Origin of the sequence: Enterococcus sp. LJL51 (assembly GCF_049894025.1) — a bacterium.
Taxonomy (GTDB): domain Bacteria; phylum Bacillota; class Bacilli; order Lactobacillales; family Enterococcaceae; genus Enterococcus_L.
Window position 1 is genome coordinate 115,344 of sequence record NZ_JBNEQE010000003.1, and the last position, 57,385, is coordinate 172,728.

A 57,385-nucleotide genomic window follows, 5' to 3' on the forward strand; every position below is an offset into this window, starting at 1 on the left:
CATGTAAGTCATCCAGAAGGCTATCAGGAATAGGAGCATACACTTATGACAACGAGTCAGACAATTAAAGCATTTGCCGCTGCCGCTATCCAAAGCGGCGGCTGGCAAGAGCTGGACCGGATTTACTTGGAGAATCGAGTGTTGGCATTGATTGGGGAAGCAGGTTTAGAGGATGAGACAGCTGCTGCAACCGTTCTATCCCCTCTCCAGTTAACTGAACAGCTGATGAAGCTGGCAAAGAAAAATCAAGTCATTGGTGAACTACAGGCGGATTATGACATGCTTGAGGCTCAGCTCACTGATTTATTAACCCCTTCTCCTTCTCAAGTTAATCAGCTGTTTAATGAAAAATATGCAGAAAATCCAGTAGCTGCCACAGATTATTTTTATCAGCTAAGCCAAAATAATAATTACATTAAAACAAAAGCAATTGCTCAAAATATTGTTTTTCCAGCTAAATCAGAATATGGTACACTGGAAATAACAATTAATCTTTCCAAGCCGGAAAAAGATCCGAAGCAAATTGCAGCAGAAAAAGAATCGCCAAGCAGTAATTATCCAAAGTGTCTGTTGTGCATGGAAAATGAAGGCTATAAAGGACGGATAAATGCACCTGCCCGCACCAATCACAGGATTATCCGAATGAAGCTTGGCGAAGAAGACTGGGGATTCCAATACTCCCCCTACGCCTATTACAATGAACATGCGATTGTTTTAGCTGAGGAACACCGGCCAATGAAAATCACCCGACAGACCTTTCAGAGACTGCTGGAGATAATTCAAGTCCTTCCTCACTATTTTGTTGGTTCAAATGCTGACTTACCTATTGTGGGCGGCTCTATTCTTTCCCATGATCATTATCAAGCTGGACGCCATACCTTTGCCATGGAAAAAGCTGAGATTGAAAAGAGCTTTACGCTGACTGATTTTCCTGCGGTAAACGCCGGAATCGTCAAATGGCCGATGTCTGTTATTCGACTACAAGGAACTGAAACGACAGTACTAACAGAAGCTGCTGCTATGATTTTACAGAAGTGGCAGACCTACTCCGACTTAACTGTTTCAGTTAAAGCCCACTCTGAAGACGGGACACCCCATCATACTATTACACCGATTGCCCGTAGAAAAGGCGACTTGTTTGAATTGGATTTAGTTCTCCGTGATAATAATGTTTCAGCAGAATTTCCAGATGGTATTTTCCATCCTCACAAAGATGTACATCATATAAAAAAAGAAAACATCGGTTTAATCGAAGTTATGGGACTGGCTGTTCTGCCGCCAAGGCTGGCAGCTGAGCTTAAGGAAACAGAGGCTTACCTGCTGGAGCAGGAGAACAATCTGGCTGTGTATCACAAGGCCTGGGCGGATAAGCTCAAAAAAACAAAAATAATTACTAAAGAAAATGTAACAGAGGTTGTTCAGCAAGCTGTCGGCAAAGTATTCGAACGGGTGTTGGAAGATGCGGGAGTTTTCAAACGAAACCAGCAGGGACAGGACGCCTTTCATAAATTTATCAATTATTTAAATTCTGCTGAATAATTCTCTGCTGTCTAAAAAAAGTGAATCTATTTTCGTTTTAGCAGAATTTATAGATTTTAGTTAAGAGAAGGTGATGATTATCGCAACAATTAAAGATATTGCTCAGCTGGCAGGTGTTTCCCCTGCTACTGTTTCCCGCGTTTTGAATTACGATCAGGGACTATCCGTAGGTGATGAGACAAAGAAAAAAATATTTGAAGCTGCTGAAGAATTGAGCTATACAAAGCATAAAAGAAATCAGCCTCAAGGAAAGCACACTCTTCGGTTGGTACAATGGTATAACGATCAGGAAGAGCTTGCAGATATTTACTATTTATCCATTCGGTTAGGAATCGAGCGCAAAGCTGAAGAATTAGGTATTTTCTTATTAAAAGAGCCCTTGGATGCACTATCTGAAACTAAAACTGACGGTACTATTGCCCTCGGTAAATTTGATGAAAAGCAAACTACAGCTCTAGGCTCATTAGGAGGCAAATTACTGTTTGTCGATTTTGATGCTTCGGCTGCTGGATATGATTCACTAGTTGTCGATTTCTCACAGGGGATTGACTTAGTTTTAAACAAGTTTATTACAGATGGACATCAGAAAATTGGCATTCTGGCAGGAGTCGAACATACTAAAGGCTCTGGCACAAAGCTGGCTGACCCTCGATACCAATTATTTAAACAAAAAACAATGCAAAAAAAGCTGTTTTCCGAAGACTTTGTTATCGAAGCAAATTTTTCAGTAGAAAACGGTTATGAAAAGACTAAAGAATTTCTTGATAATAGACAACCTTTACCAGAAGCACTTTTTGCTTCCAGTGATGCCTTAGCAGTTGGTGCAATCAAAGCAATCCAAGAGCATGGTCTTCAAATCCCTGAAGATATTTCTGTGATTGGCTTTAACGATGTCAGCGTTGCGAAATATCTCTCACCGCCGCTTACCACTGTAAAAGTCCACACTGAATGGATGGGCGAACTGGCGATCGATACTATTCTTGAACTGATGAAAGAAAACGCACCAGTTCCAAGAAAAGTAATGATTGGCACAGAGCTAATTGAGCGAACCTCTACCCGCAACAAGCAATCGTTCAATTAGCTTGTTGTTAAATGGTATTGGCTGGAGAAAAATTAAATAAAACCCTAGAACTTGGAACAGCAAGCAGAAAAAGTCTGGCTTTGTTCCAAGTTCTATTATTTGAAAAAGAACTTCGCCAATGATTTGAATAATCAGTTGGCATTAATCTGACATTCTCTTTTCTTGAAAATAATTTCTAGTTAAAAATCCTAGCTGGCACCCTACGCTGCTTTTATATATAATAGTTTATATAACACTAGCTGCAGCAGCGATATTTTTACTTTATCCCTCTTACTCTATTAGAGGACGGCAGCTATTTTTATCTATGAGTATGCGCACAGATTTTATAAGGAATAACTGTTATATCATGCTCATTTCCGATGTTAAAAAGGAGCGAACCATTGGAATTACTATCGAAGAATAACATCTTTAACGATTAAAAGGAGGCAAATAAATGAGCGAACCTTTGTTGTTCAACACCCGTGATACATTTAGAGAGTGGTTGACAAAAAATGCCGAAACTAGTGATGGCGTCTGGCTAACCTTTGGTAAAACAAAGGCACTACCCACATTAAAAGCCGGTGAAGCACTAGAAGAAGCCCTTTGTTTTGGCTGGATTGATGGTTTAATGAAACGGGTAGACGACCAGTCTTACATTAAATATTTTTCTCAACGTAGAAAAGATAGTAAATGGTCAAAAAAGAATAAAGAGCTGGCACTTCAGCTGGAAGAAAAAGGGCTGATGACCGATTTAGGCAGAAGAAAAATAGACGAAGCAAAGAAAAACGGAAAATGGGCGAGTGCCTCTTCCCCTTCCACTGTGACAGAGGAACAAGTGGCACAGGTTCGTCAGCTGTTGAAAGCAAATGAGGCAGCTTATCTAAATTTCACAAATATGTCTCCTTCTGTGAAACGGACATATACCAGAGCCTATTTCGATGCTAAAACAGAAAGCGGACGTACAAAACGCCTAGCATGGATGCTGGAACGGCTAGAGCAAAATTTGAAACCTATGTAGATAACAGTCAAGGAAATCAAAAAGGATGGAACACATATTACATGTGCCTCATCCTTTTTTGATTATTGAGTCCGTTTTTTCATTGATAAAAATTCTATGAACGCAGGTAGGACTGGTGATCGATAATCACAGCTTTTGCCTAAATCAGCTAGTAAAGCTCAGCCCGGGAACAGCATTTAGACGATAGTCGGCAAGATGCCCTTTCTCTAATTCAATAAAAGCAGCGGCGCCAATCATTGCTGCGTTATCTCCACAAAGCTTCAATGGCGGAACAATCAACGTGACGTCAGGAAGCTCTTGCGCGACAGCTTTTTCCAACGCTTCCCGCAATCCTTTATTGGCCGCCACACCGCCTGCAACAATCAGCTGCTTCACAGGATATTCCCGACAGGCACGCAGTGTTTTGGATACAAGAACTTCTACTACACTTGCTTGAAAGCTGGCAGCTAAGTCTTCTTTACTGAGCGCTTCTTCCCGCTGCTGTGCATTATGAACAGTATTGATAAAGGCACTTTTCAACCCGCTGAAGCTAAAATCGTAGTTGTCTTCTTTGATCATCGCCCGCGGAAAATCAAAGGTATCCCTGCCGAGATGAGCTAGCACATCAATTTCCTTCCCACTGGGATAGCTTAGACCCAATACACGGCCAACCTTATCATAGGCTTCGCCTGCAGCATCATCCCGAGTTTCACCGATAATTTGATACGAACCATCTTCCTCCATATACACCAACTCTGTATGACCACCACTGACCAGCAGCGTCATCAAAGGGAACACCAATGGCTGAACTAGTTTTGCTGCATAAATATGGCCAGCCATATGATTTACCGGAATCAAGGGTAAATCATTCGCCCAAGCAAATGCCTTGGCTGCAGATACTCCAATGAGCAATGCTCCAACTAGGCCAGGACCATAGGTTACCCCAACAGCGGTTAAATCATCCGCTTCTATACCTGCTTCTTCCAGCGCTTCTTCCATGCATATTGTAATTTGTTCTACATGATGACGACTGGCAACCTCTGGTACAACACCGCCAAAACGCTGATGGCTTTTTATTTGAGAGGCTATTATATTAGAAAGCACTTCAGTACCGTTTCGAATGACCGCGGCACTTGTTTCATCACAGCTGCTTTCAATTGCCAATATTAAGCATTCTTCTTGTTTTAAATCCGACATTTAATCCCCTTCTTCTATTCTCAGTTCCATCACTAAGCCGTCTTCCTGAGGGTGATGGTAATAATTCTTTCTTCGATGGATACATTGGAAACCAAGCTTATTATAGACCTTTTGTGCAGAAAGGTTTGAAGCCCGAACTTCTAAAAAAACTTTCTGCAACCTGTTCTCCTGCCATATTCTGAAAGTATTCAGCAGCATATCTTTCCCATACCCCTGATTTTGACTATTCTTTTCAATTACAACATGAGTTATATCTGCTTCATCTAATACTTGCTGATAGCTGACAAAGCCAATCAGCTGCTCTTCATCAGTGTAAAGTAAATAATGGCTGCTCTCTCTCATCACATCTTCTTGAAACTGTGCAGCTGACCAGGGAGAACCGTGTGGATAGCTATCCACACACAGCTGCCAAAGTTTTTCTGCCCAGCTGGAATAGTCTGTACTCTTTATTTTTTTCAGCTTCTCTAAACTAGCCATTGCTCAAATCCAGAATCATTTCTAATGCATCTTCCCCGTCATCGTAATATCCTTCAGTGATTTTACTTGAGGTAAAGCCGATTTTTCGATAAACACTTTGCGCATGCTTATTTATCAGCTTAACCTCCAATGACATTTGGGTACAGCCTTGTGCAGAAGCAAATTGAATTGCTTCGTTCAGAAGATAACTGCCAATCCCCTGTCCCTGTGCTGATTTTCCAACCGCAACATTCGTAATGTGCCCGTCATGCTCAATCACCCGACAGCCAATAAATCCCACGGTCTTTTCTTCTTTCAGGATTAGGATATAGAGATGAGGATTTTTCGAATGAATTTCTGATAGAAAAGCAGAACGAGTCCAAGGCAGTTCGCCATTGTATACCTCTCGTTCAATGGTCAGAAGATCCTTGATATCACTTTCCACAATCCCTCTTACTGTATACTCTTTATCTTCAATAGTGACTGTTTTACGGTCAAAAGCCTGCCAATTCGACTTTTTTTTAAACAGTCTGCGAAGCGACTCAAATTTTTTCAACGTAACTCTCATCCCCCATTGAATGTTCTTTCAGCCAATTTTCTTCCGCCTCTACTCTTTTCAAGTAGTCAGGCAAAAATGTATGTATCTCTTCCACAGGTTCTTCTACCGCTCCTAAAAAGGCGGCAGCTGCACTGGAAGGAATCTGCCACTGCGGATAAGTATTAAGGGAACTGTCCGGCAGTTCCTGTTCTATTTGTTCACGAAATTTTTCGATATCTTCTCCAACAAAATAAACAGCGGGATAGCTTTGGAGCTGTTTTAGCCAGTCACTCATAGAAATATGCCGGTCAGAAATAATAGTTTCCCATGCTTCTGTCTCTTTATTAAACGTATAAGCTCCTGTATAAACATTGTTTCTGCGAGCGTCAAACACAGGGACAATCAGTCCTGAAATATTTATGCAGTTGGCTGCCAGCACTTTTAAACTGGATATGCCCACAAGCTCCTTTTTCAATGTATAGGCCAACGTCTTTGCTGTAGTAACACCGATTCGTAAGCCAGTGTAGGATCCAGGTCCTTGAGCAACTACAATCCGATCCAGCTCCTGAGGCTTCAACTGACAAACAGTCATCAGCTCTGTAATCGCCGGCATCAGAGTAATGCTATGATTTTTCTTTACAGTACTTGTAAATTCTCCCAGTATTTTGTTATCTTCGCATACTGCAACGGATAATGTTTGATTTGATGTATCTATAGCTAAAATACGCACAAAAACCAGCCTTTCCATCTCTTTGTCGATTTATTGTAGCACATTTTCTCATTAAGGTAAAAAGTAGAAAAAGACTTACTCTTTTTAATCATTATAAAAAGCAACAAAATACTTAATTTTTTGTTTTTTCATACAGTATAAGTTTCTGAAACATCTGAGATTTTTTTCATTAAAAAAACTAAACATAAAACAGGGTTATATTTTCTTGGAATCCCCTATGGTATAATTAATACGTTTACAAGTATTTTGAAGGAGGAATCGTAATGGGTATTATTAAAGCAGCAATTGGCGCTGTCGGCGGAGGCTTAGCTGATCAGTGGGTCGAGGCGATTGAGCCGGCTGACATGTCAGACACGACTGTTATGACAAAGGGTGTATTTGTACGAAAAGATGACCGTAGAGGTTCGAATAAAAAAGGAACGGCAGATGTTTTAACTGATGGTTCTGTTGTCCATGTTTATCCTAATATGATGATGATCTTGGTCGACGGCGGAAAAATTATCGATTATACCGCCGAAGAAGGCTACTATGTAGTAAAAAATGATTCCGCTCCATCCATGTTCAACGGTAGCTTGAAGGACGCTGTAGCTGAGACCTTCAATCGTTTCAAATTTGGTGGTGTAACACCACAGAAGCAGCAGGTTTATTACATTAATCTGCAGGAAATCAAAGGCATTAAGTTTGGAACAGCTTCGCCAATCAATTACTTTGATAATTTTTATAATGCAGAGCTGTTTCTCAGAGCACATGGCACGTACTCAATTAAAATCACTGACCCGTTATTGTTCTTCTCAAATGCCATTCCGAGAAATAAAGAACAGGTTGAAATTAATGACATTAATGAACAGTATTTATCTGAGTTCTTAACTGCTTTACAGGCTGCCATTAATAAGATGTCAGCTGATGGGGAAAGAATTTCCTATGTACCATCAAAAAGCATGGAACTAAGCAGCTACCTTAGCTCTATTCTTGATGATAACTGGCGGGAGCTTCGCGGAATGGAAATAGTTTCAGCAGCGGTTGCCAGTATTTCTTATACTGATGATTCTACAAAATTGATTAACATGAGAAATCAAGGTGCAATGCTGGGAGATCCAGGAGTTCGTGAAGGTTATGTACAAGGTTCCCTTGCCCGCGGCATGGAGGAAGCTGGTAAAAATCCGAATGGGTCAATGAGCGGCTTCATGGGTGTCGGTATGGGGATGAATACCAGCGGCAACTATTTCAATCAGGCTTCGCAGACCAACCAGCAGCAAATGCAGCAAAATCAACAACAGCAGGAGCAGCAGAAACAATCAGCGGCGGATTCTTGGACCTGTCCTCAGTGTGGCGTAGAAAATCAAGGTAAATTCTGCTCAAACTGCGGCACACCAAAACCAACGAATGAAGTACCAAAGCTGGAAATGAAGTGCAGCGAATGCCACGAAATCGTTGATCTTGCCAACGGTATTCCGAAGTTCTGCCCTCATTGCGGCAAGCCGTTTCAAGGAGTTCCTTTATAAAATAATAAAAGTAGTCAATATTAAGCGTGGTATTGCAGCTTGATATTGACTACTTTTGGAAAATAAAAAAACAGAGGAAATAATCATGCCTATACACACATATCATTGTCCCAATTGTGGTGCTCCGCTATCTTCTAATTTTGATTCAGAAGCTTCTTCGTCAACTTGTGCTTTTTGTCTAAGTACAATATACATTAAGCAAGATGATAAACCTCTCCAGGATGAATCAGATCAAACAGTAGTAGTTATTACATCTGAAACACAAGATGATGACTTACTCGTACCAGAAGAAGAGGCTTTAGAAGAACCACTCTATATGTATTGTTGTCCAGAATGCGATTTTCATATGTTGCTTACAGATAAGGAATCTAGCTCTTTCTGCTTCTCATGCAGCAAAAATCTAATATTTGAAGGGTTGGCCGAAGCTGAACAAATCCCTCACAGGCTCATCCCTTTCTCCCTATCTAAAGAGGAAGCAATCACAGCAATTCAAAAAGAGCTAAAAAAAATTCCAAGCCTAGAGTCGGACTTTTTTTCAAACAACCATCTACAAACAATCAAAGCTGTCTATTTCCCCAACTGGGAGATGAATTTTCAAATGAATAGTGAAGTAATTTCTATTAATAAAAAGAAGCAAAAATTTAAATATACTGGTCAGATATTATTTCGTAATTTATTTAAATCTAGCCCTAACCTAAAGCAAAATATACGTATTTTCTGTGATTCAGTTAAACCATTCAATAGAGATGCAGTTCAACCAATCTCTATTGAAATGCTTGAAAACCATCAAACACTTATGGACAACTTAACAACAAAAGACTTAAGAGCCTCTATTTTACCAGAATTAACTGATTCTGCTTCTAAATTAGTAAAAGCAAAGCTTTTTCCAAAAAAGGGTGAGAAATTGCTCTCTGATACGGTTTCTTTGTCTAAAGAGTCATACGTACAGACACTCCTGCCGGTTTGGGTTCTTTGCGAAAAAGATACTTCCTATTTTATTTCTGTCAATGGTCAAACAGGTAAAGTCTCTGGTTGCTATCCGGCTAAGCCTTTTTCTAAAGGGATTCGTTTCGTTCTAACTAGTGTCCTCACCTTTTCGACTGTATTATTCGTGCTATATTTTTGGAGAATTATTTTATGAAAAAAATTATAATTTTTTTGAGTTTATTTGTTTTCTTATCATTTCTAATCATGGCTACTTCTAATAGAAGCAGTTCTTCGCCATTGAATGACTATGCTGGACAATTTACTTCTGATCAAAAAGAAATCTTAGAAGAAAAGTTAAGGTCATTCAAATATAAAACCGACATTCCAATAAAATTAATAACTACAAGCGAGAATGATGGAAAATCAACCGAAGAATTATTGAATGATAACTATGACGCTTTTCTGAGCAACAAGCGTTTTAAAGGTAACGGGATTCTCATACTCTTTGATAGAGATGCTCAAATTCATATGATTAAAGCAGAAGGTATTATTGAATCAATTGTTACTGAAGAAGAAATTCTGGCATCAAATAATTACGCATTCAACGCTGGATTGCTTTTCTCAGGAAGCGTAGGTACCATTGAGTTTCTAACTAAAAAAGCAACAGCTTATTTTGAAGCCAATCCACAATTACGTCCTTCACCTGGACTTCAAGATACCGATTATTTGTGGGCTCTTGTTCTAACCGTTATTGTTGCAGGATGGGGTATGGGTGGCTCTAGTTTATACTCACCTGCCTATCAAAAAAACAATACTGTCTCTAACGACTTTGGAACTTACACTCTAATCAATAAACAAGAGATCTCTGATTAATATATTTTAGAAAGGAGTACTTATGGAAAGTTCATTTACACACAAGTGTCCCAACTGTGACGGACCACTCTTTTTTGATCCGAAGGATCAGAAATTTCACTGTGAATATTGCTTAAGTATTTTCACTGAAGAAGAGGTAACCGCCTACGAGAAAAATCAAAAGGAAGCACGGCTTCAAAAAACACCTGATGAAGCTGCACAGGAGACAGATACTTCAGCAGCAGAAAAAATGACAAGTGAAGCTCAAACAAGCAGCGGTGACTTGGAACTGTTTACCTGTGCCAGCTGCGGCGCAGAAATTGTAACGGATGCAACTACTGCAGCGACCTACTGTTATTATTGCCATAATCCGGTTGTATTATCTGGTCGAATCAGCGGGAAATTTCTCCCGGATAAAGTTCTCCCTTTTAAAATTGAGAAGGAAGAAGCGGTCAATAGATTCCTTGACTGGACTAGAAAAAAGAAATTTATTCCAAAAGATTTTTTTAATGCCTCGCAAATTGAAAAGATGACTGGGGTTTATTTTCCCTACTGGTCGGTTGACTCTGATATTACTGGTCAGCTGAACGCCACTGGGACAACGGTTCGTGTTTGGCGCGTAGGAGATATTGAACATACTGAAACAAAACAGTTTGCTGTCGGACGAAAAGGAAAGCTTTCCTTTAAGGAACTAGTAAAAAATGCGTTATCAAAGAACACCCAGCAAAAAATGGTCGAGGTTGTTCAACCGTTCCCACTGGAACAGGCGGTTCCTTTCAAAAGCCAGTATCTATCAGGTTTTCAGGCTGAAAAACGAGACATTGAATTTGAAGCACTTAAGGCGGACATTGAGCAGGAGCTAAAAGGATATTCTAATCAATTGTTGAAAAATTCCGCTTCCGGCTACACAACTTTAACAGGCGTGAATACGGACATCCGTATCGACCGGCAGCAGCAGGATTATATTTTATTACCTGTCTGGCTAGTTACTTATAATAACCGTTCAGGTGATGATAAAATATATTATTACGCGATGAACGGTGTTACTGGAGAAACGCACGGTGAACTGCCGATTAGCTTCAAACGCCTTCTTTTCGCAGGGTTTGGCATTTTTGCAGTCCTCTTTATCCTCTTTATGATTGGGGGATATATGATATGAGAAAATATCGGATAATAGCTGCAATTCTTTTAGGCTTTTTACTTTCTTTCCCTCTATATGGGGAAGCCTCATCAGTAACAGTGGATGACCAAGCGGGTCTTCTAACGACTGAACAGGCACAGCAGTTAAATGAAAAAGCAAATGAAATTGAACGAAAGGCAAAGGCCTCTGTTTTCATTGTAACCAATACAGATAATACGGTAGACTCCACCCGCTTTGCCGATCAGTACATGCTTGATAAAATTGGAAAAAATCAGAACGGTATTACTTTGTACATCGATATGAATCAAAGAAAATTTATCATCTCTACATCTGGAAATATGATTGACTACATGACAGACAGTCGGATTGAAAACACGCTGGACAACATGGAATCTTATATGAGTGATGGCCAATATTTTCAGGCAGCTGACAGCTTTTTAGGCAATGTCAGCACCTACTTTGACGACGGCGTTCCCAAAGGGCACTATCGCGTAGACTCAGAAACCGGTAAAATCACGTATTATAAAGTATTGACCCCTTTTGAAATTGCTGTTGCTTTCATCGCAGCACTCGCGATTAGTGCTTTATTCGTTTGGCTGACAATGTCTAAATATAGACTAAAATCCGCAAAGCATAGCTATCCGGTTTATGAGAAATCCTCATTACAATTAACTGAAAAAGAAGACCGCATGACCAACTCCTTTATTACGACACGTAAGATACCACGAAACACATCTGGTAGTGGCGGCGGTGGAACTAGAGGCGGTGGCGGCAGTACTACACATACCACTGGCGGCGGTACCTTTGGCGGCGGCGGACGCAGCTTTTAATTAAAAAGAACGAATGTTTATTGGAAAGAAAGTAAATTTCCAATAAACATTCGTTTTTTTTATATTTCCGGGAAATGCTTTAATACATAATCCTCCGCCTCTTTGGACCAAATTCCCTGATTGTCAGCTAGGATTTCTGCTAAGGCTTTATCCAGCTGTGCTATTTCGTTCAGAGCTGTACGTTCAAAGCTTTTATGAGTGTAGACCAGCTTTTTCCCGCCGCCAATTTCAGGTTGGGTCAAAGTCGTTTCTCCAACTGCATTCAATCCTAAAATATGGGTTACTACATTAGCTACATGAACTTTTCCATTTTCAATCAGTTGAACTGCTTTTCGCATATCATCTGTATTGCCGCCGGAAGTACCTACATAATGAGTAAATGAATAGTGTAAATCATAAAAATTAATTGGTGCAGCAAACTCCTTATTCTGCGGTCCTGCAAAAAAGTTCAAACAGCCATCGGGATTCAATAAAGCTGAAGCCTCCTCTAACACTTTAGCAACCGGAATCATAACAAAAATATCATCAAATTTTCCATTAATAGTTTTTTCTAAATGCTCTGCCTGATTTTCCACATTTCCTACATTTACATAAAAAACTTCAATACCATCCTGACTCGGATATAATCGCGCTGCCCGCTCGAGCTTTTCGTCGTTGACATCCGTTACAACAATTCTTTTCGGCTTTCTTTCCCCGTGTAACGCATAATCTATTGCCAGCAGTCCCATCGGACCAGTCCCGCCCATAATCAATAAATCTCCGTCTTTTTTTATCCCCATCTGATGCTCATAACTATTCTCAATCAAATGAAAATTTGCTTCAAAAGCACCAATTACACAAGATAATGGTTCAATTAACGAACCTTCGAAATACGTTTCTCCATTATATGGAATCAGACAATTCTGTTCCATAACATCTTTTGAAAGAATGATATAAGTTGCATCTCCTCCAGTATAAGGGTAGGAATATCCTGGACAATCTGGACGATCCGGCAGCTGCAAGTTGGCTTGAACAACATATTTTTCACCAGCTTTAAAGCGATTATGCCAGTTTGCACCAACTTCTAGCAGCTCTCCACAAAATTCGTGACCAATAATAATTGGATTTTCAGCGAGATTATCTGGTGCCTTTTTGTGATCTGCTCCTTGATTCGCCAGTTTCCAGGTGGACATACAAATACTATCTGTGATAACCGAAGCCAGGATTTCATCCTCGGTAATTTTTGGCAGCTCAAATTCTTCCAGCCGAAGATCCTTTTTTCCATATAAGCGTATTGCTTTTGTTCTCATCTTTTTTCTTCCCCTTCTCTACTGTAAAATTCCCAATCCATACCCGGCAATTCCAACTGCAAATAAAATAAAAATTAACAAAATTGGACTAATTTTCTTCTTCAACAGTTTCATCATTAACAAAGTTAAACCTAAAGCTAATAGTCCAGGTATTAAATCGTCCAGAATATTCTGTACAGTAGTTACAATTATTTCTCCATCGGCTCCCGGTGTTTCAGAAACAACAAGAGGAACATTGATGGTTGTCCATTTTGTAACCAAAACGCCCATTATGAATAATCCTAAAATCGTTGCTCCTTCAGTCAATTTCTGCAGCAAATTTCCAGACAGGTCTTGAACAATATCCAACCCTTTCCTAAAACCGTAAGTCAGACCAAACCATTTCATTGCTAAACGAATAAGATTAAAGACTAGAAAGAAAAATACCGGTCCCAACAAATTACCAGTCAATGCTAAAGAAGCGCCTACTGCTGCTGTAATCGGGCGCAGCGTACCCCAAACCAATGGATCGCCAACTCCTGCCAACGGTCCCATCAATCCGACCTTTAGGCTGTTAATCGTTCCATCATCAATCTCTGCTCCGCTAGCTTTTGCTTCCTCCATAGCAATCGTTACGCCAATAACGGGTCCACATACTGCTGGTGTCGTATTAAAAAATGTCAAATGACGCTTCAAGGCTTCTGCCTGCTCCTCTTTTGTTTTATAGACTCTTTTAATTGTCGGAATCATATCTACGCAAAATGCCAGCGCATGAATTCGCTCATAATTAAACGAGGCCTGTTGAAAATTTGAAAAAACAAACGTTGTCATTAAATCCTTTTTGGTAATCAGAGATTGCTCCTTTTTTTCTACTGGAGCCGTTGTATCCGTTGCTTCCATTTTTTCTCCTCCTTAATCTTCCAGTTCATCATCTGCAACTGCTGACACACTGCCGGCAACCGCTGGCTCTCCTAGCTCAGTGCCCTGCTTCTTGAACTCTGGATTCAGTTGAACATAAATTAGCGCAGTTATCAGACCAACTACTCCAAATGACAGTAAACTGAATTCTAAATAACCGCCCAATACGAACCCTAAATAGAAAAACGGCATTAAGTACTTAACACTCATCATGTTCAAGACCATAGCATACCCAACAACTACAATAAAACCACCGGCAACAGCCAACCCGCCAGTTACTATATCGGGAATCGCAGAAAGCATGGTATTAACCATCTCAGCACTGACAAAGGTTGCTATTATAACAGCTGGAATCGCAACCCGCAGAGCTTGAACAAAAAGAGCGCTGAAGTGAAGAAAAATAATTTTATTAAATGCTGCTTTTTCTGCTTCTTTATCTGCTGCATGCTGGAAAGCGACTGTAATTGTTCGGGCAATCACGGTTAGTACTTGGCCGGCAGCTGCAACTGGCAAAGCGATAGCGATGCCTGCTTGAATATCCTGTTGACCAACAACAACTAAAATCGTAGAAATGATACTAGCTAAAGCTGAATCCGGTGATTGGGCGGCACCGATATTCATCCAGCCAAGTGCAATAAGCTCCAAAGTGCCTCCCAGAATAATCCCGGTTGTCAAATCACCAAGAATTAAGCCAATTACTGTACAAGCGATTAATGGTCTGTGGGTCTGAAACTCATCTAAAACACTACCCATTCCTGAAATAGCTGAGAAAATAAAAATAAGAATAATCTGAATGACTGAAAGTTCCATAGTATAACCTCCTTTTAAACTACTGCTTCCTTAAGTTTCGCTTCAAAATCAATTTTTGAATCAGTTGCAACTACCCTGCAATCTAATTCCACACCGGCAGCTTTTAATCCTCTAAACGCTGCTACATCCTCTGGGCTTACAGAAATAGCTTTAGTAATTTGCGTCTTACCATTCCTAAACTGCATACCGCCGATATTAATCGATGCCAATGGCACTCCTTGTTGCACCAGCTCCAATACCTCTGTCGGATTAGTAAATAGATAAAAGACTGTTTCCTTCTCATATTTGGGATTTTGAAAAACCTTTACTGCTTTTTCTACATCAACTATATTTACTTTTATTCCTGGAGGTGCTGCTTGCTTGACCAGTGTTTTCCGTATACTGTCCTCATTCACTTCTTTACTTACTACGATAATTCGTGAGGCTCCTGCTTCTTTTGCCCAAACCGTTGCAACCTGTCCATGAATTAAACGATCATCAATTCTAGCTAAACGTATCTCCATCTATAATTCCTCCTCGTCTTCAACCTCATCCTTCGAAAATAATTTAACTGTCTCAGGGATCATCTCTTTAATCTTGCATACGATTTCATTTATTGGCATTATCTTCAACTGACCTGCAATTTCCAGTACCATTGGCAGTGACATACCTGAGAGAACCTGTATATTCTGTGTTGACTCCTTCATTGCCAGACTACAACTTGCATTAAATGGAGTGCCACAATATAAATCTGTTATAATCAGTGCCGTTTCTGCATCTGCCAACGCATACCTAAGCTTTTCTTCCAGACTATCCAAACCATCCTCTGTATTAAACACTACCGGAAAAAAATCATCTGCTTTTCCAAAAATCATTTCCAGTGAGTTTTTCATTTCTACCGCTAAGCAGCCATGTGCTACTAAAATTACTTTTGTCATAGTCTTTCTCCTATCCCCTAGTCTTTCCTCCTGCAACATTCAATGTTACACCACTTATGTAGCTGGCTTTATCTGAAATAAGATAAGCGACTGTATCAGCAACTTCGGATAGCTTTCCACTTCGCCCTAGCGGGATAGTTGCCGTCTGACTATACCCTTCTCGAATAGCCTCTACCGTTTTCCCTCTAGTGTAAGCTAGCGCTGTCTCGTAAGCTAAAGTTCGAAGACCAGTTTCTTCCATAATTCCGGGTGCAATCCCTACAACTCGAATCCCTTCCTTTCCTAACTCTTTCGACCACGAACGGGTGAAACTGTTAACTGCTGCTTTAGTTGCAGCATAGCAGCTTTGTCCCTCCGACCCTTCTAAACCTGCTTCCGATGACATATTGATAATGACCCCTGAATGCTGCTTTAACATAATCTTGCTGACTAACTGACTAGCAAGATAAACACCTTTTTGATTAATCATAGTCATCTTATCAAATAGATCATCTGTTAATTCATAATCACTGACATTCCTTTTATCTGACAACAACGCCGGAACATTTACTCCCGCATTATTTACCAGAGCATCTACTCTACCGAATTTATCAATAGTAAAATCAACCATCTGCTTCACAGATTCTCTCAATGCTACATTGGTCTGAACAAAGAAATAATTACTATGCGTGAATGCTCCTTCATTAATATCTGCATTAACAACAAATGCACCTAAGTTACATAGCTCTTTTGCAATGGCTTCCCCAATTCCTGAAGAAGCTCCTGTTACGATAACAACTTTATTCTCAATATTTAACCAGCTCATTTTTCTCCCTCACTCACATTTGATATTTTACATTAACATTTGTGATATCACAAATTCATTATATGTATATGCTTTCACAATGTCAATACTTTTTTCACGTTTGATATACAGAAATCACGTTTGTTATTCTTACGAAAACTAAAAAACAGGCAGTCTGTTAACAAACTACCTGTTTTTGTTGCTAAATTATTTATTTTAATGCTACTATTTTTCTTGCGGTTTCTTCAGTTGTTATCAAGGTTGTTAGCAGATGTCCTTTTAATGCAGCACGAATACCGGCAGCCTTTTCTAAAGATTCAGCTATCCCAATCCGTTCAGGAACATTTTGCAGCTGCTCCATTGAGATACCGATAATCCGACCATCCAAGTTGCTCCTTACCTGTCGTCCTTCTTTGTCAAAGAAGCGGGATACAATATCACCGGCAATTCCTTTTGTTTCCAGCTCTTTTAAAACCTCTTCTCCATAGAAGCCCTTCCAAACATCATTTTCACTTAAGATTGGACTACCGATTCCGAATACAGCAATATCCAGTTCCTGCCAAAGCTGCAGCAACTCTTGGTTAAACGAACCATTCATCAGGCCATCTCTTAATTCACTAGTTTCAGTAATTGCTGGAGAATCAATCATTAAAGCGTCACCAGTAATTTTTTTTGAAACAGCATAAGCAATCGTATTTACATGATACTCACTCGCCAGCTTTCCGGAAGGTCCTCCTATCATTGGTACACAAAGGATATTTTCAAAGGCTCTTGAAGGCATTTCTTCAGCCATCGCGGCAAGAGAGTGTCCCCATGAAAAACCAATCTTTAATTGATTTTTTAGATAAGAGAGAAAGCATTCGCCGGCAGCTTTACCTAATATATGTTCCTTCTGCTGTCTGGTTAAATCAGCAGCTACAGGAACAACAACTGCCTTGTTTAACCCAAATTGCTGTGTTAGCTCTTGTTCCAGTGAATAGCTAGTTGATTTGTCATAATTGATTGTAATTTGAACAATTCCTTCTTCTCTTGATTTTTTCAACAGGCGACTAATCGTCGTCCGATGAATATTCAACTCTTTCGCAATCTGACTTTGATTTTTGTCTTCTTGGTAATACATCTCCGCGATTCTCATCAGTAATTTTTCTTCATCCATAGCTTTGCTCCTTTTTCATCTGAACAAACTATATCATACAATGCACAATCGTGAAAGAGTAATATCATTTGTAAGCCACTCTTAGCTCCTTTTTAATTTTTTTACCAATTTCTCTTTACTCTAAACCTGCTTCATAGTTTATTATTAGAATATCAATTGATAAGCAACGAAAGGAGTACCAATGAATATTGCGCAATTTTCAAAAATCAGCGGTGTATCCGTCAGTACACTGCACTACTACGATCGACAGGGCCTTTTTTCTCCTAGCGGACGAATAGCTCAAAACGGCTACCGAACTTATTCAGCTGAACAATTACCTGAGCTGAATCAGCTGCTGGTTTTAAAGGATTCCGGCTTTAAACTTGCGGAGATTAAAGAGCTTTTAACGGACAGCCAAGCCTCTGCTACATTGAGTCAGCGGCTTGCCGAAAATATTACAGCATTGGAAAATGATATCTCTCAAAAAAAACAGATGATTCGCAGAATACAAACTAATTTATTTTTACTACAGAATGGAGGAATCCCCGTAATGAATGAGATTATTATAAAAACAGTTGAACCTATTTTAGGCGCCAGTATTCGACGGAGCTTTAAAAAGAAAAATCCAAAACAAACCTTTGATGCATTTTCAGAAGAAGTCTGGCATGAACTGGAAACTGCCATTCAAACATGTGGAGGGCAGGTGACTACTCCCTGTCTAACCATTTACCGTGAAGGCTTGTTCTTGAAACAGGAAAGCCCAATTATTGACCAGGAAATCATCGAGCCTTTGGTTAAAGAGTTGAAGCTTCCGCCAAACAGTGATGTAACACTGACAACTTTACCGGCAGAGCAGGTTGTTTCTGCTATTCATGAAGGAAAATTGAACAGTATTGGCGAAACTTATACTCAGATGTTGGACTGGATTGAACAAACTGGGCTGACTATCAGCGGATTTATCAGGGAGATTTATCATCAGGAAAACATCACCGAGCTTCAAATTCCAGTCAATGCTAAATCGTTAGAAAAATTTTAGCAGTTAACTAAAAAGAATGATCCAATCCTTTGAGTGAACGAGGATTGGATCATTTTTTTATTCATATTAAAAATCAAGAAAAAATTTTTTCACAGATTATCAAATCTACAACCAGAGACCGAATAATCAGCACTGAAAAGTCAGACCGAAGCAGGATGAAGAAAAAGCGTTAATTCTATAGAATAAGAGTAAGAGAGAAAGAAGAATGGAGGAAATAGAAATGAGAAGAGGAAGTAAAATTGTCGTAGGTGTCGCACTAATTGGAGTCATTTGTCTCATTGGTTTTTCTAAAGGGGCTATTTTCTATTCAAATGATTGGCAGAAAGAGACACGTTCACAGCTGGATAAGACTGCAAAAGAAATGAAAAAAGAGGCAAAAAATTTCCGTTCATCCTTAAAAAAGACATGGAAAGAAACTTCTGAAGATATTAAAGAAGAATGGATACATATTGATTAACCATGCATAGTTAAATCCTTTAGAAGCTTCTATATACAAAGCAGCCTCTTTTGTTTAAGAGCGGCTTTGATAACAGCCTTTGTTTAAATTTAATACAAAAAGAGAATTTGAGCCATAAGGGATGGTCAAATTCTCTTTTTTTGCGCAAAGCTGCATAACTGTTGGAACAGACTCAGCTTTTCCAAATATTTCTATGACTGTTTCAGCAGCTGAGAAGGCTGCTGATCGCTTTCAAGTAAATACAGTTCTGACATCGCCCGTGTACAGCCCACATACAAGAGATTTTTATCTAAGTTGGAATGATAGTTTTCCTCTGTAATATATGGAAGAATCACAACATCGAACTCCAAGCCTTTTGCTAGCGTGAAGGTTGTCAAATTAATGCCTCTTTTGAACTGCTTGCTGTTTTCATCTAAAACGTGCAGCTCCCTTTCTTTAAAAAAATTCTTGATTTCAGCAATTTCTTTCGAGTTCTTGCAAATGACACCGCATAGCTGACTGCCTGATGCAGAAAAACGGATGAACAATTCCTCTAGCTGTTTCATCTGATCAGTCAGATTTTTATAACGCTTTACTTCCGGTAATTTTCCGTGGCGCTCCACTGGAATCAGTTTTTGATCCGAAAGGAATCGCCGAGCGTATTGAATGATTTCGTATGAGGAGCGATAGCTTTTATTTAGCTCTACCGTTCTTCCGTCGGAGAAATATTTACTGATTTCTCGGCTGTTTAGTCCTTGCTCTAGTGAAATATTTTGAGAAACATCTCCTAAAATTGTTTTACTACAGCTGAACAGCCTGCTGATTACCTCGTATTGAATTTCTGAATAGTCCTGCATTTCATCAATAATCAGATGCTTGACGTTTTTGATTTCTTCCTGTCCCTCCCAACTAAATTTACAAAGAAGTAGCGGAAAAATATCTGAATAGCTGAGTGCTTCTTTGTTTTTGCTGCTGAACATCAGTCCTGTTTTGGAACAAAAATCTTTATAAATTGAAAGCGGGCTCTGATGTATCAATCTTTTTAAGAGCAGCTGGTGGATTTGCTTTTGAGTTAAGCTCTTTGCAGTCTGCTGCTCTTCCCTTTGACGAAGAAACAGTTGCTTCGCTAGTTCATCTACTCTGTCATACACGGAAGCGGAGCTGCTGCATAAGGCAAATAAATTGTTTAATGCCTCTTTTGACAGCTGCAGAGTTCCAGCCTCGATTCCTTTTTCAAAGGGAGCTTTAGCTACCTCCTCTAAGTAATTCTGCAGTTTTTTAGTGAATCCTTTTCGATTAATTTCTCTACAGCGTTTTGCTTGTTGGCTGTTGGGAAAAGCACTAAGATTATTTGTTTCTTTTAGGTAAGATGAATCAATCGTCAGTTGAGGTAAAAACGGCTGGAGAATAGTCCCTAACTCTTGTTGAATCAGCTCCTCTTCCCCAAGCTCCGGCAGTACGCCTGCGATAAAATCAGAAAATACAGCATTAGGCGAGAGAATCAGAACCTCAGAAGCCCGCAGACTCGTTCGCTTGTTGTAAAGCAGATAGGCGATACGATGCAGTGCAATCGATGTTTTTCCCGACCCTGCTACTCCTTGAATAATTAAATGCTTTGTTTGCTGATCTCGAATAATCTGATTTTGCTCTTTTTGAATCGTATGAATGATTGTCTTCATTTGTTCACTGGAAGAGTTCGTTAGTTCCTCCATCAAAACCTCGTCATGAAGAGCTTGATCGGTATCAACTACATATTGAAGGAGCCCATCTTCAACTTTAATTTGTCTTTTCTTTGTCAGCTCCCCTGAAAAGCAGCCGCTATCTGTTTGATATTCAGCAGTTCCTGGACCAAAATCATAATATAATGAAGCAACCGGGGCTCGCCAATCGTAAATCAAACTGTCTCCCGCAGCCTGGGAAAAACCAAAGCGCCCAATATAAAAACGCTCTGCTTCACTCTCATCATCATAGCAAAAGTCAATTCGTGCAAAGTAGGGACTGGATAAGGCATACCGCAGCTTTTGCTGACTCTGACGTTCTGCGCCGACCTGACGATCCATCGAAGCTAAGCTCTTCTGGTAGTCATAAACTTCGTATTTGTCCAGCTCATGGTGATAATCTACCGTATATTTTTTTAGTTCCATATAGCCGGCATCTGTTTTCTGTTCCTTGCCAAGAGAAATTTGAAATGCTTTCTCAAGCGTTTCTAGTGTTTTAGTCAAATGCTTTTGTTCTTCTGTCGAAATCGTCATTTTATCATCCACTCCTTTTCTGATAATAAAAACGGCTGTTAAAAATCAACAAATCTGCCATAGAAAAGAAGCATACCACCAATCAAAACCTTGGTGGTATAGTGGAGGGTTTTTAGTTAAACGTTCTGTTCATTTCTTGAAGTTTTTTCTTAACAAGCTTAGCATTTTTCTCAGCCAGTTCTAAAGAATCAATTAAGGTATCGCAGACACTAATGATTTCTTCATCAGCTGCTGGTGTATTAAGAAGTCCTGTGATTGCTGCTGCCGGCAGCGGATTATCTATAGTATTCAATAAGCGCAGGATTGCTTCAAGGGAATAGTTGGCATTGCGCAGAATCCGGATGATTCTTAGCCGGTTGATATCTTCTGCGGTATAGATTCGATAGTTATTATCCCGCCGTTTAACTAATAACAAGCCATTAAGCTCCCAATTACGTAATGCGTCTACTGTGATTGCCAGATAGTCAGCTGTTTCCTTGCGTTTCATCGGTTTTAGCTGTTCATTTTTCCCTGATAAAAGCGCCTCTACAGCTGTAATCGCTTCACGAGCCTGCTGTTGTTCTTTTTGAATTTGCTGGAGGTAGTCATCTGCCAGCTGACTGGCCTGTTCAAAATCTTTCTTTGCTGCCGACTGAATAACTCCAACCATTTTCTTCCGAAGTCCCTTCTGCAGCACCTCCACCTGAAAAGCAGTCTGAGCTAGTTGAATCATTGCAATATGAAAGTCGGTAAACCGCCGATAGCCGTTTTCTTCACGCTCAGCCTGCGGAATTAGTCCCCATTCTTCATAACGGCGAACTGTATTTGGATGCAGGCCCACGATTTTTGCTACTTCTGATGTTCTGTAGATGTTAACTGTCAGCCCCTCCTTTCTTCCATACAAACCTTGTAAAAAACAGCCTCACAACAATGCCAAGGACCAGCAGTATTTCCTATGAAATATTTTCTCAAAAGATCGAAATAAATTGTTTATTTAAATGAGTTGTGAAGCTGATTTTTGATGAACTTATAGAATTTTAGTCTACAAAGTTTATTTAGCGATTGTTTGTCCTTTTACCCAGCTGAATTTTCTAGTACTTCTGAAAGAAATTATACAGGTAGAAACCCTTACCAGTCAAAGGAATGAATATTAAAAAGCAGCAAATAACTGCCCGCTAAACAGCTTATCTGCTGAGAAGCTTTGTCTCCAATTTTTCAATGAAAGCAACCAGCTGATTCATTATTTTAGAAGAAAACAAACCACGATAAATAAGTATACCTACAACTATCGCCAATAATCCTCCTGCTACCACATCTGATGGATAATGAACCCCTACAAAAATTCTGCTGATTCCAACTAGCAGTGCACTAAAGAAGCAAAGAACTTTTCCTTTTATACCGCTATATAAAAATAATGGTGTTAAAATGCTAAAGAACAAAACTGTATGGTCACTGGGAAAACTATTATTCACTTCTTTTTCAATCAGCTGATTTACCTCTGGAAGAACCGCAAAGGGCTGTAAATGTTCATAGAGCTGTCCTAAACCTTTCGCCAGTATTTCGGCAACGATAAAGGTTAATAGAGACAGTATCAGAACTTTTCTGTAAGAGCTGTCCTGCCTTTTATAGAACCATTGAAAAATCAGAAAGGCTGCCAGAATGAAAATCGTATACTTACTAATAAAAATTCCTAGATAATCTAGAACATCGTTCCTTCCTGCTAAATTATTAATGCTTCGAAAAACTTCATTGTCTATTGTTGTCATTTTTTTCTCCTTTACAACTTTTTTATTTGAAAAATTTCATTCATGTAAATCCTAAAAATAAATCATAATTATAAATCCTTTGCAGAATTTATATTAAAAAAATCAACTAATCCTTTCATATTTTTTTCTCCTCTTTTGAGGATTTTTTTACTTTTCCGTTTTCTCGATTATTAACTTCTTCCAGGCAAAGTCCAAGAATCTTTTCGTCACATACAAAAAAACCTTTGACACTTTCCGTGTCAAAGGTTGGTATTAAAGGCTTTCCCCTATTTATTTGCTTTAAATAAAAGAAAGGCTTTTATTATAAAAATCAAAAACAGATAGACAATCACATAAGGATGTCTTGCCATTGCGAAAAATAAAATGACCAGTGAATGGAAAAATAGCGACCAAATTCGACTATATCTTAACAGCTTATCCTTTTTCCAAAAATATAAAATTAATTCTATGATACCCGTCACAATCATCAGCAACAGTAAAATCAAAAAAAACGATTTATCAATTACAGATTCATTAAACTCAATCAAGGAAACTAACCGAATCATTTGTCCAGCTGATTGACCATAGAAGGGCAGGAAAATACAGACCAAGGTGAGTATATCCAGCAGTCCATAAATCAGCGTATATAAACGATTCTCCTGCTGCTGTTTTTCTTCTCTTCTTTCAACCTGCTCCATCTCTTCACCTGATAATAAGTCATCAATTGACACAGAGAACAACTGAGAGATATTTTTCAGAGATTCAATATTCGGGTATCCTTTGCCGCTCTCCCATTTTGAGACCGCAGTCCGGGAAATAAATAGTTTTTCTGCTAATTTTTCCTGAGTTAAATCATGTTCTTTTCTAAGCTGTTTCAGCTTCTCACCTAATTCCACACACGTCATCCTCATTTTTCTACTTCTCTTGCTTGGTACAGCTTTGTCAAAATCTGCCGCCCTCTTTTGATAGTATAATACATAATCCAAAGACCTTGAACCCTCTTCGCTTTTCTTTGAAAAAAATTTAGTCATTCAACAAGCTTGCGAATGATTCTTTTCTCTACCAAACATTTTCTATATCTAGTCCAAAAAAGAACTTGAAACAAAACCAGCAATTTTCTGCTGTTTGTTCCAAGCTCTTCGCGTTCCTTCAGTGTTTTATTACTAAGACAATTTAAGTTAACGCCTTTATTATTTAATGCGGTTGGCAAGATGGTCATGTCCTAACGCCTTCATCACTAGGATAGGAGTCAAAAGGCAGACAAGAAATACTAACAGCAGGGAGCCGCTGACCTCGAGTAAGGGTAAGCTGAAAACTGCAAAAGTGGCGGAATTTTTTACAACTAGAAACAAACCATATGTCAAACACATTCCCAGTGTCAATACAAGAACAGCCGTTATCCCGCCATAGTAAAGACCTTCATAAGCCAGCATTTTATTGGTTTGTCTGCGTGTCATGCCAATACTCTCTAAGGTTGCCAGCTCCTGTTTTCTAGAGATAATACTGGTGGTAATTACATTAATAAAATTCAATAGTCCAATAGCAGCTAAAATTACTGCTAGTGCATTTCCCAAGATTCGCATCGTCATCGTTCCTGTACGTGCTGCTTCAATCTGCTCTTTCTTGGACATCAAATGAAAGTAGGGGCGTTGTTTTACCAGCTCTGTCATGAGCTTAACGCCAGCCTCTTCCTCTTCATCAGAAAAATTCATTCTTATTTCTAAAATCGTTGCTTTAGGGATTATTTGTTTCATATAATTTTTTGAAATCAGAATGGTTGGTGCGCCGTCACTTTGCTGCTCAAGATAAGCTATTGGAAAATAACCGCCGATTGGCAAGTTAAGCTTCTGCTGTGTTTCAAGGACAGTAAAATCCAGATTAGGAATAGCTTTAAAGTCTTCTGGTGTATCCGATTGAACCAGACAGAGTTCACCAACTTCAAATGCCTCTTCATCGAAAGAACGGTGGTTTGCCTCCATCACTGTACGGATTTCCTCAGTGTCCATACCAATTATCTGGCTAAAGAAGTTTTCTTTATTCAGGTTTTCTTCTTTATGCGTGCCATATTTAAATGTTTTATTATAGTTCTTTATATAATCAGAGAATTTGCCTTTTTCAAAATCTACTAGGATTCTACTCGATAAATAAATGTGCAGCTCTTCAATACCAGAGAATTGATTCATTTGCTGCAGTAGCTCCTGATCCTCTTCCCAACGGTTGGAAGCTGGTATCTCCTTTTGGGAAACCGATAAGTCCTCCGACATTTCACTGGTCACAAAATTTTCCAAATCCATACTTTCCAAGGCTGTATTTGTAGCAATAAACAAAGAAATTCCTAAAAATAAGGATAAAATCACAACTAATGCCCGTTTCTTATCTCTAAAAATATTGCGCCATGCCATAGCATACAGCTTTCCACCGGAATGTCCGCGGACCTTCTGTTTTTTAGGGGCACTTTCTGTAAATCTAATCGCTTGAATAGCCGGAACCTTAGCAGCAATTCGGGCAGGCTTAATAGAGCTGACTAGGGTTACAAATAGTGCAAAGACGGCAGCAGATATATAAATCCAAGGATTGACAGAAGTTACTTTTGTATCAGCAAAGGTTGAAATATTCAAGGCAAAAGGAACCGCTATTGTAGAGACCAAACTGCCTAAAATAAGACCAATAGGAATACCAATCAAGGATAAAATCAGAGCCTGACGTAAAATGATGCTTCGAATTTGCTTTCCTGTCGTCCCTAAGGCTTTTAGCAAGCCATAGAAACGGATATCATTTGCAATCGAAATATATAACACATTGTAGATTAACAAGCCTCCGGATAACAAAATAATCAAAATAAACGCACCAACACCCAAAAACAGAGTCATAGAGCTGCCCCCGCTTTCACGGACAGTTGTTTTTATTTCCTGATTTTCAGTCAGGGCCAATGATTTGGCCAGCTCGTCATTTTGCTTTCCAATCCCTTGACTGTTTTTATATTTAATCGAAACTGTATTTTTTCCTTCTAAATCCGGATACTCTGCTGCAAAGGCAGAAGATACCAAGAGATAGCTCATATTCGAAACCCGCTGTGTCACATACTCCTTAAAGTAACCAGATAAAGTAAAAGACTGAGTGATTGTCTGATTCTGATAAGTAAAGGTTAATGGAATCTCCATGCCAATTTTCGGATGCTCAATTCCTAAAATCGTCAGCGCTGACAAAGGGATTAGAACTTCGTCTTTTTTCTTGGGAAACTGCCCTTCAATATCAGTAACTGTGGGTACTCTTAGATTCAGCCATTCAGATTCATCGTACCAGTGCAGAATGAGCTCAGCATCTTTCTTCTTCTGACTGACTGGATTAATCATGCCAATGGTTCGCTGCGTTCCATAAGCTTCAACGCCTTCATTCTCCGACAGCTTTTTATATTGAGCAGCCGTCAGATTATTCATGTTGGCATCAGCCATCGTACCCAAAATTCTTCTCTGCTGCTGCTCATTCGATTCAAGAAAGCTCATTCCTAAACTGACAACCGAAGTCAGCAGCACGGTTGTTAGAATAATCGCAATACTGACAAAAATATTTCGACGTTTATTGGCTCGAAAGCTCTTGATTCCGATTGAGCGAATAATCTTTTTTTGTGTTTTCATGAGAAGTCACCTTCTTCAGATAAACGACCATCTTCAATTCGAATAACCCGGTCTGCCAGCTGAGCAATATGATCATTATGCGTAATCATAATAACTGTCTGATGAAATTTTTTAGCAGTCATCTTCAATAAGCCCAGCACATCCTGGCTGGTGTGGCTGTCCAGATTTCCAGTTGGCTCATCAGCTAGAATAATAGCTGGCTTTGAAGCCAGTGCTCTGGCAATCGCAACCCGCTGCTGTTGTCCGCCGGATAATGCATTAGGCAGTTCATTTTCCCGCCCTGACAAGCCCAAGGTCTCAATAATCTGAGCTACAAAGTCCTCATCAATCTTGTTTCCATCCAATTGAATTGGTAATACAATGTTTTCATAAACACTTAAAATCGGCACTAAATTATAATTTTGAAAAATAAAACCTACATTACGGCGGCGAAAAATCGTTAATTCTTCTTCTGTCATTGCAGACAAGTCTTTCCCGTCAACAAATAGTTCACCGCTAGTTGGCTGATCCAGTCCCCCCAGCAGATTAAGCAGGGTACTTTTTCCAGAACCTGAAGTACCAACTATTGTTACAAACTGCTTAGCAGAAATTGTTAAGCTGACATCATTTACTGCATGAACCTGATTTTCTCCCTGCCCGTAGGTTTTCATCAAATGTTTGACTGTTACGATTTCCATAGTAGACGCCTCCTTTGTTAATCTAAGTGTAGCAAGGCGTTCTTACTCCCCGCTGACAATCCAGACTTCTTTTCTGTCAGTTTAGTAAGAATAGAGAAAATACAGTCTCCTCTGATGTCTCCTTAGCAAGAATATAACCGCCTTGTCTTTCCAAAATCAGCTTGGTCAGATGAAGACCGATACCCGCACCGGACATATCTCCAGCATTTTCTCCCCGATAATATTTTTGAAAAATCAATCGCATTTCGTCAGGCAGGATACCTATTCCTGAATTACAAATGTCAATTCGCGTATAAGAAAGAAGCCGTTTGACAGTTATGCTTATTTCAGTTTTTGGATTTGCATACTTCACTGCATTCTCAATAACGTTGCTAAAGGCCTCTGCTGTCCATTTGGAGTCATGCATAAGCGGATTCACCTCTTGAAATACCAGTTGAATAGTTATCCCCTTCTGATTGGCCGCTTCACGATTTTCTGCTATTGCCTGCTGAAGGGTTTGGTTGATATCCAGCAACTCCGGCTGTAAATCAATCGTTTCCGTTTCAAATCGAGTCATAACAATAAATTCAGAAGCTAACCACATGAGCCGCTCAGAGCTAACCTCGATTCTGGCTAGAAACTCCTTTGCCTCATGTTCTGACAATCCGGTCATCTGCATTAATTCAGTGTACATCATAATACTGGATAACGGTGTTCGCATCTGATGGGAAATATCCGCAATCAGCTCTTGAATCCGCTGATGTTCAAGCTCTACCGTTTGTTTGCGGTCCTCTGCAATCTCCGCAATTCGCTGAGCTTTAAAAATGACCTTAGCTAACTGCCCCTCCTCATACTTCACCTCATTTGGATCAAACGAGCTAAAAATCACTTGATCAAAGATTGCTTCCAGCTTCTCCAGTTCTGCCTCCTGCTTTAGCTTTAGCTGGCGGATATAGAGCCCTCCAACTAAGCAACAGCAGCTAAGTATTATCCCTATCCAAATACTCATGATTTCCTCCGCTTCTTCCACACATAACCTACTCCACGTATTGTCTGAATAAACTCCGGCTGCTGAGGATCAGCTTCAATTTTCACTCGAATTCTTCTAATATTAACTGATAATGTGTTTTCATCGACAAATTTTCCCTGAGTATCCCATAATACATCAAGGAGTTGTTCCTTTTCCAAAACAGTTCCAGCATTTTTGAGCAGATAATGAACCAGTCGATATTCTGTTGAACTTAGGGCTATTTCCTGTCCATCTCTAAAAAGACGGTTGGCAGACACATCTAATAGAAACGGCGGTACAGAAAGCTCTGTTCCATAGGTTTCCAGCCGGCGCAGAGTAGCGATGATTTTTGCCTTTAAAATAGCCAAGGAGAAGGGCTTAATAATATAATCATCCGCCCCTACGGACAAACCGGCAACAACATCGGTCTCCATGTCTAAAGCCGTCAAAAAGAAAATAGGCGTCTTGGTTATTTTACGAATAGCCATGCAAAGATCTAAACCATTCCCATCAGGTAAATTAATATCTAAAATAATCAAGTCCGGCTGTTCCTGCTTAATTTTTTCGACTGTTCCAGCCATTTTTTCTGCTGTAACTACTCGGTAGCTTTCCTGTTCCAAGGCAAAGGTAATTCCCCGACGCAGCTGTTCATCATCCTCAACTAAAAAAATCTTTTTCATTCACTTCGCTCCTTTACGTTTCGGCTTTCATTTTATCTTACTATTAATTGGATATTTTTACATTACTTTTTAGAAATAGCTAAATAACAGCAAGATTAGGCTGCTCTGTTTAAATCGTAAAGCTCTTAAAATCAAACCGTTCTCCCCTCCATGATAGTGGTTTGTACAAAAGAACTTTTTTAATCCAGTCACAGAAGTATGTGTAATGAAGGGCTTGATTGTCTTAACACACTATAAATCGACTCAAATAAACAGACTAGGATGGAAAATACCAATCTAGTCTGCTTCAATCGTTCCTCTTAAATTATTTTTTTAATGCACATATCAGATTAGACTGCTCACACATTCTCTAGCGCCTTTTCTGCTTTTTTCAGTTGTTCTAAAAACAGATGATGTTCTTCTTCTGAAAAAGTGCTGCAAAGCTCTTCATTCAAATGCTGGAAGATTTCTTCAATTTTTATGACCATCTGTTTCCCTTGCTCCGTCAAATAAATATTTTTTTGCCGTTCATTCTCTTTAGGAATTTCTCTGTAAATCAACTGCTTTTCTTCCAAAATTTTTAGAATGTTTGTTACCGTTGCCTGCTTTTTTCCTAAATAGTTAGCTAGTCCACGCTGAATAGTAGCCGGATGTTTGTACACATAGGTTAGACTCCGTGCCTGTAGACTATTTAGCTGTAGCGTTCTCAAATGCTCCCCAACATAGCTTTGCTGAAGAACACTTAATGTATAAATTTTTTCTGTGATATCCTCTTTGTTGAAAGTCACTAGCCTCACCTCTTCTCCGTTAGTTTAATTTAAAATACTCTAATTGACAACTGTTTCATAATAAAGTATTATTCATATAGTTAAATTTACAACTATTAATTTTTTAACATTAAAAACCAAAGAAAGAAGCGATTATCATGTCTTTAACCTCTAATCAGATGCTGCAGACACAAGAGGAATTTCAAAAAAATCTAGTCCTCTCCGGCTTGTCTCTCTCAGAAATCGCACGAGATTTAAAAACAAGTATTTCAGTTATCGAAAACACCCTTCAGCTTCAAACTACTCGCATTGAAGATCCCTGGGTTTTAAAAAATTATTTAGAAGAACAAATCATTGCTCAAAATAAGCAGCCCATCCCCTTCACTGCCTTGGTTGGCAACTACCAGCAATACTGGTTTTTAAATTCGAAGCGGATTAAAAACAAGCGAATAGGCTGATATAGTTAGTTACATTTTAAACAAAACCAATACTTTCACGAGTATGCCGCAACAGAACCGTTCTCCTCCGAGAGATCAACTAGACAAACAAAGCTAAATCCCTTTCACTTATACTCTAAAAATCCAACAAAAGAGCCGCCAACATGAAGTGTCCACACTTCTATGTTAGCGGCTCTGCGTCTGGGCGTCTGGCTCTTTTATTTGTTCAATTTCAGCAGCTGCCACATTAATCAAAAACTCTCTCTTACATTTGGGACAATACAGAGGAAAATTTTTCAGCTCGCTGTCTTTTCTAATTTTGGTTCTCGTCTTACCAGTACAAACCGGACAAAGTATCCAAAAGCTCTCATTCTCCAGCATATTACTCCTCCTGTTCTTACAATTAAATTTTTACATAACTTTCATCTAGAACCTGTTCATAAACCAGCTTTAATTCCTGACCAATTTCACTGATACTTCTCCTTACAGCTGTTTGATAGCCTCTTTCTACGGTATCCGGCAGCTGCTTGTCAACAATCTTTTGAATATGCTGCTTAAACCCAGCATTATCGGAAGCCATGTAGCAGTTTATCCCTGATTCAAGCCAGTCATGATAGACAGGAATATCACGAGTCAAAACCTTTTGCTTGCTGGCTAACGCTTCTAAAACAACAATTCCTTCGGTTTCCTCGTATGAAGGAAAGAAAAACAAATCAGCGCCTGAATAAGCTCCTTCGATAATTTCTCCCTTGATATATCCCGGAAAAAGAACGTTGTCTGGATGCTTCTTTTTAACAATCTCCCGAATCTCTTTGGGAATACTCAACATATTGACATGACCAAACCAGATAAAGGTGTAGTCAGGCATTGATTTAGCAATTTCTACAAAATCAATCAGTCCCTTTCGTTTAAAAAACAAACCAACACAGATAACAACCTTTTGCTCTGGCGCCAATTTGAAGTATTCTCTAAAAAGAGTTTCCTTACGGGTATCCGGACGATACTTTTCTAAATCAATTCCATTGGAAATCGCTGCAATCGGCTGCTTCATCCCGTAGCCTTCCAGTATTTCTTTTGAATAGACTGTTGGTGTGATTAAGCAGTCAGCTTTAGAATAATGAGAGATTAAGTAGCGTTTAAACAAGGGTGCCACCTGATTAGAACCAATAAATGAATTTCTAAAATCTTCTTCCGTAGAATGTGTATGATAAATGACCTTCTTTCCCATTCGCCTGGCCTTGGCAATCATCCGATAACTGCCAATCCCATAAGTATTAATATGCAGAATATCATAATCTATACAGTTCGGATCCAGTGTATACTCAATTCCTGCGGCCGCTAATGCCCGTTTCTGATGCTCCAGTGCGCGGCCAATACCAGATTTTGCTAATATTCTTTTACCTTCAAAATACAATAATATCTTCATTGAAAATCCTCCTTCATCTAATAAAATGATTGTCTTAGCCGCTTTTCTAACATGTGTAAACAGCTAATACGCATCAATATAAAGTTTATAAACGCTCTTATTCAAACCAGTTCAATTACAGGACTTACTGGCTTATATAACCAGTTTTGTCTTCACACATCAATCAGATAATGGGTGTTTTGGGACCTATACCGCCCATGAACTCAGCTAAAAACAAGGCTGCTACTATAATCAGCAGCAACGCTCCATAAAAACGAATACCTTTAAGTCCAGCTGCCTTTCTTAAAAACAGCACGTATAGTATAACTTTCCAGATGAGTGCACCGAAAAAGACTATATTAACAAATAAGCCCCATAAAAAATTTTCCGACATATGATTGTAATTGGACTCGATAATAAACATAAGAGGAATTAAAACACTAAATATCATTGTAGGAAACAAGGTAAATGCCCACTGAGTCAAAAACCAGCTAAGTTTCTGTCGGTTGCCGAATATCCAGCAAACCGCAAATAACAATAAGCAAAATAAACTATATTCAATTAGGCTCAGTAGAAAAATCTTTAACAGATTAATAATCGTAAATGATGTCCCCATTATCAGCGGGTCGAAAGCTGTAACGATTAGCGCAGTAAATGAAACGAACAGCAGTGAAATCACCTTATCCTGTTTATTAAAAGACCCTACTGGATCATTCAGGATTTCAAAAATTTTTTTCATTAGAACACATCCCTTCTCATTCAAATAGTTTTAAAATAAATTCTGTGTAGTCATTTCCAAAAGCAAGTGCACAGATAACCGCCTGTACAGCTGAGAAGGAAAAGGCAAAACGATAAGGCCGATTCACAATGAAGTCTTTCAACCGTTGTTTGCGGGAACGAGTAGTTGTTATCTTGACTTCACTTTGGATAGCTGCCAGCATCCGCTGTTTTTGAATTGAACTTGGAAATATTTCTTTATCTGATGCTAATTCTTCTAGCGACTGCTTGATAAAGTCATCATTTTTTGTTTTCATTTCTGTATTCCTCCTGTCCAAGATTCAGATATTCCTTGATATACGCCTGCTTTGCACGATAAAGCACACTTTCCACAGATTTTGTCGTTTTTCCTAATAGTTCGGCCATATGCTTAACTGATGAGTCATCTAAGTATTTCATTGTCAAAATCAGCTGATAATACGGCGAAAGGCTATTTAAGCACGTACGGATCAGCTGCTTATCATATTCTTTGATGAGTTCAAGCTCTATATCCTGTGAAGAGTCCGGGATCGTCTGAAGCTCTTCATTATTTATATCGGTATTTTCCGAAAAATGCTTATATTGTTTTCGATAATAATCATTTAAGCGGTTGCGGACAATTTTAAACAGCCAGGTTCGCTCAGAGGACAAACCTTTAAATGTTTTCAGAGATTTATATACCTCAAGAAAAATATCCTGCGTAACATCTTCCGCCAGCTGCTGATTTAAACCCGTACGCAGATAAACGAATTTATAGACTTCATCAACATAGGAATGATAGAGCTGAATAAATTTTTCTTCATACTTTTTTTCTGCCATTGCTCACACTCCTTCGCCCTTCCCTAGTCTCCCAACAACTATTTTCCGCTGCTGGTTATTTACTTTTCTTCAGTATACCAGTGATTAAGTAGTTTAAGGATAGGTCACTAAATGCTACTCTTTCTTATTTATATACTGTTGTAAAAAAATCATTTTGGCTAATACACGCTTTCTTTCCCTTCTAAAAAAGTGGTGTACATTAAGGTAGTCGCAGAAAAAGGAAAAATCATTCGCAAAAATTCAAATTTTTTGTAAGCTGGCTGAAAAATTTTTTTTAAATGGATATTTGACCATCTCTATATTTTCCACAAAAAAAGAGTGGAGCCCGAATCGGTCCACTCTATAAAGCTAACTAACCTAGCCACAGCCATACTGACTTCCTTTCTTTAAGGAAATCTAACGCTGCTGCTTCTTTAATTTTTCCTATACGAGTATATGTGTAGTTTGTCTCAAAGCTTTCATAAAAAATCACTAGGCAATCTGAACCGAACAACAGCACATCTCCCTTTTCAATCTGGACTATTCTTTGTGGAGCTGTCGGTAAGGCTTTTGATAGGTAGGCATATTTTTCATTTTGGTTTAGGTCTTCCAGCTCTAAAGAGAGAGGAAACTGAGCAGTCAACTCCTCTACAGTCTCATTTTCTTCCAGCTCAAGCTGAAAGTCTTGATTATCCAGCTTCAGTTTCACTATACGTAGACTTTCCTTTCCATCTATTTGATTGCTGCTTTTGGGAGCCGCTGACAACTGATCCTCTGATTCAATAGCTGAAATTGGCACAGCAGCTTCCTTGGGGGAACAGCCGGAAAGAAAAAACATTGCTAATCCTATCACATAAAACAGCCGGTAAACTCTTTTCAGCTTTCTATCAAGCATAGCATCTTCACCTTTCAACTTCTTTTCTTTTTCCATTCAAGAAGGAAGCTTCTTCATCACCCTTGCCGGACTGCCGGCTACAACGGTATTATCAGGAACATCTTTAGTAACTGTTGAATCAGCTGCCACAACTGCATTTTTTCCTACGGTTATTCCCGGCAGAATTGTAACATTCCCTCCAAGCCAGGCATTCTCCTTGATTAAAATGGGAGCCGCTCGGATTCCTCGCCTTTTTTCAGGCTCAATCAAATGATTGACTGTAATCAACCTTGAATCCGGACCAATCAAAACATGGTCTTCAATTGTAATACCCCCTAAATCTACAAAAGTGACGTTCTTATTGATGAAAACATCCTCTCCTAATTCAATGTGTCCCCCAAAGTCACTATAAAAGGGCTGCGAAACTGTTGTTGAAGGAGCTAAGCTGCGACCGGTTATTTTTTCAAGATACGAGAGCATTTCCATATTTGTATGGTAGCTTGTATTCATTTCTACTAGTAATTGTTCGTTTGCTTCCTTAACTAAATGAATCTCTTTAAATAATGGTGACCCAGCAACTATGTCTTGATTTTGGATTTTTTTCAGCAAATTTAATTTCTTCATCTTTCTTCTCCTTATTCTGAATTTCTTACCTTTATTGTACGCAAATGAGTTATACTTAACCAATACTTATATTGAATAGCTAATTATAACTATTTTCTATATGAAGGAGGAATAAAAATGGAATTAAGAGTACTGAATTATTTTTTAACTGTGGCTAAAGAAAAAACCATCAGTAAAGCAGCTGAAGTGCTGCATCTTTCTCAGCCGACCTTATCGAAGCAGCTTAAAGATTTAGAGGATGAGCTGGGTGTTACACTTTTTAAACGGGGCAACCGAGGGATCGTCTTAACCGAAGAAGGCCTCTATTTGGCTAATAAAGGCAAAGAAATTTTGTCCCTTGTTCATTCAACAACCTCAAATCTACTTCCTGATGGACAAATTAGCGGTGAAATCGCCATTGGCGGCGGGGAGACAAAAGCATTTGAATTCGTCGCTGTTCTTTTACAGGAGTTGAGAATACAGTATCCCAAGATAACCATCCGGTTATATAGTGGGAATGCGGACGATGTACTGGAAAAAGTTGATAAAGGGCTGTTAGATTTTGGTCTTGTTATTGATCCGGTTGAAAAACAAAAATATGAATATAAGCGCCTGCCGTTATCTGACCACTGGGGAATTTTGGTAAATCATACACATCCGTTAGCAAAAAAACAAACGGTCGCACCTAATGAAATTGCCGGTACGCCGTTATTAATTTCTAATCAGTCCTCTGTTGACAACCAGCTGGCTGATTGGCTGGGCAGCAATCTGGAACATTTCAATGTAGTGGGTACATATAACCTGCTTTACAATGCCTCACTCCTGGTAAAACATAATATTGCAAGTGCACTGTGTATTGATGGTGTTCTTTCTACGGAAAATTCAGATTTAGCTTTTATTCCTTTTTCACCGCCATTAACTGCCTCTGTTAGTATTATCTGGAAAAAGGATCAGTTTTTTTCTAATGCAGCGAAAGCTTTTTTACAGCTGCTAAAAAAGGTTGACTAACGACAAAAACTGCCAACGCCTCTGCTGAAAAGCTATATCGTGCCAAACAGCAGCGCCCTCAGCAATCCTCTCTCGTGAATAAGACAAAGTGTGCGGTCGTTGCGATTTCGTAAAAACAGGGTTGGATGCAGCCCTGTTTTTCAAGTAGTCGGGGAGCAGCAGGACTTGAACTATAGCTATTTTCCTGTCACATTTCGTTTTTTCATAACAATCTTCTCCCTGATTCTGATGCTTAATCAGCTAGTCAAAAATTTCCTTCGCCATTGAAAAAGCAGTCCAAGCCTTAGGCCAGCCTGCATAAAAAGCCAGATGAGTAATCAGTGCCGTAATTTCCTGCTTAGTCACACCATTTTCCTTTGCGATTTTTAGATGAGCTTCAAGCTGAGGAGCGCCTAGCGCCAGTAAAGCAGAACAAGTAATCATACTTCTGTCATGCAGTGAAAGCTCTTCTTCCTTTGCCCATACCTCTCCAAATAACACATCATCATTCAAGGCCGCAAACTGCGGCGCAAATTCGCCCAATTGGTTTCTTCCTGCTGTCTGTTTTCTCATATCATATTACCTCCCTATTGTTTTAAACTGTTGTACCAGTCATCATTTACTGCTTCCAGCCATTCAGGTGTTCCAGCGGTAATGGCCAGATGTTCAAACCAGCTGTCCTTCGCAGCGCCATGCCAATGCTTCACCCCATCATGAGTTACAACCACATCTCCTGCTTTGAGAAATCGAGCCGGCTGTCCTTCTTCCTGATACCAGCCTTCACCACCAGTAACAAGCAATAGCTGAAAACCGTCCCGATGAACATGCCAGTTATTCCGACAGCCAGGTTCAAAAGTGACATTACCAACTCCCACACTTATGGCTGGGTCAGCAACCAAGCTTTGTAAATAGCTTTGTCCAATAAAGTATTGTGCAAATGCCTGATTCTTTTCACCCACGGGGAAAATCACTCCGTTTTTTACTTCTTCATGCTTCGTCATCCTCTATTCCTCCATTATTTTTTATTTATGCTACCTTCTAAAAAGAAAGCAGCCAGTTTTTTATCGCTGTATCCGACAGCTCAGTACGCGAACCGCGGATGGGTAAACCGGTTTTAATCTCTGCGCCGGCACAGGCTTTTTCTAAATCCTGCATACTTGATCCAAAAGCACTGCCTTCATGTGTGCAAAAAGGAAAAATAATCTTGTTTTCCCAATTCATATCCTCTAAAAATGTCCCGACTACTCTAGGAAAGCTGCCCCACCAGTTGGGAAATCCAAGAAAGACATGCGTTACATCCTTAAAATTAACGGGCAAATTCTCATAGCAAATTCGCAGCGACTGCTGTTTTTCCTCTGCGGCTAGCTGAACCACTTCCTCATAGTCTTTCGGGTAGGGTGTAACTGGCAGTAAAGGATACGCTGGAATCTTCAATTTAGCACTTATCTTTCTTGCGACAACCTCAGTGTGTCCGACTAAAATATATTGTTTTTTTCCTTTAACAAAATTTTCTCCAGCCCGTGAGAAAAAAATAATGACCGCTGTCATAAGCATCCCTCCAAAAAAATGAGCGGTACAATAAACACATGTTTATCGTACCGCTCATTTTATTCTATGTCTAATACCTATTATTACATAAGACTATAGTTGAAAAGCATAGTTAAACCGATTAATCAACTCTTGAACAGCAGGTGTCTGAACTCTTTTCTTCCATACTAGAACACAGCTCGTTTTGACTGATGGGCTCAGCGGAACAAATAGTGTCTCTGCTGAATTTCTATTGGAAACAGCCCCTTCAATTGTTAACGCTGCACCAACCTTATTTTCAACTAAAGAAAATACATTAAAAATCAAATTAAAATGACCGACAATATTTAAGTTGGTAATGGGTACGCCCGACCAGTCACTCAATAGACGCTGTACCTCTTCTCGATTGGAGCATAGAATAGGCAAACCAAGCATATCTTCTGGTGTCAGCTGCTTCTTTTGAGCGATAAACAGCTCTTTTGATAAAAGAAATCCCCAAGTTTCTTCTCTGGGTAGTCTTAGCATTTCAACTTCATGTAAAGAGACTGGCTCCAGCAAAATCGCTAAATCAAGAATTCCTTTTTCTAAGCGCTCGGCAATATCTTCACTTGTTCCAGTGACAAGATTAAATCGAATTTGCGGGTAGTCACTTATCAGCTCCTCCAGCAGCATAGCTAAGGTATCCGAGTTGTCTGCCTCAACACAGCCGATAGTAACACAGCCGCTTAAGGGCTTCTTCCGCTGCTCTGAGAAAGCATGTTCTAATTTCTCATCCAACAGCAATATTTCCTCAGCACGTTCTTTCAAAAAAAATCCGTCTTGAGTCAAAGTCAGCCTATTTTTTACTCTATGAAATAAAGGTACCCCTATGCTTTCTTCAAGCTCTTTTATTTGCCGGCTCAGTGTTGGCTGTGTAATATTCAATAATCTTGAAGCTTTCGAAATATTCCCTTCCTGAGCAACTGTCCAAAAATAACGTAAAAGTCTGATTTCCATAAGCATCCTCTTTGCTTTTTTCTTTAACTATACCAGATTTACAACTTTTCGTCCGAAAAATAAAGATTGCTTAGCCTCTCAGTCTACTTCATGTATTCGTCATTCCTTTGTAAATCTACAGCAGTACGCTATTAATCAACATCAATCATCAAATCTGCTTATAGAAAGGTCACTATTAATTGGAAAGGTAATCACTGCTATTCCCCTGCTTTTAACAGTTCAAATGATTAGTGAAATCTCATACACTGGTAGAAAAAAGCTTAGAATAAAACCAGAAAGTTCCTGATTTTAATTCCAAGCTTTATGATTTTATTCAGTTTTTGTCCTACCAGCATAGCTTAACATATCCTTAAAAAAAGCTCCCCGCTTAAACCTTTTCAGCAGGGCTTTGTCTCAACTTATGAAGCTTGCTGCTGTTCAAATAAATTAGTCCGCCCAAAATGGATGGAGCGAGTAAATACCCAAACTGTGGTTTCAAAAGCATAAAACCTAGGATAATTATCAGCAGTAAACTGTTGAGTCCCGTTACATACCATTTTCTAAGTGCATAGTAAAGACTGATTTTGTAAATCTCTTTTCTGCGAGCCAGTGGATTTTTAAGCTGAAAATAAACAGTATTCAGAAAGACCCCCAACCCCAGCACTCCAATAATAAAGAACAAAGGACTAATCCATTGAAACCATGGAGTTGCTACAAAGAACCACAAATCTGCTCCAATGATAATCATACAAAGTATTGCAGCCAGCCAATAGCCGGTTCCTTTTAACCAGCCTTTACGGACTTGACGAAAGAACACCTTGAAGGGCTCGCTTTCTTTTTCCTGAATAAACTGCTCCAGCGATCCCAACAGCGCAGCAAACGCGCCGCCAAAGGGTAGAGCTGCTATGAGAAAAAAAACAGGTTGCGCAAATCAATGGCTAACAGATTGAATGCTAAGAATAAAGGCAGGTTCAACAATGTAAATAAGAGATTGAACGTCAGTAAACAATACGCCCAGTGAAATGCTTTCATATAGATATTATTTTCAAATGTACGCATCGACTTCATCCTGCTCACCTAGCCTTTCATTCCTGAAGTTGCAATTCCTTCCACAAAGTATTTCTGCATAGCGAGGAACACAATAGCTACCGGCAAAATAGATAGAACCGATGCTGCCATAATCAGCGCATATTCTGCATCGTACAGACCAACAAACATTTTCAGTCCCAATTGAATCGTTTTATTCTCAGTCGAGGTCAAATAGATGAACGGTCCCATATAGTCATTCCATGTATTAACAAATGTAATAATTGTCAAGCTGGCAATGGCTGGTTTGGTTAACGGCAGAATAATTTTTCGGTAAATGCCCCATTCAGATAATCCGTCAATTCGAGCGCTTTCACACAACTCATCCGGGATACTGCTGTAATATTGCTTAAGCAGGAAGACACCGAATGCACTAAAGGCCTGCAACAGAACTAACGACCATAAAGTATCAGTTAATCCCAGCTTACGCATCATAATAAACTGCGGAATCATGTAAGATTGCCACGGAACAGCAATCGTTGCAATATAGGCTAGAAACAGTACATCTCTGCCCTTAAAGTACATCTTGGAAAAACCATAAGCAGCAAAGCTGCTGGTAAACAGTTGGATCAAAGTAATCAGTACGCTTAAAATACCTGTATTCTTAAAGAAGGTCATTAAAGGGACCCGCTCCCAAATGGTTGCATAGTTTTCCGGATGCCATTCCTTAGGAATCCATTGGATTGGAACGGTATAAACATCATTATTCGCCTTAAAGGATGCTGAAACCATCCAGATAAACGGAACCAGCGTTATTAATCCCAAAATAGTCAGGATTACGATTAAAACTCCTCGTTTGACCGCGCCGCTTTTCTTTTTCATTTTTTTCTCTGGTGCATCCAATAGTTTGGTTTTTGCAGTCATCTGCATCTCGCTCCTCTCCTTTCGCTAAGCTCTTTCCTGAATCTGATTCCATTTAAATTGAACAACCGTAATCATCAGAACGATAATAAACAGTACCAGTGCAATTGCTGAAGCATAGCCGAAATTAAATTTAACAAAGGCTTCATTATAAATGGTATAAACCAGTACGTTTGTAGACCTGCCTGGACCGCCGGCTGTCATAACCTGAACTAAATCAAAGATTTTAAAGCAGTTGATTACCAGCATAATTGTGACAAAAAAGGTGGTTGGCTTTAGCGAAGGCAACGTAACATTCATAAACTGCTTCCACTTATTGGCTCCATCCATAGATGCTGCCTCATACAATTCTTTAGGAATACTTTGTAGACCAGCTAAATATAAAATCATATAATAACCCATACCACGCCAAACACTAACAATAATAATTGCGAATAATGCCCATTGAGAGCTAGATGTCCAGCCCGGTGGATTATCAATAATCACTTTCAGAAACTGATTAATCGGTCCCATGGTTGGATGAAACAGCATATTCCAGACAACAGCGATAGCTACCAGCGACGTTACATAAGGGAAAAAGAATGCTGTTCGAAAGAATTTCATCCCTTTAACTTTCTGATTTAACAAAATGGCTAAGCCCAATGAAAAAATCAGCGTCAGCGGCACCACGCCAACTGTATACAATATGGTATTTTTAAAAGAAATCCAGAACGTTTCATTATTCATCATTTTGATAAAATTATTTAATCCGACAAACTTTGGTGTTGAGAACGAATCCCATTCCATAAATGCTAGAATTAGCGAAAAAACAACCGGAATTAATGTAAAGATGAAAAATCCGATAAAGTTTGGTGCGATAAATGAATAAGCAGTCAATAAATTTTTTCTTTTCAAGCTTTTTGAACGACGCTGTTTAACAGACTCCATTATTTCCCATGCCCGAGCCAAGTGCTCAAGACATGTCCCCCCTTACTAAAGTTCATTTTTTATTTGTTCAGCTTTGATAAACCCATAGTATTCTCCATAAACTGTTACCTGTTCCGCCAGCTGCCATTCACTGTCAGAATAATTAATTACCTGATACCGCTGTCCTTCTGCTTCCAGAATAAAGCGGTCATTTTTTTTGACTGACTGTCCATCATCATTATCTGTGACCGTAATGACACCGCTGAGCTGAATAAGAGTATTCGGAGGTACATCGCCATTTTGAAAAGCCTCCGCAGAATAGTGCTTATAGATTGCCGCTGTTTCTTCTTCCACCTGATGGTCAAAAGAATGCAGGCGCTCCTGCTCTCCACAGGAAGAGAGGAAAATAATAGTAAAAAAAAGCAAGAATAACAGATATTTTTTCATCGTATTTCCCCCTCATCTGTAGACTAAGACACGATTACCAAAGATCCATTTCAGTTTCCTTTAGCTTCAGCAAAGCTTCAATCAAAAAGTAATCTGCATAAACCAAGCCAACGTTTTTGCCTTCTTTCCCGTGGTAGTCAACTGCTCCACCGCTTACTAAACCATCCGTTTCAACTGAAAAATCCGTATAGCCTTCCAACACTGCTGTCAGCATTTTTTCTGCTGCAGCTTTATAGATTTTCCCTTGTTCCTTCGGCAATAACCGGCTTAGCTCCAGCAAACCGCAGGCGGCAATCATTCCTGCACTCGTATCTGTGTCTTCTTCAATCGCTGGCGCCTTAAAGTCGACTGCTGGTACATCATTCGTTTGCGAAATATTTGCTAAAAAGTAATTGGCAACCTGAATCGCTGTATTTAAATAGTCATCATTATTCGTATGCCTATAGCTCAACGCAAAGCCATAGATTGCCCATGCCTGTCCTCGTGACCAGGCAGAATCACTGCTAAAGCCCTGTCCGCCAATCCATTCAATGAAATCTCCGCTTTCCGGATTAAAGCTGCCAATGTGAGCTGATGAGCCATCCTTGCGAATAAGATACTGTTGAACCGTATCCGCATGAGCAATAGCAAACTGCTTAAAGCGCGGATCATTGAGTTCTGCGGATGCCCAATGCAGCAGCGGAATATTCATCATGCTGTCAATGATAATCCAGCCGGTTTTATCTTCATTCCATGCTCGAATGAACTGCCCCTTACTATTAAAACGACTAGCCAAAACAGAAGCTGCCTTTAACCCTCGAACTCTGGATTTCTCATTCCCAGTTGCACGATAGTTAGCTACCGCTGTGTGAAGCCACATAAAACCTACATCGTGATGCAGCTCAACGAACTCATCCAATGCCTGATCCAGTCTCACTTCAATACGTTCTGCATGAGATTTGAAGGCTTCTTTCCCAGTATGGTGATAGAGCTGCCAGAGTAGTCCTCCAAAAAAGCCATTGGTCCACCAGGCAATATCTTCCTGCCCCATATCTGTATAGCGCCCATTTTCCGGAATATAAGGAATGCCCTCTGCTATTCTGGCTGATTCGCTTAAAACCTTCGTTGCGATTTTATCCAAGTAGTCATCAATTTTTTCCATCGTCTTCTCCTCTACTCCTTAAATGAACGGTAAATCGATTGTTTTTTGCTCTTGTCCCACAGTTAGAACTGCCTTGTTATCAGAAACAACGGCCTTCGGTAAGTCTTGGATCTCGCTGCTCTTCTTTTGACCATCTCCTAAGAAAGCATTACAGATGATTGTCTCTCCTTTAGAAATATCCTGATTCAGATAAGGAAATACAACGTTGTTGTATAAAACATTGACATTCGCTAAACGAGCTGAAATGCCTGTCTGTCCTTGACCAGAGAGATTAACGACACCAGAGACCCCGATGGCTGAATCTAAAAAGCTGCGTGTTTCTGTCTGTTGGATTTGTACAGTTTCTGCCCCATCATAAGGAACCGAAAATCCGCCGTCACGAATATTCAATGCCCTTTCGCTATTGATTTTGTGGATGCGGAAATGCCATTGTCCAAACGGAATAATACAGGATTGAATAACCACATCAGCCCAAGGCTGCCAAGTAACAGCCACATGTGTATTTTCCGTATGGTAGCTTTCAAAGGCTGTACGGACACGATAAAAGTTGTCGCGTTCTGAAACAGCCAGCACATTGTCAAAGCCGCCTTTTTCATAACCAACCAGCCCTTTAGATACATTGAAGCCGAATAATGTAGAGTATACGAACTTTCCATATTTTGCTTCCCCATGTGTATGCAGCTCGACAAACTGACCCACAGGAAAGGCTTGAACCTCTTTGCCGTCAGAGCTTTTTTTCAACAGCATTCTGGCTTCCTTTATCAGGGTTGGCGCTGTGTCCGCTGATGATTCTGAACAAGCAGCAGGCAATGACCAAGTTGAATCATCTTCCGGCAACGCCAGAACCAGAAACGCCTTTAATGACCAGTAGGGAGAGCCGGGAGCATTATACTCCTCCGACATCACCAGATCATCATAGCAGTAGCCGACTCGCAGCAAGCCTTCTGGAGAAAAGATATCCTGTGAAAGCCAGAAAGCCAAATTTTTACTTAATAAGCTTTTGGATTTCTCCGGAGCGAATCCCTCCACCTTAGCAAACAGCATCGCTGACCAGAAAGAGCTTTGGGCAAAACGGTAGGTTAAGCTCCTTCCAAAAGGAATTCCCCGTCCCTCATCATCAAACCAGTGCTGAAATGTCTGCGCGAATTCTGCAGCCCGTTCCTTCAAAATTCTGCTGCGTTGAGGATCTTCTGCTTCAAATAGAACGGAATACAGTAAAGAATAGTAATGAATTGCAAAGGAAATGTAGTAATCAATCTGAACCTTCACCCCATCGTAATACCAGCCGTTTCCTAAATAGAAGGTCTCAATCTTGGCGAAATCCTTTTCAATTTGAACGAAGGTATCCATTCCGTAATTTTTATGAAGGCAAACATTCACCAGAACCCTGAAGAACAACCAGTTATTTTGCGCCGTATCAAATGAATTAATTTGGTTCATCCATTCAACTAAGTAGTGGTGCTGTCTTTCCGACAGTCGTGAGTCAACCTTTTCTTTATTCATCACAAGAAAAACTGCCAAAGGAGCCATCTCCACCATTAGCTGATCTACGTGACCAATTTTTCCCCAGTAATCTGGAGAGTCTGGATTGACTCCCTCACAGATGCCCTTCAACAGCTTATCAAAGGTTTCATCTGCTGACTGCTGACTATAGAAGGGGCCGTAGCCCCACAGTAGCCGTAAAAAACCTTCTGCCTCTCTTGTTTTTTTACTGTAAATTGCTCCAGCAGAACCGATATCCAGCAGCCCCGGATGCCGTTCATCCAATGCTTGCACAGCCGGCTGTGCAATTTTTTGAAAAGCTGTAGTAAATTCTTCTTTCGTTTTCATGACTGAGTAGCTAACTGAATTCATCATTTCCTCCTCAATTATCTTCTTCCAACACTTCCTTCGCACGCTTATTCAATGCGTCAATTCCTTTTTTCACAGAGTTATCTTCTACCATAATTAAATCGTATTCTTCATTAATGATTGAGTTAATTTCTGCACTCTTTGGATCCGGCAGCATTTCCCAGCCGTTTTTATCTGGATTCAAAGCACGCTTACTTTCTTCATCCTGCGGCATGCCTTCAAGATTATAAAGGACATCCATCACTTCCTCTGACTGATAAGCTGGCGTCATCCCAATCCCGGCAACTGCTTTCGCACCTTCCTCACCTGAACAGAAGCTAACGAATTTTTTAGCTAGCTCCGGATTTTTCGATCCTTTGTTAACAGCAAATCCAGAAGGGCCGCCATACGTACTAACACTTCCTTTTTCGTTCTGCGGCATCGAAGTAATTCCCCATTCAACAGTCGTACGGTTTTCTTTGGCAGCGTTCAACAGTTTGCCTAGATAAAAACTGCCCATCGGCATCATAGCAGTCTTCTCTGTTTCAAATTGCGAAGCATAAGTTACACTCGCTGTTTTTATGGATGAATAGTCCATTGCATACCCTTCATCCTGCATGCGGATCCAGCGATCCAGATATTCTTTTGTAAAGCCATAATCTCCATCCAGCAGTGAGCTGTCCGTTTGATTAGCTGCTGTACATAACAGAATCGGATACCAAGTATGATGATACGTGCCATAGATTTTTTCTCCGTCTTTATCAGTCGTCAGCTGTTTCGCCAGTTCTTCATACTCATCCCAAGTCAGTTCCTCTGGATAAGCGACATTGTTGTCATCAAAGATTTTTTTATTATAAAAAAGCATATAAATATCTTTTCTAAATGGTAATGCATAATATTTACCGTCCAGTTTGTATCCTTCCAAATTGCCCTTGAAATTGTCCGGATTTTTGATATTGTCTGCATCCTCTGAAAGATCCAGCAGCTGTCCTTTAGTTGCATAGTTGACGTAGCTTCCTACTCCTTTAATTGCCAGCACATCTGTCGAATCACCAGCTGAAAGCATCGTTGTTACTTTGTCTTCATATTGATCAGCAGCAATATCAACGATTTTAATTTTTACACCATCGTTCTCCTTTTCAAAGGCTTCCACCATCGCTTTGAATTCAGGGTTGGCATCATATGCCCAGGCTGCGACAGACAATTCATTCGACTCTTTTCCCCCGCTTTCTTCCCCGCCTTTACCACAGGCAGCTAATCCAGATAAGATGCCGACAAACAAGGTAGACAATACTGCGAGCTTTAGAAATTTTTTCATCTTAATAATCCCCTTCTTGATCAAAGAGCTGGTGAAAAACTCTTTGACTTTTCTTTTTTTTACCTTACAATGTGATTATAATATGAATTAAAAGCGCTTTCTTTGCGTTTGTAAACATAAAAACATGCAAAAACAAACTTATAGAGGAGTGTTATTCATGGAATATCTTATTGAGCATTTCCACAAAAAGATTGACTGCTATTACAATATTAATATCCCGAAAATCAAATTGCATCTTCATAATCACTTGGAGCTATTTCTCTTTATCAGAGGAGACGTCCGCTATTTCATCGATGGAAAAGCAATTGAGCTGAAGCCAGGGCACCTGCTTTTTATCAACAATAACCAAATTCATGGTCCAAACCTTTTATCTGATGCCTTGTACGAACGAATTTCCGTTCACTTTTCCAATAAATTTGCTGAAGTGCTGTCCACAGAAAAAACATCTCTTTTGAAAACCTTTAATGAACGGGTCTCATTAATCCAGCTTTCTGACAACCAACTTCAGCATATGATTAATCTAATGAAGGAACTAACCAATGAATACAACGCTCCTTCTGCTTATGGTCATGATTTAGAGATGTCCTCTATGCTGATTCGAATCCTACTCTATGCCAACCGCTGCGCAGCGAACAGCGAAGAAGCAGTCTTGGACAGTCATTTACCAGAGCTGGTTAAAAATATGCTGATTTTCATTCAGGAAAATTTGGATTCTTCAGAGCTGTCTGTTGATATGCTGGCTCAAAAGTTTTCTCACAACGGCATCTATCTAAACCGTATTTTCAAAAAAGAACTCAGCAGCAGCATCTATCACTATATTTTGCTGAGCCGGATTTCCGCAGCCAAAAAGCATTTGGAAAACGGCAAGGATGTTTTAAACACCTGCTACCTTTCCGGTTTCAATGACTACTCCAACTTCATTCGTACCTTTAAGAAAATTACCGGCGTTACACCCAAACAATATGCCAAGAAATTCAGGGAGCATAATTAAAAAAGCGAGACAATCAACTGAAATACTCTTTGCTGATTGTCTCGCTCTCTTCTTGATAAACTGCAAAACGAAATTCGTTTTGAATCCTGAATCAAAGCTATTCTTTTTTTAGTCAACATTATTTTCTCTATCTTAATAATGCTCAATGATAATTTGCAGCGACATATTTTTGTTGTCTGTATCAACTACCTGCTACAAAAAAACTATTGGTTATATCAAACGGTCCTTAATTTTTTCCTGACGCTTTTGGTGAAGATAACCGATGGCTACAACAATTAAGGTTCCAGCCAGATTGACCATGATGTCTTCCATCGTATCGCCTAACGCTTCATGTCCCGAAAGAATCTCTCCCTCTACTGTCATAAATTTCTGCATGTTGGTCTGTAGAATATGATCTGCTAAATATTCATAAACTTCCCAAAGCACACCACAGGTTGTCGCAAAACAAAGAGCAAACAGACTAACGAAGAACGGACTGAGATGGACATTGGTTCTTTTACTTCTACTGATTAAATCAACAATTAGAAAACCTAGTGCACTGAGCATACCAGCACTAAAGCCGTGTAGAATCATATCCCAAAATGGAATCTTGTAGTAAAAATTCTGAACCTCACCTAAATAAATCGCGCAAAAAAGAAAAATAAAGTAGATGATTTCCATCAAATCGGGAATATCAATTCCGTATATTTTTTCTACTCGATAGGGAATAAAAATGACGATCATTCCAACAACACATTGCAGAATCATTAGAACATAATCACTTTTAACTAGTTCATACTCTTTATTTGAACTGCCTGAAGGGGCACTCTGCAGCATTATCACTGCATAAACAACAGATGCTGCCAATAAACAAAAGACAATAATAAAGATTAGATTCTTCCGTTTATCCAACTTTGATTTCTTCTCGATGATTCGTTCACTCCTTTTTAGCTGTCTTTTCTTAGCGGAACATAGATAGCCTTGAATCTTTTTCCAAGTATCCCTCAAAAACGGCTGCTATTCCATTTTTTTCTGCTGCAGCTGATTAATAATCTCTAACGCCTCTTGATAGTCTTCATTTTTACTGCCGTCTATATTTTCAGGAACTATTTTATAACCCAATCGTTCATACAGCTTGACCGCTGGATGGCTCCACGTTTGTGTATGTAAATAAATATCTTCATTTGGCTCAAGCTCAGCCAAACGCACTGTCACCCCTGCTGCTAAAGCCGCTGCCAGCCCTCTCTTTTGAAACTTCGGCTTAACCGCTAACCAATGAAGCAGCGGTTTCGTTTTACCATCCACTTCTTTCCACCACGCTGTACAGGTTGCGGTTTTTTCTCCGGTTTCATCTTCAATAAACAGCATTCGTTGCGAAAGCGCCTGTGGAAATGGTGCGAAAGCTCGGCTAAAATAATCCAGGGCTTCCTCCTCATCTGAAAATTCGAATACTGAGGTTTCAATTTTTGCCCATTCAGCCTCATCTCCCTCTTGATAGAAAGCAAAATGAAACCCTTCAGGTAAATTGATTGCTGGCACTGGTTCTTCCTTTGACCGAACCATCCATATTTCACGGTAAGGTATACTCTTATCCAGCATCTTATATTCTCTCCTCATCTGTAAGCTTTGCAATTCAGTTCATGCTTATTATACCATTGATTTCTAACTTTATAGAGAATTTCCCTAACCGCCTAAATTAAAAATGAACTGAAGCCCTTGAATTCCCAAGGGTTTCAGTCCATTTAATGTTGCTGTTATAAATTGTTTGATTTTAAACTTATACAGTCAACGAGCAATTTTATTTTGCTGCTTTCATTGCATCGATGATTGCTTGTAGATAACCTGCTGTATCAGAGAATGTTGCTCCTGTTACTACATCTGCTGGACTATCATCTTCTCCTAGACCATCTAATTCCTTAACTGTGTCTTCCAATTCAGAAGTTGTTTTGCCTAAAGCAAATTTGATTACTGCAGACATATTATCTGCGTAAGGATTAGTTGCTCCGCCTTTGTCTGCCATCATTGCTGAATAGGCATCATTATTAGCTTCTTTTGAAGATAATACTAGGCCTTCTTGAACATCTGCTCCGAAATCAGCATTAGAATTTGGTACACCACCAAAATCAGCTGGATCAACATATTGGAACTCATCTAATGAAGCTGCTGCTAATTTATCTCCATCTAAAGCAACTGTTGTAACAGAGAATGATTTATCTCCATGAGGTGCGCCTAATACTTGTGTTTCCTTCAAGTCTTCTGTAGAGGTTTTGATGCCTTCTGAAATCATACCAGTGTTTGCTGTATCGATGATTGACTGCAGGTAGCCGCTAGTATCAGAGAATGTTGCTCCTGTTACTACATCAGCCGGATTGCCGTCTTCACCTAAGTCGTCTAATTCTTTAACAGTGTCTTCCAGTTCTTTCGCTGTTTTGCCTACAGCAAAAGCTGCGATTGCATCCATGCTGTCAGCCCAGCCTTGAGAAGCGCCGCCTTTATCTGCCATCATTGCCGAATAGGCTTTGTCGTTGCCGCGTTTGCTGGATAATACTGTATCGGTTGGATAGTTTTCACCAAATGCACCATCAGAATTCGGTACGCCTGTGAAGTCATCAGGAGACACATATTGGAATTCATCCAATTGCACTGCTAAAATCTTATCTCCGTTCATTGTTACATTGACTACAGCAAATGATTTTGTTCCATGAGGTGCTGTAAGCAGTTGTCTCATGTACACAGTTCCTTCAGCAGGTGCTGAATCTTTGGTACTGCCGTCCGCAATTGTGATATCTGCTGCTGCCGCTGAACTGCTGCTTTCTGTAGTTACTGAGCTGCTTTGTGCAGTAGAAGAACTTTCTGCAGTTTTCTTGTCATCAGAAGAACATCCTGTAGCTGTTAGTAATGCCAATAAAATAGCCGTTGTTAATGTAATCTTTTTCATATAATTGCCCCCTAAAATAATTGTTTTACCCGTTGCTCATTATATCACATTAATATGGCTGGCTCTACCTTATTTAAAGCGTTTTCGTTCATTAAAAAGAGTTTTCTGTTAACAGAATAATTAACTGAATTTTCTGTTATTTTTACTTTCTTTATAGGTGTGCTTGTTGTTCTTCTTTTTATCTTTGAAAGTTGATTAACTTTCTGAATACTCTCTGCTTTTTTTATAAATGAAAAGCTGCACAAACAGAATATCAGCAAGCTGTTGGTACCGTATAAAATTTCCCTTCATTCCTCATATAAAAAAGCGAGCGGCACTGCTTGTTTCGCAGTTGCCGCTCGCTTTTTTTCCTTTACCAACTAACTGCCTCGTATCATTGATAATGTTCTTCCAAATATTGAACAACTCCGCCAGCTTTTTCTGTAGCTGTACCGTTTTCTCTTGAGTTTTCAGACATAATAAGCCCCATGAAATTACGATTATCCACATCGAAAAACAATAAAAAGCTGTTCTCTGTACCTAATGTATCCTGCTTTTCTTTTATTTCAGCAGTTCCTGTTTTAGCAGCCAATGTAAAATTGGGATTGTTTAAGCTATATACATATCCTTCCGGCGAGGCAACACTGTCAATTAAATCATTTAATACAGTATTAGCCGCGTTAGCACTGACAACTTCGTTTTTACTTTTTATTTCTTGATCCTTAACAATTTGAGGATACACAAGAGCCCCGTCATTCATAAATACACTGTACATTGTCAGTTGAGAAATCGGTGAAATCATTAATTCACCTTGTCCATAAGCTGTATCGGCCAAAAGAATTTCAGAGTGAAAAGTTTCTTCATTAGAAATACTTGCAGGTTCAATATAGATGGGTAAATCCAATTCTTCACCAAAAATGAACTTATTCAACCCGCTGCGAAAAACCTCCTCCCCCATTTCCAAACTCTTTTGCGCAAAGAAAATATTATCTGAAAAGACCAATGCTTTTTTTAAATCAACCACAGGTGTTTCTTTCACCCGTGTCGTCCAAAAACCGCCCCAGCTTGCATCCTTTTGCCATTTCAAACCATTAATTTCCCGTTCTTCTGTTGTATTAATGTGCCCTGAATCCAAACCAATAGCTGCAGTAATTGTTTTAAAAGTTGAACCTGGTGCATAGCGATTGGCATAGCGAGCCATGAATGGCAGATTTGTATCATCTGCATAGACTTTATACTCTTCTTCAGAAATTCCCAAAACCATTTTATTGGGATTATAAGATGGCGCACCTGTCGCCACCAGCAGTTCACCTGTTTTAGGACTTGAAATAACAGCCGTAGACGGCTTACCTGCTAAAGACTCGTAGGCAATTTTCTGTGCGTCGCTATCAATTGTCAATGTGATATCTGCTGGCTGAATCTTTTCAACCGCTAGCAAGTTCTTCTTAACTTGTCCATTCTTATCTAAGATATCAACACTTACACCGTTTTTACCTCTTAGCTTCTCGTCGAAAGCCGCCTCTAAACCAGCTTTTCCGATATAGTCATTTTCCGATAACGCAGGATTTTCCTCAATATCCTCTGCACTGACTTTACCCACATAACCTAATAAATGTGCTGTCGCTTCCCCATAAGGATAATGTCTCTGATTGATTTTACCAATCGATGCTCCCTGAGGAAGCGCTGCTATTTCCTCAAAGCTGATACTGCTTTCCAGTGTTTTAAGAGGGACAAACAAATCATCCTTCACCCATGTTTGATTTAATTTTTCATTGATTATTTCTGTCGAAATAGCGAACTTCTCACTAATCGCCTGTATGTGCTGGGCCCGTTGTTCGCCCTCACCTAATTGACCAGGAGTTATTCCCAGCTGCTGATAATCATAGTTCTCTGCGATTTTCTTGCCATTTCTGTCGAGGATTTCCCCTCGTGTTACCTCATCATTAGCCACACTGACTGTATCCTCAGCACTCATTTCCGGAAATAGTAAAGAAGGTTGCCACTCAAATGAATAAGCTTCGTCTGTTTTTTTCATCGTTACTTGATATTTTTCTGTAGAGATTTCACCAAACTCTGTGTCCAGCTTTAAGGTATAGGATAGTTGATAATGATTCTTTTCCTTCTCGGTTGTTGAGAGATTCTCCACCTTAACATTTTTTACACCAATCCCCGAAAAGATTGACTCATACCTTTGGATCGTTTCATCCTTAGAGGTTGAATATTCAGCAAAGGATTTTTCTGTAAATAATTCATTGTATTTTGAAAAATCCTGCTTTGCTAGTGCCTCTGTATACTTATTAACCGCACTAGCAACATCCTTTTTTTCCTGTTGATTTTTTAAAATGAAAAAACCTGCTGCCGAACAAACCACCACGCCAGCAGCCAACGCACCAATAAGCAGCCTATTCCTCTTTTGCTTAGTCATTGTTTCCCTCCCAAACTGTTGTTATACCGATAGTAAAAATAAAATCGTTCTTACTGCATTTTATAATGTCGTTTCAAGTAAGCATAGATACTTTTGTAAAAGTTATTATTTATTTATCAGATTCTTAATAGTTTATCTTCATAAAATTTAGCAACAAGTATAGCCCGTCAATGAAAGAGAGCATCGTTAAAAAAGAGATACCCTTTCATTACTATACTCTTCATAAACCATTAAATCCTCAAAAATCTCAAAGACAGCTAAACCTATTTCAGTTAGCATCCAGCAAATTTTATGCCGCAAACTTAATAAGATTTTCATACAAAACTTAGCTACTTCCAACTATCACATGATGATTGATCTTTGACGCCTACCAAACTAGTCCGGTTCTTTATGAGGTTCTCTTTAAATCAAAAACTTTAGTTTTTCTTTTGAAATATTTAAGGATTCACTAGCGACTAAGGTAAAAAAATAACTCTACCTCATAAGAAGTAGAGTATATCAATAAAGGGTCTAACACTGTGGGTTGTTAAACACGATATAATAATATAATATACATATTTCCAAAATAAATCAAAACAAATGTTGTACAATCAAACAATTAAACTAGCTTCATCAACCTTTATTTGTTAGAATGATTTAGTTTTATCTTTTTCATCAATAAATTAGCAACCTATCATGCTTGATTAAAGTTGCTTTTACTCATCTAATTTTCTTATATCTGAGCAGAAAAATAGAATATTTTTATCAAATTTATTGTAAAAAATCTTTATACGCAGTTACAACTGCTTCAGTAGTAAAGCCATATTCTTCAATAATTTTATCTCCAGGAGCACTGGCTCCAAAACAATCGATTGATATTGCCTTCCCAGCCTTGCCTACATAGCGATCCCAGCCAAAACTTGAACCAAGCTCTATAGAAATACGTCTTTTTACAGCTTCAGGCAGTACCTGTTCTTTATATTCCTCTGATTGTTCTTCAAACAAATCAAAACTAGGCATTGAAACAACGGAAACCTCAATTCCTTCTTTTGATAACTCCTGTTGTGACTGAACTGCCAATTGCACTTCTGATCCCGAAGCAATCAGAATCCCATCTAAAGACTCGCCATTTTGCGGGGAAATAACATAGCCGCCTTTCGCAACTTTCTCATCAGCCAATTGCTTCGTCCCCTTAATAACAGGCAGATTTTGACGGCTCAATACTAGAACCGTTGGCTTATCTTTTGTTTCCATTGCAATTTTCCATGCAGCTCTCATTTCATTTCCATCAGCTGGACGAATAACTTGGACATTTGGCATACAACGCAAGCTTGCTAGATGTTCAACCGGTTCGTGGGTAGGTCCGTCTTCACCCACAGCAACAGAATCATGTGTAAGTATATAAATTACTGGTGTTTTTTGGATAGCTGCTAAGCGAATCGCTGGACGTAAGTAATCTGCAAATACAAAGAAGGTACCACCATATACTTTTGTCCCGCCATGTAATTGAATACCATTCATAGCAGCTGCCATCGCAAACTCGCGAACGCCAAACCAAATATTGCGCCCTTCATATTGATTAGGTTCAAAGTCCAGCTCATCCGCTATCATTGTATTGTTAGAGCCAGATAAATCAGCTGAACCACCCCAAAGATAAGGAACTGTTCTAGATGATGCCTGAATCATCTCTTGACTCGATACCCGGCTTGCCTGACTTGAACCAACATCATAAGAAGGTAATTCAGCAGCCCAATTTTCTGGTAATTCTCCTGCAAATGCTTGCTTGAATTGCTCAGCCAATACAGGATAAGTACTCGCATATGTTGAAAATAAGCGGTTCCATTCATCTTCTGCTTTTTGACCATCTTCAATCATTGTTTTTCTAAATCGACGGCTTACTTCGACTGGTACTGTAAATTCAGGATAGTCCCAGCCATATACAGCTCTAGCTGCTGAAATACCAGCTTTCCCTAAAGGTGCACCATGAACAGCTGATGTTCCTTGATTAGGAGCTCCATAGCCAATAACCGTTTTTACCTCAATCAATGTTGGTTTTGTTGTTTCTAATTTTGCTTGCTCTATTGCTTTAGCAACGTCATCCAAATCATTTCCATCATTAACTAGGATATGCTGCCAGCCGTAAGCTTCAAATCTTTGCCCCACGTTTTCTGTAAAAGCCTTTGCTGTGGGTCCGTCTAAAGAAATATCATTTGAATCATACAGCACAATTAACTTTCCTAATTTCATATGTCCAGCCATTGAGGCCGCTTCTTGTGATACACCCTCCATTAAATCGCCGTCTCCGCAAAGCGAATAAGTATAATGGTCAATTACATTGTATTCCGCTCTATTAAATGTTGCCGAAAGGTGGGCTTCTGCCATCGCCATTCCTACTGCCATCGCAATCCCTTGACCCAAAGGACCCGTAGTCGCCTCTACCCCATCGGTATGATGGACTTCCGGATGTCCGGGAGTTTTACTTTGCCACTGACGGAAATTTTTCAAATCATTAATGCTTACCTCATATCCAGAACAATGCAGCAAGCTGTATAGCAGTGCCGATCCATGCCCGGCAGATAAAATAAACCGATCACGATTAATCCACTTTGTTGAAGTTTTTGGGTTTACTTTCAAATACTTTGTCCATAGGACATAAGCCATTGGAGCAGCGCCCAGAGGTAATCCAGGATGACCTGAATTGGCCGATTGAATAGATTCAATACTTAATGTCCGCAGTGTGTTAACTCCTAATTCATCAATTTTATCAAACATTCTTTTCCCTCCAAGAAAGGGTTCGGGACAACGTAATATGCCCAAACCCTTTTTCTCTAAAATCTAAATAAACGGTGAGACATCAGAACAAGAACTTTTTTGTCATCGTAGTGACTTACAACCTCCGGCTACACAAGGAGGTCGGGATATGAATCAATTTCCAGATTTTTAGTACACCTAAATCCGAATAATCGTTGGAACAGAAACAATTAGCTCATATTAATAAACCCTAATTTACCCAAATGATTAAATAAGTTCTTTTGAATTTTATCTTACAGCCGAGGAAATAGCTGCTGTCTTAACTTTAAATTTCTGATGGCATTTTCTTTCCAGTCATCTCTTCGTAATCAGTACTCATAATTTTCCAGGCTTTTTCAATATCTTCATCTAGTCCAAATAACCCGCTTCTTCCGACAATATAAATGTCTGGTCCTGCTGCATCAATCCGTTTAAATGATTTACGATTTGACGATCCATCCATTTCGATTACATAATTATAGCCCTTTTCTTTACGTAATTTGCGTAAATCAACAATTTTATCAAGGGTACTTTCAATAAATCTTTGTCCCGCAAAGCCTGGGTCAATTGTCATGATTGTGATTTTATCCAGTAAATCAATATAAGGGAAAATTGATTCAATTGGTGTTTCAGGATTAATGACAATTCCCGCTTTGAGGCCTGCATCATGAATCTGATCAATTAAACGAAAAGCCAAACCATCTAAAACCTCTGCATGCATACATATCCATTCACATTTAATATCCACAAGCTGCTGAACCCAAAAGCTTGGGTCTGTCACCATTAGATGAGCAGACATTGGCAAATCTGAAATTTTTCTTAACTCCTCAATAAACCATGGGGATAAGGTAATGTTTGGTACGTAATGACCGTCCATTATGTCTATATGATAGGAAGCAACACGAGTATTCAAAAAAGTAATCTGCTGCTTAAACTTGTCCAAATCCATCGTCATTAATGATGGAGAAAATTCAACTTTACTCACTCTAGCTCTCAACTCTTTCTTTATACTATTTTATAACTTTGCTATTCTTTCATAACTAGCCATTCTTCTGTGTGTGAATGGCGTCTAAAAAAAATCGGGACAGCTAAAAGTACCCAATCTGTGCCTCCGCTAACCCAGCCCTTTTACAATGTTTACGTTTGATTGTCTCAAGATTGCTGTTTTTTTAGCTTGCCTATTTGCTTTCTAGAAAATTTGAATATCATCCAAACTAATTTCATCTTCTTCCTTTTCTACTAGTGAGGCTGCATCTTTTTCAGATACATCTTTCTTAATAACTGCTAAGACTAAACCAGTGACTACTGCATTTACAACGATTGCAATGACACCAGCCAGCGGTTTACTCATCGTCGGAATCATCAAGACTCCACCAAATGGTACTGTGGCATCTGCGCCTAAAATCATTGTTGTTGCTCCACCGACAAAACCACCGATTGCTGTGGCTATAACTCCCCGGACAATGTCATTCATGACTAAAGGAATGACTCCTTCAACGATATTAATAACCCCCATTGGAACAGCTGATTTTAACGTTTCAACCTCTAATTTTGTATAGATATTTTTTCTCAATAACTTGGCAAAAAAGAAAGCCAGACCAAATCCTATAGGTGTTGCTGTGTTAACCAATTGTAACGCGGTAATTGGGCCGTTTAAGCCTTCTGCCTGCATCGTTAAAACAAATGCAAAAACTGTTTTGTTAATCGGTCCGCCATAATCTACACCACTCAATAAGCCAGTTACGCCGCCAAAAATCAAAAGAGAAGAGTTGCCTAGACTATCTAAAAAGTTGGTTAATAGTGAAGTTAATGCGGTAATTGGCGTACCGATAATATACACCATGATTAATCCGCCTATAATCGAAGTCAAAAATGGAATAATTAAAGTCGGCATTAATCCTTTCGCCCAATTCGGTAATTTTACATAGTTCAAAATTGCTACTACGAGATATCCTGCTAAGTAGCCGCCCAAGATACCACCGATAAAGCCGGCGCCGATTGCATTCGCTGTTAATCCGATAATGAAGCCAGGAGCAATTCCTGGTTTCCCAGCGATTGAAAAAGAAATGCCTGTGGCTATAACAACAGGCAGTAAGCCTAATCCAGCGCCCCCCATAGTTGCTAAAGCGTCCCAAATAGAAAATTCTCCTGGAACAAGGGTCCCTTGACTTGATCCGCCAAAGCCCATACCAATCGCTATCAAAAAGCCGGCGCCGCAAACAATCGGGATTAAATACGAGATGGCAGTTAATAAATGACCTTTAAGATTGAGTTCTTTTATTTTCTTCATTTTTATCCTCCTAAACAATACTTTTATTTTTTTGAAGCTTCTCTGCTCCAACCCTTAAGAAGTTTTCGCAGCAAGTTATTTTTGTGGTTGTATTAAGAGAAAGCTTTTACTACATCCTCTGCTGATTTAGACTGAATAAGTTCTGCAACTATTTCATCATTTCCAAGCTTTCTGGCAAACAAAGACAATAGTTTGAGATGGCTGGTTGCTCCATCATTGTCGTCCCCAACTGCAAAAAGAATAATTCCTTTTACACCATTTCCATCCAAAGATTCCCAGGGTATTTCG

At 39.4% G+C, this 57,385-nt stretch carries 60 protein-coding genes (2 of these 60 only partly in view); 14 read left to right on the top strand and 46 right to left on the bottom strand.

Going from position 1 to position 57,385, the window contains the following annotated elements; translation table 11 throughout:
• From galE to ACPWSO_RS04560, 4 genes are all read left to right on the top strand, one after another.
• Positions 1-33, top strand: the end of a protein-coding gene (gene galE / locus ACPWSO_RS04545) for a UDP-glucose 4-epimerase GalE (protein WP_426081636.1). The gene continues 957 nt to the left of window position 1, outside the view; the window shows 33 of its 990 coding nt (coding positions 958-990); its start codon lies off the left edge, out of view; it ends in the stop codon at positions 31-33.
• Positions 34-45: 12 nt separating this feature from the next.
• Entirely contained in the window at positions 46-1,539 is a 1,494-nt protein-coding gene (galT, locus tag ACPWSO_RS04550; protein WP_426081637.1) for a UDP-glucose--hexose-1-phosphate uridylyltransferase, read from the top strand.
• Positions 1,540-1,609: 70 nt separating this feature from the next.
• On the top strand, positions 1,610-2,620 hold the full coding sequence (locus tag ACPWSO_RS04555; protein ID WP_426081638.1) for a LacI family DNA-binding transcriptional regulator: 1,011 nt from the start codon (positions 1,610-1,612) through the stop codon (positions 2,618-2,620).
• A 433-nt stretch (positions 2,621-3,053) separates the two neighbouring features.
• Positions 3,054-3,617 carry a YdeI/OmpD-associated family protein gene (locus ACPWSO_RS04560; protein ID WP_426081639.1) on the top strand — a complete coding sequence of 188 codons (564 nt, stop codon included), beginning with the start codon at positions 3,054-3,056 and terminating at the stop codon, positions 3,615-3,617.
• Between the two features lie 144 nt (positions 3,618-3,761).
• Here the strand turns inward: ACPWSO_RS04560 and tsaD are convergent, their stop codons facing one another.
• From tsaD to tsaB, 4 genes are read right to left on the bottom strand one after another with little or no spacing between them, the layout of a single operon-like run.
• Positions 3,762-4,793 carry a tRNA (adenosine(37)-N6)-threonylcarbamoyltransferase complex transferase subunit TsaD gene (tsaD, locus tag ACPWSO_RS04565; protein WP_426081640.1) on the bottom strand — a complete coding sequence of 344 codons (1,032 nt, stop codon included), beginning with the start codon at positions 4,791-4,793 and terminating at the stop codon, positions 3,762-3,764.
• The gene (gene rimI / locus ACPWSO_RS04570; RefSeq protein ID WP_426081641.1) at positions 4,794-5,270 is read right to left on the bottom strand and encodes a ribosomal protein S18-alanine N-acetyltransferase; all 477 of its coding nucleotides are present in this window, start codon (positions 5,268-5,270) and stop codon (positions 4,794-4,796) included.
• Positions 5,263-5,817, bottom strand: a complete 555-nt coding sequence (gene rimI / locus ACPWSO_RS04575; protein WP_426081642.1) for a ribosomal protein S18-alanine N-acetyltransferase — start codon at positions 5,815-5,817, stop codon at positions 5,263-5,265. The genes rimI (ACPWSO_RS04570) and rimI (ACPWSO_RS04575) overlap by 8 nt, the downstream gene beginning before the upstream one ends.
• Positions 5,792-6,517, bottom strand: coding sequence for a tRNA (adenosine(37)-N6)-threonylcarbamoyltransferase complex dimerization subunit type 1 TsaB (gene tsaB, locus ACPWSO_RS04580; protein WP_426081643.1), 726 nt, complete (start codon positions 6,515-6,517; stop codon positions 5,792-5,794). Before tsaB ends, rimI (ACPWSO_RS04575) begins: the two co-directional genes overlap by 26 nt.
• A 263-nt stretch (positions 6,518-6,780) precedes the next feature.
• On the opposite strand from tsaB, the gene ACPWSO_RS04585 reads away from it, so the two are divergent.
• The 5 genes from ACPWSO_RS04585 to ACPWSO_RS04605 all read left to right on the top strand — a co-directional run bounded on the left by ACPWSO_RS04585 (position 6,781) and on the right by ACPWSO_RS04605 (position 11,769).
• Positions 6,781-8,019: an SPFH domain-containing protein gene (locus ACPWSO_RS04585; protein WP_426081644.1), complete on the top strand. Its 1,239-nt coding sequence runs from the start codon at positions 6,781-6,783 to the stop codon at positions 8,017-8,019.
• Between the two features lie 85 nt (positions 8,020-8,104).
• The gene (locus ACPWSO_RS04590) at positions 8,105-9,160 is read left to right on the top strand and encodes a hypothetical protein (RefSeq protein WP_426081645.1); all 1,056 of its coding nucleotides are present in this window, start codon (positions 8,105-8,107) and stop codon (positions 9,158-9,160) included.
• Positions 9,157-9,819 (top strand): TPM domain-containing protein, encoded by a 663-nt coding sequence (locus ACPWSO_RS04595; RefSeq protein ID WP_426081646.1) that lies wholly within the window; start codon positions 9,157-9,159, stop codon positions 9,817-9,819. Before ACPWSO_RS04590 ends, ACPWSO_RS04595 begins: the two co-directional genes overlap by 4 nt.
• 22 nt (positions 9,820-9,841) lie before the next feature.
• Positions 9,842-10,957: a TFIIB-type zinc ribbon-containing protein gene (locus tag ACPWSO_RS04600; RefSeq protein ID WP_426081647.1), complete on the top strand. Its 1,116-nt coding sequence runs from the start codon at positions 9,842-9,844 to the stop codon at positions 10,955-10,957.
• A complete protein-coding gene (locus tag ACPWSO_RS04605; protein WP_426081648.1) occupies positions 10,954-11,769 on the top strand; it encodes a TPM domain-containing protein in 816 nt (271 codons plus the stop codon). The genes ACPWSO_RS04600 and ACPWSO_RS04605 overlap by 4 nt, the downstream gene beginning before the upstream one ends.
• A 59-nt stretch (positions 11,770-11,828) precedes the next feature.
• Here ACPWSO_RS04605 and ACPWSO_RS04610 read toward each other — a convergent pair whose 3' ends face one another.
• From ACPWSO_RS04610 to ACPWSO_RS04640, 7 genes are all read right to left on the bottom strand, one after another.
• Positions 11,829-13,058: a zinc-binding dehydrogenase gene (locus tag ACPWSO_RS04610; RefSeq protein WP_426081649.1), complete on the bottom strand. Its 1,230-nt coding sequence runs from the start codon at positions 13,056-13,058 to the stop codon at positions 11,829-11,831.
• Positions 13,059-13,076: 18 nt separating this feature from the next.
• Positions 13,077-13,937: a mannose/fructose/sorbose PTS transporter subunit IID gene (locus ACPWSO_RS04615; RefSeq protein ID WP_426081650.1), complete on the bottom strand. Its 861-nt coding sequence runs from the start codon at positions 13,935-13,937 to the stop codon at positions 13,077-13,079.
• A gap of 12 nt (positions 13,938-13,949) precedes the next feature.
• Positions 13,950-14,765 (bottom strand): PTS mannose/fructose/sorbose transporter subunit IIC, encoded by an 816-nt coding sequence (locus ACPWSO_RS04620; RefSeq protein ID WP_426081651.1) that lies wholly within the window; start codon positions 14,763-14,765, stop codon positions 13,950-13,952.
• A gap of 14 nt (positions 14,766-14,779) precedes the next feature.
• The gene (locus ACPWSO_RS04625) at positions 14,780-15,268 is read right to left on the bottom strand and encodes a mannose/fructose/sorbose PTS transporter subunit IIB (protein ID WP_426081652.1); all 489 of its coding nucleotides are present in this window, start codon (positions 15,266-15,268) and stop codon (positions 14,780-14,782) included.
• Positions 15,269-15,682, bottom strand: coding sequence for a PTS sugar transporter subunit IIA (locus tag ACPWSO_RS04630; RefSeq protein WP_426081653.1), 414 nt, complete (start codon positions 15,680-15,682; stop codon positions 15,269-15,271). It abuts the gene before it with no gap.
• Positions 15,683-15,692: 10 nt separating this feature from the next.
• Positions 15,693-16,487 (bottom strand): SDR family oxidoreductase, encoded by a 795-nt coding sequence (locus tag ACPWSO_RS04635; protein ID WP_426081654.1) that lies wholly within the window; start codon positions 16,485-16,487, stop codon positions 15,693-15,695.
• Between the two features lie 190 nt (positions 16,488-16,677).
• On the bottom strand, positions 16,678-17,622 hold the full coding sequence (locus ACPWSO_RS04640) for a sugar-binding transcriptional regulator (protein WP_426081655.1): 945 nt from the start codon (positions 17,620-17,622) through the stop codon (positions 16,678-16,680).
• Between the two features lie 181 nt (positions 17,623-17,803).
• On the opposite strand from ACPWSO_RS04640, the gene ACPWSO_RS04645 reads away from it, so the two are divergent.
• On the top strand, positions 17,804-18,637 hold the full coding sequence (locus ACPWSO_RS04645) for a MerR family transcriptional regulator (protein ID WP_426081656.1): 834 nt from the start codon (positions 17,804-17,806) through the stop codon (positions 18,635-18,637).
• A 220-nt stretch (positions 18,638-18,857) separates the two neighbouring features.
• Entirely contained in the window at positions 18,858-19,094 is a 237-nt protein-coding gene (locus ACPWSO_RS04650; protein WP_426081657.1) for a hypothetical protein, read from the top strand.
• Between the two features lie 191 nt (positions 19,095-19,285).
• Here the strand turns inward: ACPWSO_RS04650 and ACPWSO_RS04655 are convergent, their stop codons facing one another.
• From ACPWSO_RS04655 to ACPWSO_RS04695, 9 genes are all read right to left on the bottom strand, one after another.
• Positions 19,286-21,325 (bottom strand): HelD family protein, encoded by a 2,040-nt coding sequence (locus ACPWSO_RS04655; protein ID WP_426081658.1) that lies wholly within the window; start codon positions 21,323-21,325, stop codon positions 19,286-19,288.
• Positions 21,326-21,437: 112 nt separating this feature from the next.
• Positions 21,438-22,208: a MerR family transcriptional regulator gene (locus ACPWSO_RS04660; RefSeq protein ID WP_426081660.1), complete on the bottom strand. Its 771-nt coding sequence runs from the start codon at positions 22,206-22,208 to the stop codon at positions 21,438-21,440.
• Between the two features lie 280 nt (positions 22,209-22,488).
• Positions 22,489-23,070 (bottom strand): undecaprenyl-diphosphatase, encoded by a 582-nt coding sequence (locus tag ACPWSO_RS04665; protein WP_426081661.1) that lies wholly within the window; start codon positions 23,068-23,070, stop codon positions 22,489-22,491.
• Between the two features lie 266 nt (positions 23,071-23,336).
• On the bottom strand, positions 23,337-24,035 hold the full coding sequence (locus tag ACPWSO_RS04670) for a helix-turn-helix domain-containing protein (RefSeq protein WP_426081662.1): 699 nt from the start codon (positions 24,033-24,035) through the stop codon (positions 23,337-23,339).
• 204 nt (positions 24,036-24,239) lie between these two features.
• Positions 24,240-26,684 carry an ABC transporter permease gene (locus tag ACPWSO_RS04675; protein WP_426081663.1) on the bottom strand — a complete coding sequence of 815 codons (2,445 nt, stop codon included), beginning with the start codon at positions 26,682-26,684 and terminating at the stop codon, positions 24,240-24,242.
• On the bottom strand, positions 26,681-27,361 hold the full coding sequence (locus tag ACPWSO_RS04680) for an ABC transporter ATP-binding protein (protein ID WP_426081664.1): 681 nt from the start codon (positions 27,359-27,361) through the stop codon (positions 26,681-26,683). Before ACPWSO_RS04680 ends, ACPWSO_RS04675 begins: the two co-directional genes overlap by 4 nt.
• A gap of 76 nt (positions 27,362-27,437) precedes the next feature.
• Entirely contained in the window at positions 27,438-28,349 is a 912-nt protein-coding gene (locus ACPWSO_RS04685) for a sensor histidine kinase (RefSeq protein WP_426081665.1), read from the bottom strand.
• Positions 28,346-29,029 carry a response regulator transcription factor gene (locus ACPWSO_RS04690; protein WP_426081666.1) on the bottom strand — a complete coding sequence of 228 codons (684 nt, stop codon included), beginning with the start codon at positions 29,027-29,029 and terminating at the stop codon, positions 28,346-28,348. The genes ACPWSO_RS04685 and ACPWSO_RS04690 overlap by 4 nt, the downstream gene beginning before the upstream one ends.
• A 338-nt stretch (positions 29,030-29,367) precedes the next feature.
• Positions 29,368-29,796 (bottom strand): MarR family winged helix-turn-helix transcriptional regulator, encoded by a 429-nt coding sequence (locus ACPWSO_RS04695; protein ID WP_426081667.1) that lies wholly within the window; start codon positions 29,794-29,796, stop codon positions 29,368-29,370.
• A gap of 137 nt (positions 29,797-29,933) precedes the next feature.
• Between ACPWSO_RS04695 and ACPWSO_RS04700 the strand changes: the two genes are divergently transcribed.
• A complete protein-coding gene (locus ACPWSO_RS04700; protein ID WP_426081668.1) occupies positions 29,934-30,233 on the top strand; it encodes a DUF2316 family protein in 300 nt (99 codons plus the stop codon).
• A gap of 165 nt (positions 30,234-30,398) precedes the next feature.
• On the opposite strand, the gene ACPWSO_RS04705 is transcribed toward ACPWSO_RS04700, so the two are convergent.
• The 7 genes from ACPWSO_RS04705 to ACPWSO_RS04735 form a co-directional block, all read right to left on the bottom strand.
• The gene (locus tag ACPWSO_RS04705; protein ID WP_426081669.1) at positions 30,399-30,593 is read right to left on the bottom strand and encodes a cysteine-rich KTR domain-containing protein; all 195 of its coding nucleotides are present in this window, start codon (positions 30,591-30,593) and stop codon (positions 30,399-30,401) included.
• Positions 30,594-30,615: 22 nt separating this feature from the next.
• Complete coding sequence (locus tag ACPWSO_RS04710; protein WP_426081670.1) at positions 30,616-31,638, bottom strand: glycosyltransferase; 1,023 nt, start codon at positions 31,636-31,638, stop codon at positions 30,616-30,618.
• Positions 31,639-31,801: 163 nt separating this feature from the next.
• Positions 31,802-32,356, bottom strand: coding sequence for a hypothetical protein (locus ACPWSO_RS04715; RefSeq protein ID WP_426081671.1), 555 nt, complete (start codon positions 32,354-32,356; stop codon positions 31,802-31,804).
• 16 nt (positions 32,357-32,372) lie between these two features.
• A complete protein-coding gene (locus ACPWSO_RS04720; RefSeq protein WP_426081672.1) occupies positions 32,373-32,651 on the bottom strand; it encodes a hypothetical protein in 279 nt (92 codons plus the stop codon).
• A complete protein-coding gene (locus ACPWSO_RS04725) occupies positions 32,635-33,192 on the bottom strand; it encodes an RNA polymerase sigma factor (RefSeq protein ID WP_426081673.1) in 558 nt (185 codons plus the stop codon). Before ACPWSO_RS04725 ends, ACPWSO_RS04720 begins: the two co-directional genes overlap by 17 nt.
• A 352-nt stretch (positions 33,193-33,544) precedes the next feature.
• Positions 33,545-34,102, bottom strand: a complete 558-nt coding sequence (locus ACPWSO_RS04730; RefSeq protein WP_426081674.1) for a cyclophilin-like fold protein — start codon at positions 34,100-34,102, stop codon at positions 33,545-33,547.
• Complete coding sequence (locus ACPWSO_RS04735) at positions 34,103-34,669, bottom strand: DapH/DapD/GlmU-related protein (protein WP_426081675.1); 567 nt, start codon at positions 34,667-34,669, stop codon at positions 34,103-34,105.
• A gap of 117 nt (positions 34,670-34,786) precedes the next feature.
• Here ACPWSO_RS04735 and ACPWSO_RS04740 point away from each other — a divergent pair, with 117 nt between their 5' ends.
• Positions 34,787-35,656 carry a LysR family transcriptional regulator gene (locus tag ACPWSO_RS04740; protein ID WP_426081676.1) on the top strand — a complete coding sequence of 290 codons (870 nt, stop codon included), beginning with the start codon at positions 34,787-34,789 and terminating at the stop codon, positions 35,654-35,656.
• Positions 35,657-35,896: 240 nt separating this feature from the next.
• Here ACPWSO_RS04740 and ACPWSO_RS04745 read toward each other — a convergent pair whose 3' ends face one another.
• The 11 genes from ACPWSO_RS04745 to ACPWSO_RS04795 form a co-directional block, all read right to left on the bottom strand.
• A complete protein-coding gene (locus tag ACPWSO_RS04745; RefSeq protein WP_426081678.1) occupies positions 35,897-36,208 on the bottom strand; it encodes a carboxymuconolactone decarboxylase family protein in 312 nt (103 codons plus the stop codon).
• 14 nt (positions 36,209-36,222) lie between these two features.
• On the bottom strand, positions 36,223-36,636 hold the full coding sequence (locus ACPWSO_RS04750) for a cupin domain-containing protein (RefSeq protein ID WP_426081679.1): 414 nt from the start codon (positions 36,634-36,636) through the stop codon (positions 36,223-36,225).
• A 37-nt stretch (positions 36,637-36,673) separates the two neighbouring features.
• Positions 36,674-37,183 (bottom strand): flavodoxin, encoded by a 510-nt coding sequence (locus ACPWSO_RS04755; protein ID WP_426081680.1) that lies wholly within the window; start codon positions 37,181-37,183, stop codon positions 36,674-36,676.
• 93 nt (positions 37,184-37,276) lie between these two features.
• Positions 37,277-38,158: a LysR family transcriptional regulator gene (locus ACPWSO_RS04760; protein ID WP_426081681.1), complete on the bottom strand. Its 882-nt coding sequence runs from the start codon at positions 38,156-38,158 to the stop codon at positions 37,277-37,279.
• 367 nt (positions 38,159-38,525) lie between these two features.
• A complete protein-coding gene (locus tag ACPWSO_RS04765) occupies positions 38,526-39,044 on the bottom strand; it encodes a DUF624 domain-containing protein (protein WP_426081806.1) in 519 nt (172 codons plus the stop codon).
• A gap of 170 nt (positions 39,045-39,214) precedes the next feature.
• Complete coding sequence (locus ACPWSO_RS04770; protein ID WP_426081807.1) at positions 39,215-40,045, bottom strand: carbohydrate ABC transporter permease; 831 nt, start codon at positions 40,043-40,045, stop codon at positions 39,215-39,217.
• Positions 40,046-40,111: 66 nt separating this feature from the next.
• A complete protein-coding gene (locus ACPWSO_RS04775; protein ID WP_426081808.1) occupies positions 40,112-41,011 on the bottom strand; it encodes a carbohydrate ABC transporter permease in 900 nt (299 codons plus the stop codon).
• A 45-nt stretch (positions 41,012-41,056) separates the two neighbouring features.
• On the bottom strand, positions 41,057-41,437 hold the full coding sequence (locus ACPWSO_RS04780; protein WP_426081682.1) for a hypothetical protein: 381 nt from the start codon (positions 41,435-41,437) through the stop codon (positions 41,057-41,059).
• A 34-nt stretch (positions 41,438-41,471) separates the two neighbouring features.
• On the bottom strand, positions 41,472-42,578 hold the full coding sequence (locus ACPWSO_RS04785; protein ID WP_426081683.1) for a glycoside hydrolase family 88 protein: 1,107 nt from the start codon (positions 42,576-42,578) through the stop codon (positions 41,472-41,474).
• 18 nt (positions 42,579-42,596) lie between these two features.
• Positions 42,597-44,432, bottom strand: coding sequence for a DUF2264 domain-containing protein (locus ACPWSO_RS04790; RefSeq protein ID WP_426081684.1), 1,836 nt, complete (start codon positions 44,430-44,432; stop codon positions 42,597-42,599).
• A 10-nt stretch (positions 44,433-44,442) separates the two neighbouring features.
• Positions 44,443-45,726 carry an ABC transporter substrate-binding protein gene (locus tag ACPWSO_RS04795; protein ID WP_426081685.1) on the bottom strand — a complete coding sequence of 428 codons (1,284 nt, stop codon included), beginning with the start codon at positions 45,724-45,726 and terminating at the stop codon, positions 44,443-44,445.
• A 157-nt stretch (positions 45,727-45,883) separates the two neighbouring features.
• Here ACPWSO_RS04795 and ACPWSO_RS04800 point away from each other — a divergent pair, with 157 nt between their 5' ends.
• On the top strand, positions 45,884-46,717 hold the full coding sequence (locus tag ACPWSO_RS04800; RefSeq protein WP_426081686.1) for an AraC family transcriptional regulator: 834 nt from the start codon (positions 45,884-45,886) through the stop codon (positions 46,715-46,717).
• 210 nt (positions 46,718-46,927) lie between these two features.
• On the opposite strand, the gene ACPWSO_RS04805 is transcribed toward ACPWSO_RS04800, so the two are convergent.
• The 8 genes from ACPWSO_RS04805 to ACPWSO_RS04840 all read right to left on the bottom strand — a co-directional run.
• Positions 46,928-47,608 carry a hypothetical protein gene (locus tag ACPWSO_RS04805; RefSeq protein WP_426081687.1) on the bottom strand — a complete coding sequence of 227 codons (681 nt, stop codon included), beginning with the start codon at positions 47,606-47,608 and terminating at the stop codon, positions 46,928-46,930.
• Positions 47,609-47,713: 105 nt separating this feature from the next.
• Positions 47,714-48,295: a GNAT family N-acetyltransferase gene (locus ACPWSO_RS04810; RefSeq protein WP_426081688.1), complete on the bottom strand. Its 582-nt coding sequence runs from the start codon at positions 48,293-48,295 to the stop codon at positions 47,714-47,716.
• A gap of 199 nt (positions 48,296-48,494) precedes the next feature.
• Complete coding sequence (locus ACPWSO_RS04815; RefSeq protein WP_426081689.1) at positions 48,495-49,634, bottom strand: peptidoglycan-binding protein; 1,140 nt, start codon at positions 49,632-49,634, stop codon at positions 48,495-48,497.
• Positions 49,635-50,007: 373 nt separating this feature from the next.
• On the bottom strand, positions 50,008-52,038 hold the full coding sequence (locus ACPWSO_RS04820; protein WP_426081690.1) for a penicillin-binding transpeptidase domain-containing protein: 2,031 nt from the start codon (positions 52,036-52,038) through the stop codon (positions 50,008-50,010).
• Positions 52,039-52,788: 750 nt separating this feature from the next.
• Complete coding sequence (gene tkt, locus ACPWSO_RS04825; protein ID WP_426081691.1) at positions 52,789-54,789, bottom strand: transketolase; 2,001 nt, start codon at positions 54,787-54,789, stop codon at positions 52,789-52,791.
• 304 nt (positions 54,790-55,093) lie between these two features.
• Positions 55,094-55,792, bottom strand: a complete 699-nt coding sequence (alsE, locus tag ACPWSO_RS04830; protein WP_426081692.1) for a D-allulose 6-phosphate 3-epimerase — start codon at positions 55,790-55,792, stop codon at positions 55,094-55,096.
• Between the two features lie 204 nt (positions 55,793-55,996).
• Positions 55,997-57,097, bottom strand: coding sequence for a PTS fructose transporter subunit IIC (locus ACPWSO_RS04835; RefSeq protein ID WP_426081693.1), 1,101 nt, complete (start codon positions 57,095-57,097; stop codon positions 55,997-55,999).
• A 92-nt stretch (positions 57,098-57,189) separates the two neighbouring features.
• Positions 57,190-57,385: the 3' portion of a PTS sugar transporter subunit IIA gene (locus ACPWSO_RS04840; RefSeq protein WP_426081694.1), read on the bottom strand. Its footprint extends 254 nt past the window's final position; only the last 196 of its 450 coding nucleotides appear in the window; its start codon lies beyond the right edge, outside the window; it ends in the stop codon at positions 57,190-57,192.

Coding starts and splice junctions, on each gene's coding strand:
- galT (WP_426081637.1), top strand. CDS start 46: ATGACAACGAGTCAGACAATTAAAGCATTTGCCGCTGCCGCTATCCAA.
- ACPWSO_RS04560 (WP_426081639.1), top strand. CDS start 3,054: ATGAGCGAACCTTTGTTGTTCAACACCCGTGATACATTTAGAGAGTGG.
- tsaD (WP_426081640.1), bottom strand. CDS start 4,793: ATGTCGGATTTAAAACAAGAAGAATGCTTAATATTGGCAATTGAAAGC.
- rimI (WP_426081641.1), bottom strand. CDS start 5,270: ATGGCTAGTTTAGAGAAGCTGAAAAAAATAAAGAGTACAGACTATTCC.
- rimI (WP_426081642.1), bottom strand. CDS start 5,817: ATGAGAGTTACGTTGAAAAAATTTGAGTCGCTTCGCAGACTGTTTAAA.
- ACPWSO_RS04585 (WP_426081644.1), top strand. CDS start 6,781: ATGGGTATTATTAAAGCAGCAATTGGCGCTGTCGGCGGAGGCTTAGCT.
- ACPWSO_RS04590 (WP_426081645.1), top strand. CDS start 8,105: ATGCCTATACACACATATCATTGTCCCAATTGTGGTGCTCCGCTATCT.
- ACPWSO_RS04595 (WP_426081646.1), top strand. CDS start 9,157: ATGAAAAAAATTATAATTTTTTTGAGTTTATTTGTTTTCTTATCATTT.
- ACPWSO_RS04600 (WP_426081647.1), top strand. CDS start 9,842: ATGGAAAGTTCATTTACACACAAGTGTCCCAACTGTGACGGACCACTC.
- ACPWSO_RS04605 (WP_426081648.1), top strand. CDS start 10,954: ATGAGAAAATATCGGATAATAGCTGCAATTCTTTTAGGCTTTTTACTT.
- ACPWSO_RS04610 (WP_426081649.1), bottom strand. CDS start 13,058: ATGAGAACAAAAGCAATACGCTTATATGGAAAAAAGGATCTTCGGCTG.
- ACPWSO_RS04615 (WP_426081650.1), bottom strand. CDS start 13,937: ATGGAAGCAACGGATACAACGGCTCCAGTAGAAAAAAAGGAGCAATCT.
- ACPWSO_RS04620 (WP_426081651.1), bottom strand. CDS start 14,765: ATGGAACTTTCAGTCATTCAGATTATTCTTATTTTTATTTTCTCAGCT.
- ACPWSO_RS04625 (WP_426081652.1), bottom strand. CDS start 15,268: ATGGAGATACGTTTAGCTAGAATTGATGATCGTTTAATTCATGGACAG.
- ACPWSO_RS04630 (WP_426081653.1), bottom strand. CDS start 15,682: ATGACAAAAGTAATTTTAGTAGCACATGGCTGCTTAGCGGTAGAAATG.
- ACPWSO_RS04635 (WP_426081654.1), bottom strand. CDS start 16,487: ATGAGCTGGTTAAATATTGAGAATAAAGTTGTTATCGTAACAGGAGCT.
- ACPWSO_RS04640 (WP_426081655.1), bottom strand. CDS start 17,622: ATGGATGAAGAAAAATTACTGATGAGAATCGCGGAGATGTATTACCAA.
- ACPWSO_RS04645 (WP_426081656.1), top strand. CDS start 17,804: ATGAATATTGCGCAATTTTCAAAAATCAGCGGTGTATCCGTCAGTACA.
- ACPWSO_RS04650 (WP_426081657.1), top strand. CDS start 18,858: ATGAGAAGAGGAAGTAAAATTGTCGTAGGTGTCGCACTAATTGGAGTC.
- ACPWSO_RS04655 (WP_426081658.1), bottom strand. CDS start 21,325: ATGACGATTTCGACAGAAGAACAAAAGCATTTGACTAAAACACTAGAA.
- ACPWSO_RS04665 (WP_426081661.1), bottom strand. CDS start 23,070: ATGACAACAATAGACAATGAAGTTTTTCGAAGCATTAATAATTTAGCA.
- ACPWSO_RS04675 (WP_426081663.1), bottom strand. CDS start 26,684: ATGAAAACACAAAAAAAGATTATTCGCTCAATCGGAATCAAGAGCTTT.
- ACPWSO_RS04680 (WP_426081664.1), bottom strand. CDS start 27,361: ATGGAAATCGTAACAGTCAAACATTTGATGAAAACCTACGGGCAGGGA.
- ACPWSO_RS04685 (WP_426081665.1), bottom strand. CDS start 28,349: ATGAGTATTTGGATAGGGATAATACTTAGCTGCTGTTGCTTAGTTGGA.
- ACPWSO_RS04690 (WP_426081666.1), bottom strand. CDS start 29,029: ATGAAAAAGATTTTTTTAGTTGAGGATGATGAACAGCTGCGTCGGGGA.
- ACPWSO_RS04700 (WP_426081668.1), top strand. CDS start 29,934: ATGTCTTTAACCTCTAATCAGATGCTGCAGACACAAGAGGAATTTCAA.
- ACPWSO_RS04705 (WP_426081669.1), bottom strand. CDS start 30,593: ATGCTGGAGAATGAGAGCTTTTGGATACTTTGTCCGGTTTGTACTGGT.
- ACPWSO_RS04710 (WP_426081670.1), bottom strand. CDS start 31,638: ATGAAGATATTATTGTATTTTGAAGGTAAAAGAATATTAGCAAAATCT.
- ACPWSO_RS04715 (WP_426081671.1), bottom strand. CDS start 32,356: ATGAAAAAAATTTTTGAAATCCTGAATGATCCAGTAGGGTCTTTTAAT.
- ACPWSO_RS04720 (WP_426081672.1), bottom strand. CDS start 32,651: ATGAAAACAAAAAATGATGACTTTATCAAGCAGTCGCTAGAAGAATTA.
- ACPWSO_RS04725 (WP_426081673.1), bottom strand. CDS start 33,192: ATGGCAGAAAAAAAGTATGAAGAAAAATTTATTCAGCTCTATCATTCC.
- ACPWSO_RS04730 (WP_426081674.1), bottom strand. CDS start 34,102: ATGGAAAAAGAAAAGAAGTTGAAAGGTGAAGATGCTATGCTTGATAGA.
- ACPWSO_RS04735 (WP_426081675.1), bottom strand. CDS start 34,669: ATGAAGAAATTAAATTTGCTGAAAAAAATCCAAAATCAAGACATAGTT.
- ACPWSO_RS04740 (WP_426081676.1), top strand. CDS start 34,787: ATGGAATTAAGAGTACTGAATTATTTTTTAACTGTGGCTAAAGAAAAA.
- ACPWSO_RS04745 (WP_426081678.1), bottom strand. CDS start 36,208: ATGAGAAAACAGACAGCAGGAAGAAACCAATTGGGCGAATTTGCGCCG.
- ACPWSO_RS04750 (WP_426081679.1), bottom strand. CDS start 36,636: ATGACGAAGCATGAAGAAGTAAAAAACGGAGTGATTTTCCCCGTGGGT.
- ACPWSO_RS04755 (WP_426081680.1), bottom strand. CDS start 37,183: ATGACAGCGGTCATTATTTTTTTCTCACGGGCTGGAGAAAATTTTGTT.
- ACPWSO_RS04760 (WP_426081681.1), bottom strand. CDS start 38,158: ATGGAAATCAGACTTTTACGTTATTTTTGGACAGTTGCTCAGGAAGGG.
- ACPWSO_RS04770 (WP_426081807.1), bottom strand. CDS start 40,045: ATGAAAAAGAAAAGCGGCGCGGTCAAACGAGGAGTTTTAATCGTAATC.
- ACPWSO_RS04775 (WP_426081808.1), bottom strand. CDS start 41,011: ATGGAGTCTGTTAAACAGCGTCGTTCAAAAAGCTTGAAAAGAAAAAAT.
- ACPWSO_RS04780 (WP_426081682.1), bottom strand. CDS start 41,437: ATGAAAAAATATCTGTTATTCTTGCTTTTTTTTACTATTATTTTCCTC.
- ACPWSO_RS04785 (WP_426081683.1), bottom strand. CDS start 42,578: ATGGAAAAAATTGATGACTACTTGGATAAAATCGCAACGAAGGTTTTA.
- ACPWSO_RS04790 (WP_426081684.1), bottom strand. CDS start 44,432: ATGAATTCAGTTAGCTACTCAGTCATGAAAACGAAAGAAGAATTTACT.
- ACPWSO_RS04795 (WP_426081685.1), bottom strand. CDS start 45,726: ATGAAAAAATTTCTAAAGCTCGCAGTATTGTCTACCTTGTTTGTCGGC.
- ACPWSO_RS04800 (WP_426081686.1), top strand. CDS start 45,884: ATGGAATATCTTATTGAGCATTTCCACAAAAAGATTGACTGCTATTAC.
- ACPWSO_RS04810 (WP_426081688.1), bottom strand. CDS start 48,295: ATGCTGGATAAGAGTATACCTTACCGTGAAATATGGATGGTTCGGTCA.
- ACPWSO_RS04815 (WP_426081689.1), bottom strand. CDS start 49,634: ATGAAAAAGATTACATTAACAACGGCTATTTTATTGGCATTACTAACA.
- ACPWSO_RS04820 (WP_426081690.1), bottom strand. CDS start 52,038: ATGACTAAGCAAAAGAGGAATAGGCTGCTTATTGGTGCGTTGGCTGCT.
- tkt (WP_426081691.1), bottom strand. CDS start 54,789: ATGTTTGATAAAATTGATGAATTAGGAGTTAACACACTGCGGACATTA.
- ACPWSO_RS04835 (WP_426081693.1), bottom strand. CDS start 57,097: ATGAAGAAAATAAAAGAACTCAATCTTAAAGGTCATTTATTAACTGCC.